This window comes from Pseudoclavibacter sp. Z016, from assembly GCF_002931215.1.
Lineage (GTDB): Bacteria > Actinomycetota > Actinomycetes > Actinomycetales > Microbacteriaceae > Pseudoclavibacter.
The window spans coordinates 1-56,036 of sequence record NZ_PSTU01000008.1; the positions used below are offsets into that span (position 1 = coordinate 1).

Annotated in this window: 53 protein-coding genes and 1 tRNA gene (1 of these 54 running past the window's edge); 25 read left to right on the forward strand and 29 right to left on the reverse strand. The window is 69.8% G+C overall.

Annotated elements, in window-relative coordinates; translation table 11 throughout:
* Nucleotides 1-64: 64 nt before the first annotated feature.
* Nucleotides 65-1,402 (reverse strand): LCP family protein, encoded by a 1,338-nt coding sequence (locus C5B99_RS03750; RefSeq protein ID WP_181064933.1) that lies wholly within the window; start codon nt 1,400-1,402, stop codon nt 65-67.
* 199 nt (nt 1,403-1,601) lie between these two features.
* Between C5B99_RS03750 and C5B99_RS03755 the strand changes: the two genes are divergently transcribed.
* Together C5B99_RS03755 and C5B99_RS03760 are read left to right on the forward strand one after the other, a co-directional pair.
* Nucleotides 1,602-3,203 (forward strand): APC family permease, encoded by a 1,602-nt coding sequence (locus C5B99_RS03755; protein WP_181064934.1) that lies wholly within the window; start codon nt 1,602-1,604, stop codon nt 3,201-3,203.
* A 44-nt stretch (nt 3,204-3,247) separates the two neighbouring features.
* Complete coding sequence (locus C5B99_RS03760; protein WP_104240461.1) at nt 3,248-4,018, forward strand: fumarylacetoacetate hydrolase family protein; 771 nt, start codon at nt 3,248-3,250, stop codon at nt 4,016-4,018.
* A gap of 105 nt (nt 4,019-4,123) precedes the next feature.
* Here C5B99_RS03760 and C5B99_RS03765 read toward each other — a convergent pair whose 3' ends face one another.
* The 5 genes from C5B99_RS03765 to C5B99_RS03785 are packed head-to-tail and all read right to left on the reverse strand — an operon-like array spanning nt 4,124 to nt 9,087.
* Nucleotides 4,124-5,152, reverse strand: coding sequence for an ABC transporter substrate-binding protein (locus tag C5B99_RS03765; protein ID WP_104240462.1), 1,029 nt, complete (start codon nt 5,150-5,152; stop codon nt 4,124-4,126).
* A gap of 50 nt (nt 5,153-5,202) precedes the next feature.
* The gene (locus tag C5B99_RS03770) at nt 5,203-6,069 is read right to left on the reverse strand and encodes an ABC transporter ATP-binding protein (protein WP_104240463.1); all 867 of its coding nucleotides are present in this window, start codon (nt 6,067-6,069) and stop codon (nt 5,203-5,205) included.
* Nucleotides 6,066-7,136 (reverse strand): iron chelate uptake ABC transporter family permease subunit, encoded by a 1,071-nt coding sequence (locus C5B99_RS03775; RefSeq protein ID WP_258063029.1) that lies wholly within the window; start codon nt 7,134-7,136, stop codon nt 6,066-6,068. The genes C5B99_RS03770 and C5B99_RS03775 overlap by 4 nt, the downstream gene beginning before the upstream one ends.
* Complete coding sequence (locus C5B99_RS03780) at nt 7,133-8,146, reverse strand: iron ABC transporter permease (protein ID WP_104240464.1); 1,014 nt, start codon at nt 8,144-8,146, stop codon at nt 7,133-7,135. Before C5B99_RS03780 ends, C5B99_RS03775 begins: the two co-directional genes overlap by 4 nt.
* Nucleotides 8,143-9,087, reverse strand: coding sequence for a siderophore-interacting protein (locus C5B99_RS03785; protein ID WP_104240465.1), 945 nt, complete (start codon nt 9,085-9,087; stop codon nt 8,143-8,145). Before C5B99_RS03785 ends, C5B99_RS03780 begins: the two co-directional genes overlap by 4 nt.
* Before the next feature lie 159 nt (nt 9,088-9,246).
* On the opposite strand from C5B99_RS03785, the gene C5B99_RS03790 reads away from it, so the two are divergent.
* The 13 genes from C5B99_RS03790 to C5B99_RS19175 all read left to right on the forward strand — a co-directional run bounded on the left by C5B99_RS03790 (nt 9,247) and on the right by C5B99_RS19175 (nt 21,316).
* Entirely contained in the window at nt 9,247-10,224 is a 978-nt protein-coding gene (locus tag C5B99_RS03790) for a tripartite tricarboxylate transporter substrate binding protein (protein ID WP_104240466.1), read from the forward strand.
* 13 nt (nt 10,225-10,237) lie between these two features.
* Complete coding sequence (locus C5B99_RS03795; RefSeq protein WP_146081178.1) at nt 10,238-10,750, forward strand: tripartite tricarboxylate transporter TctB family protein; 513 nt, start codon at nt 10,238-10,240, stop codon at nt 10,748-10,750.
* Nucleotides 10,747-12,255 (forward strand): tripartite tricarboxylate transporter permease, encoded by a 1,509-nt coding sequence (locus C5B99_RS03800; protein ID WP_104240468.1) that lies wholly within the window; start codon nt 10,747-10,749, stop codon nt 12,253-12,255. The genes C5B99_RS03795 and C5B99_RS03800 overlap by 4 nt, the downstream gene beginning before the upstream one ends.
* The gene (locus C5B99_RS03805) at nt 12,224-13,177 is read left to right on the forward strand and encodes a sugar kinase (protein WP_258063030.1); all 954 of its coding nucleotides are present in this window, start codon (nt 12,224-12,226) and stop codon (nt 13,175-13,177) included. Before C5B99_RS03800 ends, C5B99_RS03805 begins: the two co-directional genes overlap by 32 nt.
* Nucleotides 13,178-13,190: 13 nt before the next feature.
* Entirely contained in the window at nt 13,191-13,940 is a 750-nt protein-coding gene (locus tag C5B99_RS03810; protein WP_104240469.1) for an IclR family transcriptional regulator, read from the forward strand.
* Complete coding sequence (locus C5B99_RS03815) at nt 13,933-14,544, forward strand: bifunctional 4-hydroxy-2-oxoglutarate aldolase/2-dehydro-3-deoxy-phosphogluconate aldolase (protein WP_104240470.1); 612 nt, start codon at nt 13,933-13,935, stop codon at nt 14,542-14,544. The genes C5B99_RS03810 and C5B99_RS03815 overlap by 8 nt, the downstream gene beginning before the upstream one ends.
* Before the next feature lie 43 nt (nt 14,545-14,587).
* Entirely contained in the window at nt 14,588-15,640 is a 1,053-nt protein-coding gene (locus C5B99_RS03820; protein ID WP_104240471.1) for an aldo/keto reductase, read from the forward strand.
* Nucleotides 15,633-16,169 (forward strand): heme-degrading domain-containing protein, encoded by a 537-nt coding sequence (locus C5B99_RS03825; protein WP_104240472.1) that lies wholly within the window; start codon nt 15,633-15,635, stop codon nt 16,167-16,169. Before C5B99_RS03820 ends, C5B99_RS03825 begins: the two co-directional genes overlap by 8 nt.
* Nucleotides 16,170-16,299: 130 nt before the next feature.
* On the forward strand, nt 16,300-17,481 hold the full coding sequence (locus tag C5B99_RS03830; protein WP_104240473.1) for a GNAT family N-acetyltransferase: 1,182 nt from the start codon (nt 16,300-16,302) through the stop codon (nt 17,479-17,481).
* Nucleotides 17,482-17,534: 53 nt separating this feature from the next.
* Nucleotides 17,535-19,058, forward strand: a complete 1,524-nt coding sequence (gene gltX, locus C5B99_RS03835) for a glutamate--tRNA ligase (RefSeq protein WP_104240474.1) — start codon at nt 17,535-17,537, stop codon at nt 19,056-19,058.
* A gap of 696 nt (nt 19,059-19,754) precedes the next feature.
* Entirely contained in the window at nt 19,755-20,840 is a 1,086-nt protein-coding gene (locus C5B99_RS03840; RefSeq protein WP_104240475.1) for an NAD(P)/FAD-dependent oxidoreductase, read from the forward strand.
* A gap of 95 nt (nt 20,841-20,935) precedes the next feature.
* Nucleotides 20,936-21,007 (forward strand) — tRNA-Gln (locus tag C5B99_RS03845).
* Between the two features lie 75 nt (nt 21,008-21,082).
* Entirely contained in the window at nt 21,083-21,316 is a 234-nt protein-coding gene (locus C5B99_RS19175; RefSeq protein WP_104240476.1) for a hypothetical protein, read from the forward strand.
* 44 nt (nt 21,317-21,360) lie between these two features.
* On the opposite strand, the gene C5B99_RS03855 is transcribed toward C5B99_RS19175, so the two are convergent.
* The gene (locus C5B99_RS03855) at nt 21,361-22,515 is read right to left on the reverse strand and encodes a hypothetical protein (RefSeq protein WP_146081928.1); all 1,155 of its coding nucleotides are present in this window, start codon (nt 22,513-22,515) and stop codon (nt 21,361-21,363) included.
* A gap of 177 nt (nt 22,516-22,692) precedes the next feature.
* On the opposite strand from C5B99_RS03855, the gene C5B99_RS03860 reads away from it, so the two are divergent.
* Entirely contained in the window at nt 22,693-23,904 is a 1,212-nt protein-coding gene (locus C5B99_RS03860; protein ID WP_104240478.1) for a carbamoyl-phosphate synthase large subunit, read from the forward strand.
* Between the two features lie 129 nt (nt 23,905-24,033).
* Here the strand turns inward: C5B99_RS03860 and C5B99_RS03865 are convergent, their stop codons facing one another.
* From C5B99_RS03865 to C5B99_RS03875, 3 genes are all read right to left on the reverse strand, one after another.
* Nucleotides 24,034-24,297: a hypothetical protein gene (locus tag C5B99_RS03865; protein ID WP_104240479.1), complete on the reverse strand. Its 264-nt coding sequence runs from the start codon at nt 24,295-24,297 to the stop codon at nt 24,034-24,036.
* 79 nt (nt 24,298-24,376) lie between these two features.
* On the reverse strand, nt 24,377-25,225 hold the full coding sequence (locus tag C5B99_RS03870) for a phosphatase PAP2 family protein (protein WP_104240480.1): 849 nt from the start codon (nt 25,223-25,225) through the stop codon (nt 24,377-24,379).
* A gap of 47 nt (nt 25,226-25,272) precedes the next feature.
* Complete coding sequence (locus tag C5B99_RS03875; protein WP_104240481.1) at nt 25,273-26,337, reverse strand: LppP/LprE family lipoprotein; 1,065 nt, start codon at nt 26,335-26,337, stop codon at nt 25,273-25,275.
* Nucleotides 26,338-26,576: 239 nt separating this feature from the next.
* Between C5B99_RS03875 and C5B99_RS03880 the strand changes: the two genes are divergently transcribed.
* Nucleotides 26,577-27,563 carry an ECF transporter S component gene (locus C5B99_RS03880; RefSeq protein WP_146081929.1) on the forward strand — a complete coding sequence of 329 codons (987 nt, stop codon included), beginning with the start codon at nt 26,577-26,579 and terminating at the stop codon, nt 27,561-27,563.
* A 136-nt stretch (nt 27,564-27,699) separates the two neighbouring features.
* Entirely contained in the window at nt 27,700-28,602 is a 903-nt protein-coding gene (locus C5B99_RS03885; protein ID WP_104240483.1) for a hypothetical protein, read from the forward strand.
* Nucleotides 28,603-28,679: 77 nt separating this feature from the next.
* Here C5B99_RS03885 and C5B99_RS03890 read toward each other — a convergent pair whose 3' ends face one another.
* The gene (locus C5B99_RS03890; RefSeq protein WP_104240484.1) at nt 28,680-29,135 is read right to left on the reverse strand and encodes a YbhB/YbcL family Raf kinase inhibitor-like protein; all 456 of its coding nucleotides are present in this window, start codon (nt 29,133-29,135) and stop codon (nt 28,680-28,682) included.
* A 197-nt stretch (nt 29,136-29,332) separates the two neighbouring features.
* Here C5B99_RS03890 and C5B99_RS03895 point away from each other — a divergent pair, with 197 nt between their 5' ends.
* Together C5B99_RS03895 and C5B99_RS03900 are read left to right on the forward strand one after the other, a co-directional pair.
* Entirely contained in the window at nt 29,333-31,348 is a 2,016-nt protein-coding gene (locus C5B99_RS03895; RefSeq protein WP_104240485.1) for a BCCT family transporter, read from the forward strand.
* Between the two features lie 93 nt (nt 31,349-31,441).
* The gene (locus C5B99_RS03900) at nt 31,442-31,813 is read left to right on the forward strand and encodes a RidA family protein (protein ID WP_104240486.1); all 372 of its coding nucleotides are present in this window, start codon (nt 31,442-31,444) and stop codon (nt 31,811-31,813) included.
* Nucleotides 31,814-31,882: 69 nt separating this feature from the next.
* Here the strand turns inward: C5B99_RS03900 and C5B99_RS03905 are convergent, their stop codons facing one another.
* The 5 genes from C5B99_RS03905 to C5B99_RS03925 form a co-directional block, all read right to left on the reverse strand.
* Nucleotides 31,883-33,073, reverse strand: coding sequence for an alpha/beta fold hydrolase (locus tag C5B99_RS03905; RefSeq protein ID WP_258063032.1), 1,191 nt, complete (start codon nt 33,071-33,073; stop codon nt 31,883-31,885).
* A 64-nt stretch (nt 33,074-33,137) separates the two neighbouring features.
* Nucleotides 33,138-33,410 (reverse strand): hypothetical protein, encoded by a 273-nt coding sequence (locus tag C5B99_RS03910; RefSeq protein WP_146081930.1) that lies wholly within the window; start codon nt 33,408-33,410, stop codon nt 33,138-33,140.
* Nucleotides 33,407-33,742 carry a hypothetical protein gene (locus tag C5B99_RS03915; protein ID WP_104240488.1) on the reverse strand — a complete coding sequence of 112 codons (336 nt, stop codon included), beginning with the start codon at nt 33,740-33,742 and terminating at the stop codon, nt 33,407-33,409. Before C5B99_RS03915 ends, C5B99_RS03910 begins: the two co-directional genes overlap by 4 nt.
* Nucleotides 33,743-33,774: 32 nt before the next feature.
* Nucleotides 33,775-34,554 carry an SDR family oxidoreductase gene (locus C5B99_RS03920; protein ID WP_104240489.1) on the reverse strand — a complete coding sequence of 260 codons (780 nt, stop codon included), beginning with the start codon at nt 34,552-34,554 and terminating at the stop codon, nt 33,775-33,777.
* Nucleotides 34,555-34,602: 48 nt separating this feature from the next.
* Nucleotides 34,603-34,866 carry a hypothetical protein gene (locus C5B99_RS03925; RefSeq protein ID WP_104240490.1) on the reverse strand — a complete coding sequence of 88 codons (264 nt, stop codon included), beginning with the start codon at nt 34,864-34,866 and terminating at the stop codon, nt 34,603-34,605.
* 269 nt (nt 34,867-35,135) lie between these two features.
* On the opposite strand from C5B99_RS03925, the gene C5B99_RS03930 reads away from it, so the two are divergent.
* Both C5B99_RS03930 and C5B99_RS03935 read left to right on the forward strand, forming a co-directional pair.
* The gene (locus C5B99_RS03930) at nt 35,136-35,462 is read left to right on the forward strand and encodes an ATP-dependent DNA ligase (RefSeq protein WP_104240491.1); all 327 of its coding nucleotides are present in this window, start codon (nt 35,136-35,138) and stop codon (nt 35,460-35,462) included.
* 28 nt (nt 35,463-35,490) lie between these two features.
* The gene (locus C5B99_RS03935; RefSeq protein ID WP_104306121.1) at nt 35,491-35,811 is read left to right on the forward strand and encodes a hypothetical protein; all 321 of its coding nucleotides are present in this window, start codon (nt 35,491-35,493) and stop codon (nt 35,809-35,811) included.
* A 165-nt stretch (nt 35,812-35,976) separates the two neighbouring features.
* Here the strand turns inward: C5B99_RS03935 and C5B99_RS03940 are convergent, their stop codons facing one another.
* A complete protein-coding gene (locus C5B99_RS03940) occupies nt 35,977-37,458 on the reverse strand; it encodes an aldehyde dehydrogenase (protein WP_181064935.1) in 1,482 nt (493 codons plus the stop codon).
* Nucleotides 37,459-37,570: 112 nt separating this feature from the next.
* Here C5B99_RS03940 and C5B99_RS03945 point away from each other — a divergent pair, with 112 nt between their 5' ends.
* The gene (locus C5B99_RS03945) at nt 37,571-38,398 is read left to right on the forward strand and encodes an SDR family NAD(P)-dependent oxidoreductase (RefSeq protein ID WP_104240494.1); all 828 of its coding nucleotides are present in this window, start codon (nt 37,571-37,573) and stop codon (nt 38,396-38,398) included.
* Nucleotides 38,399-38,567: 169 nt separating this feature from the next.
* On the opposite strand, the gene C5B99_RS03950 is transcribed toward C5B99_RS03945, so the two are convergent.
* From C5B99_RS03950 to C5B99_RS03990, 9 genes are all read right to left on the reverse strand, one after another.
* Nucleotides 38,568-39,302, reverse strand: a complete 735-nt coding sequence (locus C5B99_RS03950; RefSeq protein WP_104240656.1) for an isochorismatase family protein — start codon at nt 39,300-39,302, stop codon at nt 38,568-38,570.
* Between the two features lie 59 nt (nt 39,303-39,361).
* Entirely contained in the window at nt 39,362-40,771 is a 1,410-nt protein-coding gene (locus tag C5B99_RS03955; protein ID WP_104240495.1) for an MFS transporter, read from the reverse strand.
* Nucleotides 40,772-40,774: 3 nt separating this feature from the next.
* Complete coding sequence (locus tag C5B99_RS03960) at nt 40,775-41,488, reverse strand: GntR family transcriptional regulator (RefSeq protein WP_104240496.1); 714 nt, start codon at nt 41,486-41,488, stop codon at nt 40,775-40,777.
* Nucleotides 41,485-42,675, reverse strand: coding sequence for an NAD(P)/FAD-dependent oxidoreductase (locus C5B99_RS03965; protein ID WP_104240497.1), 1,191 nt, complete (start codon nt 42,673-42,675; stop codon nt 41,485-41,487). Before C5B99_RS03965 ends, C5B99_RS03960 begins: the two co-directional genes overlap by 4 nt.
* A gap of 29 nt (nt 42,676-42,704) precedes the next feature.
* Entirely contained in the window at nt 42,705-43,451 is a 747-nt protein-coding gene (locus tag C5B99_RS03970; RefSeq protein ID WP_104240498.1) for an arylmalonate decarboxylase, read from the reverse strand.
* A gap of 79 nt (nt 43,452-43,530) precedes the next feature.
* The gene (locus tag C5B99_RS03975) at nt 43,531-44,607 is read right to left on the reverse strand and encodes an oligopeptide/dipeptide ABC transporter ATP-binding protein (RefSeq protein ID WP_104240499.1); all 1,077 of its coding nucleotides are present in this window, start codon (nt 44,605-44,607) and stop codon (nt 43,531-43,533) included.
* The gene (locus C5B99_RS03980; protein ID WP_104240500.1) at nt 44,604-46,628 is read right to left on the reverse strand and encodes a dipeptide/oligopeptide/nickel ABC transporter permease/ATP-binding protein; all 2,025 of its coding nucleotides are present in this window, start codon (nt 46,626-46,628) and stop codon (nt 44,604-44,606) included. Before C5B99_RS03980 ends, C5B99_RS03975 begins: the two co-directional genes overlap by 4 nt.
* Nucleotides 46,625-47,566 carry an ABC transporter permease gene (locus C5B99_RS03985; protein ID WP_160075091.1) on the reverse strand — a complete coding sequence of 314 codons (942 nt, stop codon included), beginning with the start codon at nt 47,564-47,566 and terminating at the stop codon, nt 46,625-46,627. The genes C5B99_RS03980 and C5B99_RS03985 overlap by 4 nt, the downstream gene beginning before the upstream one ends.
* A gap of 128 nt (nt 47,567-47,694) precedes the next feature.
* On the reverse strand, nt 47,695-49,233 hold the full coding sequence (locus tag C5B99_RS03990; RefSeq protein ID WP_104240502.1) for an ABC transporter substrate-binding protein: 1,539 nt from the start codon (nt 49,231-49,233) through the stop codon (nt 47,695-47,697).
* Nucleotides 49,234-49,548: 315 nt separating this feature from the next.
* Here C5B99_RS03990 and C5B99_RS03995 point away from each other — a divergent pair, with 315 nt between their 5' ends.
* Nucleotides 49,549-50,442, forward strand: coding sequence for an MBL fold metallo-hydrolase (locus C5B99_RS03995; RefSeq protein WP_104240503.1), 894 nt, complete (start codon nt 49,549-49,551; stop codon nt 50,440-50,442).
* 107 nt (nt 50,443-50,549) lie between these two features.
* On the opposite strand, the gene C5B99_RS04000 is transcribed toward C5B99_RS03995, so the two are convergent.
* The gene (locus C5B99_RS04000) at nt 50,550-51,905 is read right to left on the reverse strand and encodes an ArgE/DapE family deacylase (RefSeq protein WP_104240504.1); all 1,356 of its coding nucleotides are present in this window, start codon (nt 51,903-51,905) and stop codon (nt 50,550-50,552) included.
* Between the two features lie 109 nt (nt 51,906-52,014).
* Nucleotides 52,015-53,382 carry an MFS transporter gene (locus tag C5B99_RS04005; protein ID WP_104240505.1) on the reverse strand — a complete coding sequence of 456 codons (1,368 nt, stop codon included), beginning with the start codon at nt 53,380-53,382 and terminating at the stop codon, nt 52,015-52,017.
* Between the two features lie 172 nt (nt 53,383-53,554).
* Between C5B99_RS04005 and C5B99_RS04010 the strand changes: the two genes are divergently transcribed.
* Nucleotides 53,555-54,775 carry a helix-turn-helix domain-containing protein gene (locus tag C5B99_RS04010; protein WP_146081931.1) on the forward strand — a complete coding sequence of 407 codons (1,221 nt, stop codon included), beginning with the start codon at nt 53,555-53,557 and terminating at the stop codon, nt 54,773-54,775.
* Between the two features lie 110 nt (nt 54,776-54,885).
* Here C5B99_RS04010 and C5B99_RS04015 read toward each other — a convergent pair whose 3' ends face one another.
* Nucleotides 54,886-56,036 carry the 3' portion of an HNH endonuclease signature motif containing protein gene (locus C5B99_RS04015; protein WP_181064936.1) on the reverse strand. The gene runs 322 nt beyond the window's last position, so 1,151 of the gene's 1,473 nt are visible here — the last part of the coding sequence; the start codon falls outside the window, past its right edge — the gene reads right to left on this strand; its stop codon occupies nt 54,886-54,888.

Genomic DNA, 56,036 nt, shown 5'->3' on the forward strand with positions numbered 1-56,036 from the left:
GCGTTGCACAGGGGGTGTTGCGCAGCTCGGGTGGGCGTTGCAGAGCGGGGGCGGGGCGGCGAGGTCAGCTCGCGCAGGTGGTGTCCTCTGCCGTCCGGCCCACGATGTCGTCGGAGAGGGTCAGCGGCTCGCCGGGCGCGGCAGCCGCGTCGTCCGGTTGCGTCGCGTCGTCGGGCGGTTCCGGGCCTTCCTGCTCGCCGTCGCCATCGGGGGCATCCCCGGCGGGTGCATCCGCTGCCTGGTCATCCTGGAACGACAGCGGCTGGTCGGCGCGGAGGGTCGCGAAGATGGCGTCGGTCTCCGCCGTGATCGGCTCGACTCGGTTCGGGTCCGCCCAATAGGGCGCGACGGGCAGCTGCAGCATGACGATGCGGTCGAGGTCGACGTTCGCGAGCGTCTGCGCGAGCGCGACGAGGCTGCTCGGCTGCGCGAGGGCCTCGTCGACGGTCATGGCCTTCGACGCGGAGTCGGCGAGCCCGTAGAGGGCCCCCGGGTTGGTGAGCGTGCCGCCGCTCGTGACCTTCCGAGCGAGGGAGGCGAGGAACGCCTGCTGGGCCTGGATGCGCCCCAGGTCGCTCCCGTCGGCGAAGCCGTGCCGCGTGCGCAGGAACGCGAGGGCCGCCTCGCCCTGGAGGCTGTGGGTGCCCGCGGTCATGTACAGCCCCGAGTAGTCGTCGGCGATGTCGTTCTCGACGCACACGTCGACGCCGCCGATGGCCTCCGTGATGCCGATGACGCCGTCGAAGCCGACGACGATGAAGTGGTCGATGTCCAGGCCGGTGAAATCGCGGATCGTGTCGAGCGAGCAGAACGGCCCGTTCTCGAGCGCCCCGTTGATCTGCGCGGCCTCCTGCGCTGGCACCACGGCACCGTCCGGGGTCGTGCATTCCGGGGTCGGCAGCATCGTGTCTCGGGGAATGCTGATGAGGGTCGCGTCCTCGCGATCGGCCGACACGTGCAGCAGCATCATGACGTCGGACCGCGCCCCGCCTGCCTCCCCGTAGTCGGCGCTCGACTGCCCGTCCCTGGAGTCGGAGCCCATGATGAGGATGTTAACGGCGCCATCCCATCCGGAGATCTCGGTGCCCGTTCCGTCCGCTCGACCCACGGCGTTGTCGGCGAGGTTGCCCACGACCTGGAAGTAGGTCGCCGAGATGAAGCCGATGCCGGCGACCATGGTCCCGCAGACGGCCGCCGCGGCGGCGACCATGAGGCGGCGTCGCACGAACTTCGAGCTCGTGCGCCTGTGCCGCGAGACGTGGCGCCCGCTGCCGGTGATCGGGCGGCGAGGTCCAACCGCCGGTGTCCGCCTGGAGGACCGGGTTCTGGGCTGCGGCTCGTCGTCGCCGCCGCCGTTGAGCAGGGTCTCGATCACGGGATGCGGATCTGTGGGCCTCTTCATGGTCCCTCTCGCTCGAGGTCGATGCCCGCCGTCGGTCAAGGGAGGGGCGATATCTGACAACTGCCAATGTCTCGCGAGGCGCGGCGCAATGCAAACCGAGCGCCGCCCCGGAGGCCCCGGCCGTTCTGTCGATTCACGCAATGTTTCCGGGCCGTTTCGGCCCATTGACGGTTCTCCGGGGATGGGCCATCATCACCAAATGACAACATCGGAAACCGCAGCGGCGGCGAAGCTCAACGAGGAGCTGCATGGTGGGGGACTGAGCGCGAAGGGCCTCTCCGCCGGCAAGGTCGGGGTGCTCGGGGCGGCCGTCATCGGCGTCTCCTGCATCGCGCCCGCCTACGCCGTCACGTCCGGCCTCGGCCCCACCATCGCGCAGGTCGGCGTCTACACGCCCGCCATCATGCTCGTCGGGTTCATCCCGATGCTGCTCGTCGTGTTCGGCTACCGGGAGCTCAACACGGCGATGCCGGACTCCGGCACCTCGTTCACGTGGGCGACCCGCGCGTTCGGGCCGTGGATCGGGTGGATGGGCGGATGGGGGCTCATCGCCGCGACCGTCCTCGTGCTCTCGAACCTCGCGGCCGTCGCCGTCGACTTCTTCTTCATCATGCTGGCGCAGATCTTCCAGAACCCGGAGCTCGCGGACCTGACGCGCGTGCTGTGGATCAACATCCCGATGACCGTCATCTTCACTGCCCTCGCCGCGTGGATCTCCTACCGCGGCGTCGAGTCGACGAAGAAGGTCCAGTACGTCCTCGTGGTCGTGCAGCTCATCGCCATCGTCTGGGTCATCATCGCGGCGTTCGTGCACGTCGGGAACGGCACCGCGTTCGACGCGACCCCCATCGAGCTGTCGTGGTTCAACCCGTTCGAGGTGGGCTCGCTCGCCGCGATCTCCGCCGGCGTCTCGCTGTCGATCTTCCTGTTCTGGGGCTGGGACACGGTCATCACGATGAACGAGGAGGCGAAGGATCCGGAGAAGACCCCGGGCCGTGCCTCCATGCTCACGATCTTCGTCATGGTCGCGATCTACGTGCTGATGACGCTTGCGGTCCTCGCCTACGCGGGTATCGGCGAGGAGGGCCTCGGTGCCGGCAACCCAGACAATCAGGAGAGCATCCTCGCCTCCCTCGCGGAGCCGATCATGGGCCCGTTCGCGCTGCTCATGACGGTCGCCGTCATGTTCAGCTCGGCGGCCTCGCTGCAGTCGACGATGGTGTCGCCCTCTCGCACGCTCCTCGCCATGGGGCATTACGGGGCGCTGCCCAGGTCGTACGCCAGCGTGAGCCCCCGCTTCAAGTCGCCGTCGGTGGCGACCATCGCCTCGGCGGCCGCGGCGATCGTCTTCTACATCGTGCTGCGGCTGCTCTCCGAGAACGCCCTCTGGGACACCATCGCGGCGCTCGGCCTCATGGTGTGCTTCTACTACGGCGTCACGGGGCTCGCATGCGTCTGGTACTTCCGCCGCTCGCTGTTCTCCTCGACGCGGAACCTGTTCTTCCGGTTCCTCTTCCCACTGCTCGGCGGGCTCGCGCTGCTCTACTTCTTCTTCGAGACCGCCAGGGCGTCGCTGTCGCCGTCGTTCGGCTCGGGCTCCGCGGTCTTCGCGACGAGCTACGACGCCGACGGCATCGCGCAGGACGGCATCGGCCTCGTATTCGTGCTCGGGGTCGGCGTGCTCCTGCTCGGCGTCGTGCTCATGGTCGTGCAGTACGTCCGCAGCCCGGGGTTCTTCCGCGGCGAGACGATCAAGACGGGCGCGGATGGCGACGCGGAGCCTGCGCCGGCGCTGCAATGAAGCGGCTCGGCGCGGGCTCGGCCGCGCCGCTGTAGGCTGGCACGGTGAAGATCGCGCGCTTCGAATACCAGGGTCAGCTCACTTTCGGCATCCTCGACGAGGAGGAGAAGGTCTACGTCAAGCTGGCGGGTGACCCCCTCTACCTCGGCTACGAGACGCTCGACGAACGCATCCCGATCGACCAGGTGCAGCTGCAGTCGCCCGTGCTGCCGCGCTCGAAGGTGATCGGCTTCGGACGCAACTACGCGGAGCACGCGAACGAGCTCGGCAACGAGGCCGCCGAGGTGCCCATGATGTTCCTCAAGCCGAACACCTCGGTTATCGGCCCCCGCCACCCGATCGTGCTGCCGCCCCAGTCGGAGCGCGTCGACCACGAGGCGGAGCTCGCCGTCGTCATCGGCCAGGTCGCCCGCAACGTGCCGGCCGCCGACGCGGCTCAGGTCATCTTCGGCTACACGATCGCGAACGACGTCACGGCCCGTGACCTGCAGAAGAGCGACGGCCAGTGGGCTCGCGCGAAGGGCTTCGACTCGTTCTGCCCGCTCGGCCCGATCATCGAGACCGACTTCGACCCCTCGAAGGGCCGCATCACCGCTGAGGTCAACGGCGAGCTGCGCCAGGAGGGCGACCTCTCGCAGATGATCACGTCGGTCGCGAAGCTCGTCGAGTACGCGTCGAGCGTGTTCACGCTGCTGCCGGGCGACATCATCCTCACGGGCACGCCCGCGGGCGTCGGTCCGCTCGCGAAGGGCGACACGGTCACCTGCACGATCGAGGGCATCGGCTCGCTCTCCAACCCCGTCACCGCGCGCTAGGCGCTCGGTCGGGCAGAACCACCGCTGCCAGTCAGATGCGCCCCCTCGGCTTCCGAGAGGGCGCATCTGACTGGCAGCGTTCTGCGTGGGGGTGGGCCCCCGTCGCTAGCTCTTCGCGACCGCGGTCGCCGTGGCGAGCTGCTCGACGAGCATCGGGAGGAAGAACGGGATGGAGAGGGCGGTCGGCGAGATGGCCGCGCCGTTCTCCTCGCCCACGAGCGCTGCGACGGCGCCCTTGGAGACGGCGGGGATGAGCTTCGTGCGGTCCGAGGTCAGGAACGTCTGCAGCTGCTCCTCGGTCTCGGTCTGGGTGAAGACGACGTCCGCGTCGATCTTGTCGAGGTTCTCGCTGGAGACGGTCGTCGAGAACGTCGACTCCCCGGTTGCGAGTTCCGCGACGGATGGTGCGCTCGTGAAGCCGAGGTCGGTGAGCAGCTCGACGCGCGGGTCGTTCTCGAGGAGGAGGTAGAAGGTGTCCACATCCTCGGACGCGTAGGCGATCGTCGTGCCTTCGAACTCGGGGTGCTCGGCGGCCTGATCGGCGACCTGCTGGTCGAGGTCGGCGAGGATCTCGTTGGCGTCCGCCTCGAGGCCGAGGGCCTTGCCGGTGTCGGTGATGACGTCACGCCACGGCGTCGACCAGATCGCTTCCTCGGGGGCGACGACGGGCACGCCGGCCGCGGTGACGGCGTCGTACTCCTCCTGCGTGAGCCCGGAGTAGGACGCGATGAACACGTCGGGGTCGGTGGCGAGCAGCGCCTCCACGGAGAGCTCGTAGGTGGCGTTGTCGAGGATGACGGGGGCTTCGCCGCCGAGCTCCTCGATCTTGTCGGAGACCCACGGCGCGATGCGGTCCTCGCCTCCGCCGTAGTCCATCGATGCCATGGCGACGGGGACGATGTCGAGCGCGAGGACCGCGTCGGTGACGCCCCATCCCCACGTCGCGACGCGGGTCGGCGCCTCTTCGATCGTGGTGGTGCCGTACATGTGCTCGAAGGTGACGGGGAAGCTCGCGGCGTCGCCCGGTGCGGCGGCCGCGTCGCTCGTGTCGGTGGCGGCGGGGGCGCAGGCGCTGAGTGCGAGCGCCGTGACCGCCACCGCGGCGGCGGCGATCGGTCGGAGGGTGCGGTTCATGGGGTGGTTCCTTTCGTGCGGATGCGTGAAGAGCTGGGGGTGGAGAGGGGCTACTCGGGCTCGCTGCCCGTGTGGGCGCCTCCCGGGACGGGGACGATGAGGGGTGTTCTGGTGAGGGGGTCCGGCATGACAAGCGCGTCGAGGGCGAAGGCGTCGGCGACGACCTCCTTCGTGAGCACCTCGGTGGGGGAGCCGTTGGCGACGATGCGACCGTCGCGCATCACGATGAGCTCGTCGGCGTAGCGGGCCGCGAGGTTCAGCTCGTGCAGGACGACGACGATGGTGGTGCCCTCGCGCCGGTTGAGGCTCACGAGCAGGTCGAGGACCTCGAGCTGGTGGCTGAGGTCGAGGAACGTCGTGGGCTCGTCGAGGAGGAGCACCTTGGGGTTCTGCGCCAGGGACATGGCGATCCAGACGCGCTGCCGCTGCCCGCCGGACAGGTCGCCGACCGGTCGATCGGCGAGCTCCGCGACGCCGGTGCGGCGCATGGCCTCGTCGACGTGCTTCGTGTCGGCGGTTCCCCAGCGGTCGAAGAGTCCGCGGTGCGGGTGCCGGCCTCTCGAGACGAGCTCGGCGACCGTGAGTCCGTCGGGGGCGGTCGGATGCTGGGGGAGCATCCCGACGGTCTGCGCGAACCGGCGCCTGGGGATGCTGGCGGCGTCGACGTCGTCGAGCTGCACGCTGCCGGCGAGGGGCGAGGTGAGGCGCGCGAGCACGCCGAGGAGGGTGGATTTACCGCAGGCGTTGGCGCCGATGATCATCGTGATGCGGCCCGGGGTGATGTCGAGGTCGAGTCCTTCGATGACGGTGCGGCCGGGGTAGCCGGCCGAGAGGCCGCGCGCGGAGAGGCGCGGCCCCGCTGGCGCTGCGGCGGTGGGGTCGACCCAGGCTGCGGGTGCTTGGTGGTCGCCGGTCACAGCTGGCGTCCTTTCGTCGAGGCGAGGAGCCAGAGCAGGAACACGGCGCCGACGGCCCCCGTGACGACTCCGACGGGCAGTGAGGTGTCCGGGATCGCGAACTGCGCGACGAGGTCGGCGCCCGTGAGGAGAGCGGCCCCCGTGATCGCGCTTGTCCCGACTCCGATGGAGCCGTGGCCGAGCAGGGACCTGGCGATGGCCGGTGCGCAGAGCGCGATGAACGAGATGGGCCCCGCGAAGGCGCACGTGACGGCGGTGAGCAGCACGGCGGAGACGACGGCGATCATCCGCACCCGGCTGGTTGTGACGCCGAGCCCGGCGGCCGTGGATGCGCCGAGCTGGGTGATCGGCAGCCAGCGCGCGGAGATGAGCACGGCGGGGAGGAGCGCGACGGCGACGACGGCGACGACGGTGAGGTGCCACCACGCGGTGGAGGCGAGGGAGCCCGTGACCCAGAGCAGCGCGGCCTGAGCGAGCTCGACCTGGCTGCGGACCATGAGGTAGTTCATGATGGCGACGGTGAGGAACGAGATGCCGATGCCGGCGAGGATGAGCCGGAAACCGGCCTCGCCTCGCCTGCCTGCCGCGAGGAGCAGGATGGCGGCGACCGCGAGCCCCCCGGCGAAGGCGGCGACCGCGAGGATCGGCCCGGTGACGCCGAAGATGAGGAGCAGGAACACGGCTGCGACGCTGCTGCCGCCGCTGATGCCGAGGAGGTCGGGGCTCGCGAGCGGGTTTCGGAGCACGCCCTGCAGGAGGGCGCCGGCGACGCCGAGGCAGGCGCCGACCAAAACGCCCATGAGCACGCGCGGGAGCCGCACCTGGAAGAGCACGTAGGACTCGAGGCGGTCGCCGCCCCCGAGCAGGGTGCGCGCGAGCTGCTCGAGGGTGAGCGGGTAGTCGCCGGTCGTGACGCCGAGGAGGACGACGGCGATCAGAGCCACGGTGACGCCGCCGACGACGAACCCGCGGCGCCGTCTGACGCGGGCTCGCACCGCCTCGAGCGGCGACTCGGAGCCGCGGAGGGGCGCTGCCGTGTTCTTCGGGAGGACATCGCGGGCGGTCACAGGGCCACCTGCTTGCGGCGGAGGACCAGCGCGATGAGCACCGGGGCGCCGACGAAGGCGACCACGACACCGGCCTGGACCTCGCCCGGCGGCGCGATGACGCGGCCGACGATGTCGGCGATGAGCAGCACCGCGCCGCCGAGGGGCGTGCCGATGAGGAGGAGCCGCCGGTAGTCGTCGCCGACCATCGCGCGCAGGGCGTGCGGCACGAGGAGCCCGATGAAGACGATGGGCCCGGCGATCGAGGTGGCCCCGCCGCAGAGCAGCACGGTCGCGAGGATGCCGAGCGCGCGCGTGCGCGGCACGTTCTGGCCGAGGCCTGCCGCGGTGTCGGCGCCGAGGGCGATGAGGTCGAGGCCGCGCGCGCTCGCGATGGCGATGATGCCGCCGATGAGCAGGGGGATCGCGACGACGGCGACCGTGTCGAGGCCGCGCGAGGTGAGGCCTCCGACCTGCCAGTAGCGGAAGACGTCGAGCGCCACGATGGAGGTGGTGAGGATGAGGGTCGTCACGGCGGTGAGGCCGGCGGTGACGGCGGCGCCCGTGAGCGCGAGCTTCGCCGGATTGTCGCCGTCCGGGCCGCGCGTGCCGATGACGGCGACGACGACTGCGGCGACGGCAGCCCCAGCGAAGGCGAACCACACGAACCCGGTGGGTGCGGAGATGCTGAAGAACGTGATGGCGACGAGCACGGCGACGGAGGCACCCGCGTTGATGCCGAGGAGCCCCGGGTCGGCGAGGGGGTTGCGCGTGATCCCCTGCATGAGGGTGCCGGCGACGGCGAGCGCCGCGCCGGCCAGGACGCCGATGAGGGTGCGGGGGATGCGCTGGTCCCTGACCACGGTGTGGTCGGCCAGGTCCGGGTTCGGCGCGAGCAGGGCATCCACGACCACGGATGGCGCGACGGTGCGGGCCCCCACGAGGAGGCTCACGATCACGGCGACCAGGAGCAGGGCGACCGCCCCGACGGCGACGAGGCGGACGCGGCGCGCGCGTGCGCCCGCGATCATTCCTGGTGCTCGGACTGGCCGAGTCGCCAGTACCCCATGAAGGCGACGCGCTTGCGGTCGACGCCGTTGGTGGTCACCAGGTGGCGGCGGAGGGTCTTGATGGTGGCGGCCTCGCCGGCCATCCACGCGTAGAACTCGCCTTCGCCGTCCTCTGGGCTGTCCCAGAGGAGGTCGACGTCGACGTCGATGTCGGCGATCTGCTGCGGGCGGGGGGCCGCGGCCTGCGCGAGCGCCTCGGGGGAGTCGAGGCACCACTGCTGCAGGGCTTGCGTCAGCCGGGCGCCGTGGGCGGCGCCGTCGCGGGGCAGCCAGGTGATGCGGAAGCTGGCGGGCACGTCGATGGGGATGATGTCGGCGCTCGTGGGCACCTCGAGGAGCGCATCCACCTCGCACCGGTCGCTGAGCGATTCGAGGATCGAGCCGATCGCGGGAACCGCGGTCTCGTCACCCGCGAGCAGGAGGCGCTTGGCGGTGCCGGGATGCCAGTCCGCGCCGAGGTGCGAGTGCTCGCTGCGCTGGTCGGGGCCGACGATGACGAGGTCGTCGCCCGGCTTCGCGTTCTCGGCCCAGGCGCCCGCCGGACCCGCGCCGTGGTGCACGACGAAGTCGACGTCGATCTCGCGAGCGTCCGGGTCGACGCGGCGCACCGTGTAGGTGCGCAGGGGGCTGCGGCGTTCCGTGGGGGTCGTCCGCCAGCGCTCGTACCAGAGGCCGGCGTCGAGCACCTCTGCGTCGCGCTGCCCGAAGTCGCTGGTCGTGCCGTCCGCCATGGGGAGGATGAGCTTGATGCGCTGGTCGAGTCCGGTCGTGCCGAAGTGCTCGAAGTCGTCGCACGTGAAGGTCACCCGGGTGAATGCGGGAGCAAGGCGCTGCACTGCTCTGACCTCGGCGCAGTACGGCCGGTAGGCGGGGCGGGTCTGAACAGCAGTGGAAGCACTCACCGAGCAAAGATAAGCCTTGCCTTACCCCTGCGTCCAGTTCTGGAGACGATCTTCGGCTTCCACTTGCGTGCTGCTTTCGGGTTTCATACGATGTGTGCAGTTACTGCAACCGCGTTGCAACATATGCAACACATTCCCAACGAAGTGGATGGAACCCCGATGAAGCGACGTCCTTCGAAACTGGCGCCCCTCGCGCTGCTCGCCACCGCGGCGACCGTGCTCTCCCTCTCCGGCTGCGCGAACCGCGCGGGCGGAACCGCAGGTGGCGAGGAGTTTCCCTCGCAGGCCATCACGTTCTACACGCCGACGCAGGCCGGAGGTGCGACCGACCTCACCGCCCGCACCCTCGCGACGCAGCTCGAGTCCGAGCTGGGCCAGTCGATCGTCGTCGACAACCGACCCGGCGGTGCCGGCTCCGTCGGCATGCAGCACGTCGCCGGCCTCGCGGCTGACGGCTACTCGATCATGGTCTTCCCCGTCGAGGTGAGCATGCTCGGCCACCAGGGGTACGACATCGACCCCGCCAGCTACGACTTCCTCGGCATCGTCAACGAGCAGCCGGGCACGATCGCGGTCCCCGCGAACAGCCCGTACCAGACGCTCGAGGAGCTCGTCGCCGCCGCGGCGGCGAGCCCGGGCAGCGTCACGATCTCCAACGCCGGCCCCGGCTCGATCTGGGAGGCCGGGGCGACCGAGCTCGGCAACGTCGCCGGTGTCGAGTTCCAGGGCGTGCCCTTCGACGGCGGCGCCCCCGCGGTCACGGCAGCTGTCGGTGGCCAGGTCGACGCAGTCGTCGCCGGCATCGGCGAGACCGCTCCCGCTGACGAGGACGGGCGACTCCGCGTGCTCGCCGTCTTCACCGAGGAACGCGCCCCCGCGCTGCCTGACGTGCCGACGGCGGGCGAGCAGGGCTACGACGTCGTCATCGGCAGCTGGGCCGCCGTCGGCGCGCCGACCGGGCTCGACCCCGCGGTCAAGGAGTCGCTGCAGGCGGCGCTCGAGACCGCGGCCGGCAGCTCCGAGTACGTCGAGCTCATCGAATCGGGCGGCAACATCCCCGTGTTCATCCCCGGCGACGAGGCGACCGACTTCGTGAAGGCCGAGAACGAGCGCTTCGCAGAGCTGTTCGGCGAGTAGAGGCGTGACCGTCATGGATAGATCAGTCGAGGCGAACCCGCTCGACGTGGCGCTCGGCGTCGACGAGGAGACCACCGAGTCTCGGCCCGTCAGCCGGCGGCGGGACATGCTCATCGCGGCGGGTGTGATCGCCGTCGGCGGAGCATCCATCGCCCTGGCCGTCGCCGTCGTCCCGGCGACGGGCGGCGACCCGTTCGGCCCGCGCTGGTGGCCGACCGTGCTCGGCGGGGCGATCGTGCTCCTCGGGGCGCTGCTCGTCGGGGTCGCCATCCGCAAGCCGGATGCGCCGAGCGAGGACGCCCCCACGAAGCGCGGCATCTCGCGGATGCTCCTCATGCTCGCGGCCATCGCCGCCTACGGCGTCGCCTGGTACTTCCTCCACTTCGTGATCGTCACGCTGCTCCTCGCCGCCGGACTCACGTTCGTGCTCGGTGGCCGCGGCTGGCGCGACCTCGCGCTGTTCCCCGTCATCGTGACGGTCGTGCTCTACGGGGTCTTCGGGCTCCTCCTGGGGGTGCCGCTGTGAACGGCATCACGGAGGGGCTCGGCGCGCTCCTCGACCCCACGATCGCGCTGTGCCTCATCATCGGCGTGCTCCTCGGCACGCTCGTGGGCGCCATCCCCGGCATCACGGCCACGATGGCCGTCGCGCTCGCGGCCGGCTTCACCCTCACCCTCGAGCCCCTCCAGGGTCTCGCGGTGCTGCTCTCCATCTACATCGCCGCGCAGTTCGGCGACCGGGTTCCGTCGATCCTCATCAACACGCCTGGCACCCCCGCCTCGATCGCGACGACCTTCGACGGGTATCCCCTCGCGAAGCAGGGCAAGGCCGGCATCGCGCTGACGAGCTCCGCGCTCGTCTCTGCCGTCGGCTCCTTCGCCGGCATCCTCATCCTGCTGTTCCTCGCGCAGCCCATCTCGGGCTTCGCGCTGAGCTTCGGGCCGATCGAGATGTTCGCACTCGTCGTGTTCGGGCTCACCATGATGATCGGCGTCTCCGGCGACCGCGTCATGAAGGGCCTCGCAGCCGGAGCCTTCGGCCTGTGGCTCGGGACGATCGGCAACGATCCCATCTCGGGCGACCAGCGCTTCACGTTCGGCATCCCGGAGCTCTCGAGCGGCGTGCCGTTCATCGCCGCCATCATCGGCCTCTTCGGCATCGCCGAGGTCTTCAACCAGGTCATCTCCGCCAAGAGGGGCCCCGAGCCGCAGCCCATCACGCAGCTCGGCAAATGGTGGCCGAACAAGGCGGAGCGCAAGCTGCTGCGCAAGCCGACGGCCATCGGCACGGGAATCGGCGCCGTCGTCGGCGTCATCCCGGCGGCCGGCGGCGACATCGCCGGCGTCATCGCTTGGGACCAGGCGCGCCGCGCCTCCAAGACCCCCGAGAAGTTCGGGAAGGGCGCACTCGAGGGAGTCGCGGCCGCCGACAGCTCGAGCACCGCGACGATGGGCGGATCGGTCACGACGACCCTGTCGCTCGGCGTGCCAGGCGACTCGGTCATGGCCGTCATGCTCGGCTCCATGATCGTGTGGGGGCTCCAGCCGGGGCCGAGCCTGTTCGCGAACCGGCCCGATCTCGTCTTCAGCCTCTCCGCGATCATGCTCATCGCCACCGTGCTGGCGCTGGCCCTCGCGCTCGTGCGCATGCGCGGCGTCGTCAAGCTGCTCGCCATGCCGAAGCGCTACCTCTCGGTTGTCATCGTCACCTTCTGCATGGTCGGCACCTTCGCCGTCTCCAACTCGGTGTTCGACGTCGTGCTCATGTTCGCCTTCGGGCTCCTCGGGCTCGCGATGCGACGCTTCGGCTTCCCGCCGGGGCCCCTCGTGCTCGGCCTCATCCTCGGGCCGCTCGCGGAAGGCAACCTCCGGCGTGCACTCCTCATCGACGGCTACGGAGCGGTCTTCACGAGCCCCATCGCGCTGACGCTCATCATCCTGAGCATCCTCGCCGTTCTCGCCCCGCGCATCCGCGCCCTGCTGAAAGGACGGTCGACGCGTGAGCGCACCGAAGAGCCCATTCTCAAGTAGCGCCGTGCTCGCGAACGCCCCGCGCGCCGGTCGCGTGCTGTGCCTGGGCGAGACCATGGCCATGGTCACGCCGACCCACGTCGCCCCGCTCAGGGAAGCCGTGAGCTTCGCCGTCAAGGCCGGGGGCGCGGAGTCGACGGTCGCCATGTACCTCGCCGACTCCGGCGTCCCCTCCAGCTGGGTGAGCTGGCTCGGCGACGACCCACTCGGGTGGCGCCTCCTCGACGAGGTGCGCGCGAGCGGCGTCGACGTCGCAGGCGTCCAGCTCGTGCCGGGGGCGCCCACCGGCGTCTACTTCAAGGACCCTGGCGACGGGGAGACCACCGTCTACTACTACCGGGCCGGTTCGGCCGCTTCGCGAATGGATGCGACCGTGCTCGCCCAGCTCGACTGGGAGGGCGTCGCCGCCCTCCACGTGACGGGCATCACCGCCGGCCTCTCGGCAAGCTGCTCGGCGATGCTCGAAGCCGTCATGCTCGAGGCGCGGCGGCGCGCCATCACCGTGTCGTTCGACGTGAACTACCGGCCCGGGCTCTGGAGCATCGAAGCCGCGGGGCCGCGACTCGCGGCGCTCGCAGCGCTCGCGGACCTCGTGTTCGTGGGCCGTGACGAGGCAGAGACGCTGTGGGGCGAGGGCCGCCCGGCGACGCTCCACTCGCGGCTCGGGCTGCCCGGCAGCCTCGTCGTGAAGGACGGCAGCGTCGGCGCAACCGAGGTCACTGTCGTCGACGGCAGCGTGTCCTCGGCGTTCGTGCCAGCGCATCCCGTCGACGTCGTCGAAGCCGTCGGGGCGGGCGATGCCTTCACGGCCGGCTACCTCGGTGCGATGCTTGGCGGCGAGCCCGTCGATGCGTGCTTGAACCGAGGGCACGGGCTCGCCGCCCGAACCCTCGGCAGCACACACGACTTCGTCCCGGCCTGATCGGAGTCCCACCATGTCCCAGAGCATCCACCGCGCAGCAGAGATCCTCGAGTACGTGAGCCTCGCGCCGCGCACCCAGTCGGAGATCGCCGCCAAGCTCGGCGTGCACCGATCGACGGCACTGCGGATGCTGCAGACGCTCACCGAGACCGGGCTCACCCGCCGTCACGCGGACAGCAGATACGGGGTCGGCTACCGGCTGAGCGGTCTCGCCCGGGCGGCCAGCGACCAGTTCGACCTGCGCAACATCGCCCGCCCCGTGCTGCAGGAGCTCGGCAGGGACTGCACGCACACCGTGCACCTCGCCGTCCTCGAGGGTGACCGCATCGTCTACGCCGACAAGATCGAGCAGCCTGGGATGGTCAGGCTCTACTCCCAGATCGGGCAGCCGGTGCTCCTGCACACGGCGGGCGTCAGCAAGGCCATCCTCGCCCAGCAGGACGTTGAGAAGACCGACCGGATGCTCGAGGGCTACGAGTACACGCCATACACCGACAACACGATCGTCTCGCGCGCCGCCCTCGACGCCGAGCTCGAGCGCACCCGCGAACGCGGCTGGGCCGTCGACGATGCCGAGTACGAGAACTTCATCAACTGCATCGCCATGCCCATCCGGGACTCGAGCGACACGGTCGTCGCGGCCGTGTCCATCACCGCACTCAAGGCGAGTGCCGACCTCGACGCACTCGCCGAATGGCAGCCGCGCCTCGACGACGTCGTCCTCGCCATCTCCCACGACCTCGGCTGGAGACCACATGACTGACACCTTCGACACCATGTTCGCCGGATCGCCCGTCATGGCGATCCTGCGCGGCTACACCCCGGAGCGCAGCGTCGAGCTCGCGAACCTCGCCTGGTCGCTCGGCATCTCGAGCGTCGAGGTGCCCATCCAGAACGATGCCGCGCTCGACGCGCTCCGCGCCGTCGTCCGCGCCGCCGAGCCCGGCGGACACGCGGTCGGCGCCGGCACCGTCGTCTCGCTCGCCCACGTCGAACAGGCCAAGCAGGCCGGAGCCACGTTCACCGTCGCACCCGGCCTCGACCCCGCCGTCATCGAGGCGGCCCAGGCCGCGGGCCTCGCCCCGCTGCCCGGTGTGGCCAGCGGGACCGACATCCAGCTCGCGAAGGCGCTCGGCCTGACCTGGGTCAAGGCGTTCCCCGCCAGCGTGCTCGGCGCCGACTGGTTCTCGGCCATGCGAGGGCCGTTCCCCGAGATGCGTCTTGTCGCTACGGGCGGCATCAACGCGGCCAACGCGGGGGAGTACCTCGCGGCAGGAGCCGACGTCGTCGCCGTCGGCAGTGCGCTCGAGGACGAAGCGCAGCTGCCCCTCCTCTCCGCGCTCCGCGCATCCGCTCCCGCGCGCTGACGCTGCCGCGCATCCACAACCTCCTCTGACAGAAAGGGCTCCCATGACCGCCCAGCTCACCCCCCGCTACAGCCCAGCAGCCGACCGCTACGAGCGGATGCAGTATCGCCGTGTCGGCCGCAGCGGACTGCAGCTGCCCGCGATCTCGTTCGGCACCTGGCACGGCTTCGGCGACGACACCCCCCTCGCGAAGCAGCGTGAGCTGCTGCGGCACGCATTCGACCTCGGCATCATGCACTTCGACATCGCGAACGGCTACGGCCCGCCCTTCGGCTCGACCGAGGCGAACGTCGGCCGGATCCTGCGCGAGGACTTCGCGGGCCTGCGCGACGAGCTCGTGCTGTCGACGAAGGCCGGATACCCCGTTTTCCCAGGCCCGAACGGCTCGGGCGGCGGCCGCAAGCACCTGCTCGGGAGCCTCGAGAACAGCCTTCGCCTGCTCGGCACCGACTACGTCGACATCTTCTACAGCCACCGGTTCGACCCCGAGACGCCCCTCGAGGAGACGGCGGCCGCGCTCGATGCGATCGTGCGCAGCGGGAAGGCCCGCTACGTCGGCGTCTCCTCCTACTCCGCGGAGCGCACCGAGGAGGTCGCCGGCCTCCTGCGCGAGCTCGGCACGCCACTGCTCATCTCGCAGCCGTCGTACTCCCTCCTGAACCGCTGGATCGAGGACGGCGAGCCGTCGGTGCTCGAAGCCAACGCGACGGCCGGGGCTGGCGTCATCGCATTCTCCGGCCTCGCCCAGGGGCTGCTGACGAACAAATACCTCGGGGGAGTGCCGGAGGGGTCGCGGGCGACGCAGGGCAAGACGCTGCGCGACGGGATGCTCAGCGACGAGAACCTCGAGCGGGTGCGCGCCCTCAACGCGATCGCGGAGCGTCGCGGGCAGACGCTCGCGCAGCTCGCGATCGCCTGGGTGCTGCGCGACGAGCGGATCACGTCCGCCCTCATCGGGGCGTCCCGCACCTCGCAGCTCGACGACCTCGTCAGGTGCCTCGACGCGTCGCCGTTGACCGACGCCGAGCTCGCAGAGATCGACACCTACGCCGTCGACGGCGGCATCAACATCTGGACGGCGTCGTCGGATGCCTGACGCGCCAGCGCAGGAGCGGGTGCAGGAGCAGGCGGGCGACACCGCGGCCGTCGCCGCCGCCGACGCCCTCGCGGATCTCGCGCGCATCCGCGCCGAAGAAGCCGAGCTCGTCTTCACCAGGTTCTCGCGCGATGATGCATGGCGGCTCGGCTCCCGGATGCGCGAGGCGGCGGCGGCTCGTTCGCTGCCCGTGGTCATCGGCATCGTCGTCGGACAGCAGCGGGTCTTCCACGCCGCACTCGACGGCGCTGTGCCGGACAACGACGCGTGGCTCGAGCGGAAGACACGCGCGGTGCTGCACTTCGAGCAGTCATCGCTCGGCGTCGGTGCGCTGTTCCGCTCGCTGGGACGCGTCTACGAGCAGGAGTCGCGACTCGACCCCGACGAGGTCGCCGCGAACGGCGGCGTGTTCCCCGTTCGCATCGACGGGATCGGTGTCGTCGGCGCGGTCGGCATCTCGGGGCTGCCGCAGGTCGAGGACCATGCGTTTGTCGTCGAGCAGCTGCGGGAGTTCCTGGCCGAGGCGTAGCGCACGCGCACCTGCCGCACCCGCCGCGCGCATCCGCCGCCACGCCGGGTGCTTGAGGCGGCGGCGTCGCGGTCGATATCCTGGTCGGTTGCGACGCCGCAGCTTCATCGCACCAACAGGAAGCACTTCGATGTCGCCCGACACCACCGTTCCCGACTCCGCCGGCCCCGAAGCTGCGGCTGCCCAAGATGTCGCCGCCTCGGATTCCGCCAAGCCGACCCCCGCCGCCCCGGCTGGCTTCAGCGCGGAGCCCCTGCGCATCCCGTCTTCGCTCGACGATGTCGCGGCAGCGGCGTTCCAAGAGATGACGGCCCTGCGCAACGCCGTCACGAGGGACACGTACCGCAACGACGACTTCGTGCTGCCCGCGGAGGTGCTGCTGCCGGGGTACGAGCCGAGCGAGTACGAGCGTCGGGACGGCCGCCTCATCCGCGAGCACGGTCGGCTCGTGGGGCGTGTGCTCTTCGACTTCCCGCTCACCGAAGACGTCGAGATGGCGAAGATGATGCTCGAGATCCACCCGGATGCGCGGGGCCGCGGCTTCGGGGCGGCCGCGTACGAGGTCGGGGAGCTGGCGGTGCGAGACGCGGGTCGCTCGGAGATCCGCACGTGGGTGGTGCACCGAGAGGTGGCTGGGCCGCGCATCCCGTCGCCGAGCGGTGTCGGGGACATCCCGGCGCTGGATCCGGCCGCGCAGATGCTGCTGCGACGAGGGTTCGAGCTCGGTCAGGTCGAGCGCATGAGCGTGCTCGAGCTGGGCGCCGAGCACGACGACGCCCTGCGCGCGCTGCGCGACGGTGCCAGGGAGGCCGCGGGCGTCGAGTATCGCTGCGTGTCGTGGTCGTACCCGACGCCGGACGAGTTCATCGACGGCTACGCGGCGCTGAAGGCGCGCATGAGCACGGACGCCCCGCAGGGTGACCTCGTCGAAGATGAGCAGGAGTGGGACGCGAGGCGTGTCCGCGAGGAGCTTGAGGCGACGGCGATCGCCCGCGGCGACAGCGTGCTCGTGGGGGCAATCCAGCACGTTCCGACCGGGGAGCTCGTGGCCTTCAGCGAGCTGCAGCGGATGGACGACGGCACGAGGCGAGCCGACCAGGAGGACACGCTCGTGCTGCGCGAGCATCGCGGCAACCGGCTCGGGATGCTCGTGAAGGCGGTGAACCTGCTCGCCTGGAGGGCGATGCACCCCGACGTCGAGCGGGTCTACACGTACAACGCCGAGGAGAACCGCCCGATGCTGAACGTCAACGAGGCGCTCGGCTTCCGACCCTTCGTCAGCGAGGGTGCCTGGCGGAAGGTGCTCGTCTGAGTCGAGCCGCGCCCACTCGGTGACCCGCGCCGCCCCGGTAGGCTGGGGGTCTCATGACTGCATCCTCTTCTTCGCTTGTGACCACCGCTACGGGCAGCGATGTCCGTGTCCGCTTCTGCCCTTCGCCGACGGGGACCCCGCACGTCGGGCTCATCCGCACCGCCCTCTTCAACTGGGCCTACGCGAAGCACACCGGGGGCACGTTCGTGTTCCGCATCGAGGACACGGATGCTGAGCGCGACTCCGAGGAGAGCTACCAGCAGATCATCGACGGGCTCGGCTGGCTCGGGCTCGGCTGGGACGAGGGCGTGAACGTCGGCGGGCCGCACGAGCCGTACCGTCAGTCGCAGCGCACCGACATCTACCTCGACGTCATCCAGAAGCTCCGCGACGCCGGCCACCTGTACGAGTCGTTCGCGACGGGTGAGGAGATCGAGGCGCGCAACGTGGCCGCCGGTCGCGACCCGAAGATGGGGTACGACAACTACGAGCGCGACCTGTCGGCCGACGAGATCGCTCGCCTCAAGGCTGAGGGCCGCGAGCCGGCGCTGCGCCTTCGAGTGCCGGACACCGACCTCTCGTTCGACGACCTCGTGCGCGGCGAGATCACCTTCAAGGCCGGGTCGTTCCCCGACTTCGTGCTCGTGCGACCCAACGGCAAGCCGCTCTACACGCTCGTGAACCCCGTCGACGACGCCCTCATGGGCATCACGCACGTGCTCCGCGGCGAGGACCTGCTCTCCTCGACGCCCCGCCAGATCGCGCTCTACCACGCGCTCATCGACGTGGGAGTCGCCGAGTTCATCCCGCGCTTCGGGCACCTGCCGTACGTCATGGGCGAGGGCAACAAGAAGCTCTCCAAGCGCGACCCCGAGTCGAACCTCTTCCACCACCGCGACCGCGGATTCCTGCCGGAGGGGCTCCTCAACTACCTGTCCCTGCTCGGCTGGTCGATCGCCGCGGACCGCGACGTGTTCACGATGGACGAGATGGTCGTCGCGTTCGACGTCGAGGACGTCAACCCGAACCCCGCGCGCTTCGACCTCACCAAGGCTGAGGCCATCAACGGCGAGCACATGCGCCTCCTCGGCGCGGACGACTTCGCGCACCGCCTCGTCGCGCCGCTGCAGCTCGCCGGCGTGCTCCCGCTCGAGCCGACGGATGCGCAGCTCGCGCTCCTCGGGCGTGCGGCGCCGCACGTCCAGGAGCGCATGCAGCTCCTCGGCGAGGCTCCCGAGATGCTCGGGTTCCTCTTCGTGGATGCCGCTGACCTCGTGGTCGAGGACACGGCCGTCGGCTCGCTCAAGGGCGACGTGACGGGTGTGCTCGACGCCTCCATCGCGGCCCTCGATGCGCTCGAGGCGCCAGAGGCGTGGACGACAGAGAACATCGAGGCCGCCCTGCGTGGAGCCCTCATCGAGGGGCTCGGCCTCAAGCCGCGCGTCGCGTTCGGCCCGATCCGCGTGGCCGTCTCCGGCCGCAAGGTCTCCCCGCCGCTCTTCGAGTCGCTGGAGCTGCTGGGCCGCGAGCAGTCGCTCGCCCGCATGCGCTCGCTCGTCTCGCGCCTCGCCGCGTAGCGGCGCCGCGCCGCGTCCGCTCCGCGGCGCCGCCGCTCGGCCGCTCGGCTCGGCTCTCTGCCTCGGCTCGGCGCTCCGCGCTCTGCCTCGGCTCCGCTATTCGTTTCGGGATGGGTAACGCGCTTCCGGATGGGTTCTTTCCCATCCGGAAGCGCGTTACCCATCCCGAGACTCGTTTGTGGGGGGAGTGGGCTCGCGTAGGCCACGCAGCGGTTCAGGCTGTCTTTCGCCTCACGCCGTGCGTTCGGCTCTGCCTCGAGCATCCGCCTCTCGTTTCGGGATGGGTAGCGCGCTTCCGGGTGGGTTCTTTCCCATCTCGAGGCGCGTTACCCATCCCGAGACTCGTTTGTGGGGGAGTGGGCTTGCACGCACGGCTCCGCGTCGAGCCGCGCTTGGTGGCGTAGCCCGCGTTGCGGCTCCGCTCCGCCCCCGCGTACCGCTGGCCGCGCCTCCGCGCTTCGTCTCGGGATGGGGAGCGCGCTTCCGGGTGGGTTCTTTCCCATCTCGAGGCGCGTTACCCATCCCGAGACTCGTTTGTGGGGGAGTGGGCTCGCTCGCGGGGGAGTTGGCACGCTCGCGGCGCTCGCGGGGATGCTCGGCGACTCGCGCCGCCCTCGCACGTCGCGACGGGTGAGGCTAACCTAAGAGGATGCCCACTGTCCTGAGCTGGTGGGCGCGAGACTCCGGGAGGACCGCATGACCGAGGCGCTGGGCACGCACTATGACGTCGTCGTCATCGGGGGTGGCCCTGCCGGGCTGCAGGCCGCGCTGATCCTCGCGCGGCACCGCTACTCGACCCTGGTGCTCGACGGCAACCGGCCCCGCCACTCGGCGACGCTGGAAGCCCACGGGTTCCTGACCCGCGACCACACTCCTCCGAATGAGCTGCGCAGGCTCGGCCGCGAAGACGTGGAGGCCTACGAGGATGCCGAGATCCAGTTCGCCCAGGTCACGCGCGTCCGGGCGCTCACCGAGGAGGAGGTCGTCGGCGCGGAGGTGTCGCAGGGGCCGGCATTCGAGGGCTCGTTCGGCTTCGTCGCCGGTGGGCTGGCGGGCGCTGGGGGTCAGCCGATGACCGCCGACCCACGTGAGATCGCGTCGCGTCGCCGCGACGGCGTGCGGGTTCCGTACCGCTTCGCGGTCGAGGCGAAGGGCGTGCGCGGCACGCCCGCACGAGCCGTGTTCGCACGTTCGGTCGTCTTCGCGACGGGCCTCACCGAGGTGCTGCCCGCACTGCCCATGCTGCGCGCGTTCTACGGCACGAGCATCCACAGCTGCGTCGAGTGCGACGGATGGACGCAGCGCGACCGCCGAGTCTCGGTCATCGCGGCACCCGGCGTCACCGACCTGTACGAGCGGGCGGTGCAGCTCACACGCTTCACCGGAGCGCTCACGGTCTTCGCGGCCGAGGGGCAGCTCGCCGAGCTGCAGGAGCTCGACCTCGTCGAACGCGGCGTGGTCGTCGAGACGCGTGCCGTCGTCGACGTCGAGGGCGGACCGGGTGGCGTGACGGGCGTCGCGCTCGCCGACGGCGACGTCGTGACGGCCGAGGCCGTGTTCGTGCGGCCCGATTACGTCGCGAAGCTCGACTTCGCGAGCGAGCTCGGCATCGAGTTCGACGGCTCCGGCCTCGTGGCGGCGGATGCGCAGGGCCGCACGAGCGTGCCCGGCATCTACGCGACGGGCGAGCTGACCGGCCCGGGGCCGCAGATGCTCATCGTCGCCGCGGGCAACGGGGCGCAGACCGGCATGGCGGTCGACCGGGACCTGCTGGGCCTCTGAGTCGAGGGCTCGACGGGCTCGACCCGGCCGTTCGACGCGCTGATTTGTCCAGCCTCCGGGAGTGCGCTATGCTCTCTGAGGCGCTTCGGTGCCAGTGGGGTATGGTGTAATTGGCAACACGGAGGTTTCTGGTACCTTTGTTCTTGGTTCGAGTCCAGGTACCCCAGCAAGTGTGAACACCAGAAATGTGAACATGACGAAAAGGCCCCGCTGAGCGGGGCCTTTCGTGTATCTCCTCGGGCGTGCTCGCTCTCTTCGGCCACGCGCAGCTCTTCGGCCACGCGCAGCTCTTCGGCCACGCGCAGCTCTTCGGCCACGCGCAGCTCTTCGGCCACGCGCAGCTCTTCGGCCACGCGCAGCTCTTCGGCCACGCGCAGCTCTTCGGCCACGCGCAGCTCTTCGGCCACGCGCAGCTCTTCGGCCACGCGCTGCAGCTCTTCAGCCACGCGCTGCAGCTCTTCAGCCACGCGGTATAGCCCAGCCGGCAAGCGCCGCCCAGCCCAGCAGCGCCGCCCGGACGCTACCCCGAGACGCTGCCGGCCGGCACCAATGCCTCGGCGCCCGCATCGGCACTCGCACTCGCGCCTGCCCCTGCTCCTGCGCCCGCACCTGCGTGCGCATCCGCGTCCGCCTCGTCCAGCGGCTCGGGCGCGGGCATCAGGCGCGCGTAGTCGCCGAATGCGTCGATCTTCGCGCCCTGTTCGTGGAGGAGCGCCGTGAGCCGCTCGATCTGCTCGACCTCGAGCGGGCGGCGCCTGGCGCGCTCGCGCCGCGTGAGGAGGTCGAGGAACTGCGCCTCGTCGGCGACGACGGCCGTGCGGTCGGCCGATGGCGTGAGCGTCGCGGCATCGGTGTAGACGGTCGCGGTGGCGTTCGAGTAGAAGACGCAGGTGTCGACGGCGATGGACTCGCCGAGGGTCTGTTCGCTCAGACCCGCGAGGTGCGTCGCATGGGCGAGCGCCTGGCTGCGCGGTGCTGACTGCCCGAGGTGCGTCAGCACCCGGAGGGAGCTCTCCGCGGCGCCGCCGTGCGGGGCGGTGCTGTCTGGGGTGGTGGCGGCGCCGCTCGTGATCTGCAGGGCAAACGGTGGACGCAGCGCCACATCGTCGACGAGGTTGCCGAAGGCCGGCTGCGCCTCGCTGGGCCGGACCCCGTCGAAGATAACGCCGTCCCAGGTCCTGTGATCGATGAGGAGGGCGCCCGCGTCGGTGAGCAGCACGTGGTCGAGCTGGATGACATGGCGGTTGGTGCTCATGCCCTCCTGGACGAGGATGAACGTGCGGGTCGCGAGCACGCCGTTCAGCCCGAGTGTCTCGCTGGCCCGCAGGATCGCCTCCCGGGACACGAGTTCCGTCTCGATCGAACGCCTGGCGCGTTCCTTGAGGAAGTCGACGAGCATCCGCCGGTCTTGGAACGCGGCCTCGTGCTGGAGTGCGAGGCGCTCGAGGCGCGCCTCAGCATCTTCCTGCAGCTCCTGCTTCTGCTGCCGGAGCTCCGCGTGGGCGCGCTCGGCCTCGGCGGTGAGCGCCTGCCGCTCGGCCTCGGCGGCGTTCTGCCGCTCGTCGAGCGTCGCCCGCCAGCGCCTGTTCGCGCGCATCCGAACCACGAGCGCGATGATGACTGCAACCGTCGCCCCGAGCACAAAGCTCAGCGCAACCCACCCCTGAATCTCCATCCGCCCAGTACAGCACCGGCCACCGACATCGCCGGGAGTGGCGACCGGCACGTCGGCCCGCAATGCCGAAACGGGGAGTTCGACGGGGAGTTTGCCCGCGAATCCCCGGGGCGAGGCGGCGAGGAGCACTTCACTAGGCTGGCGTGACCCCGATCTCCCCCTTCGAGAGGATCCACCGTGCGAGTACTTGTCACCAGTTCCCGGAACACGTTTGCGCTCGACATCATCCGCAAGCTCGGCAGCACGGGCCACACGGTGTTCGCGAGCGACACGTACGAGGGGGCCATCGGCAGCCACTCGAGGTACCTCGCGGGGCACTTCGTGACGAACTCGCCGCGCGCCAAGACGGACGAGTTCATCGCCGACGTCGCGAAGATTGCGGCAGAGCAGCACATCGACGTCGTCATCCCGACGTTCGAGGAAGCCTTCTACCTCGCAGCCCGCGGCCACGAGCTCCCGGACGGCACGAGCGTGTTCACGGGCGGATTCGAGCAGCTCGCGCGCCTGCACGACAAGGCCAGCTTCAAGCGGCTCGCGCAGGAGGCAGGCGTGCCGGTGCCCGAGACGATCGTCGCGACGAGCCACGAGGAGCTGCTCGCGGCCATCGACACGTACCCGAAGTTCTTCGCTCGCGCCGCGTTCTCGCGTGGCGGCGTCGGGCTCCTCACCAACACGGGTCCGCTCGCGGGCAAGATGTCGGTCGACGAGGCCGCGCCGACGCCCGACCAGCCGTGGCTCGTGCAGCCCTTCGTGGACGGCCCCATGATCTGCACGTACAGCATCGTCGTCGACGGCCGTGTCACGGCGCACTGCACGTACCGCGCACCCGAGCAGTGGGCGCACAGCACGGGCATCTCGTTCCTCGCGATCGACAGCACGGAGACGCTCGACTACACGCAGCGGCTCGTCGACACCCTCGACCCGAACTACACGGGCCAGCTGTCGTTCGACTTCGTCGACAACGATGGCGGGCTCTTCGCGATCGAATGCAACCCGCGCCCCACCAGCGGTGTCATCCTGCTCGAAGCCGACGAGGTCTCGGCCGCCTTCCAGGGCACGAACTCCGAGCCGTTCGTCGTGGCGCCTGGCGTCGAACGTCAGGTGAAGCTGGCGGTGCTGGCGGATGCGTTCGCCGAGCCCATCAAGCACCTCCCGAAGTCGCTCCACGACCTGCTGCACGTGCGCGACATCGGCGCGGGATGGCACGACGAGCTGGCGATGCTGTGGAGCCCCGCGACGATCGTGCACGGTGCGCAGCTCACCCACGGTGAGCGCAAGGAGCTGCTCGCCGCGCTCGGCGATGACATCGTCTGGAATGGGGAGCCGATCGACGGGATGCTCCCCGAGGATCGGGCCTCGCTCGAGGCCGTACACGAGCAGCGCGTCTGAGCAACGCCGGACCCCTGCTCAACCCCGCCGAGCCCGGCTGAGCACAGCTGAGCCCCGTTGAACGAGACTCCGCCCCGCATCCATCGTGGATGCCGGGCGGAGTCGTTCGAGATCTGCTGGAGTCGCAGCTCAGGCGATCGCGCGGTAGTGGAAGTAGTACCCGTTGTCGGTGAAGCCACCCTGCTGCGGGTAGTACGTGCATCCCTGGCTGATCTTCGTCCAGGAGGAGATGTACGTGACCTTGGTCGCCTCGCACTCGCTCACCGTCGAGAACGGCCCGACGCTCATGTTGGCGGTGGCTGCCTGCGCGGCGGTCGCCCCGCCGAACATGAGGCCGCCCGCGACGACGGCACCGGCGATGACAGTGGACACTCGCTTCTTGAAATGAACCATGTCCCGACCCTAGGCACGGGGCTTGAGTGGTGCCTCCGTCATCCTGGGACACCCGTGCGAAGGGGTTGCGAAGACGTCGTCACTGTGGATCGTTCGCCGAGTCGAGCGCCGCGCGCCGCTCGTGACGATGCTCGCGGATCGACAGGTACACGCGGTGCGCGAAGATTACGAACGCGAGCCAGGCCGCGCCGAGCACCCAGCCGGCGAGCACATCCGTGAACCAGTGGTGCCCGAGGTACACGCGCGAGATCCCGACCGTGATCGCGAAGACCACGGCGCCGAGGGCGATCAGCACCCGTGCGCGCTTGGTCTGTCTGCGCAGGATGAGCAGGTACGCGATGACCCCGACGACCGCCACCGCGTTGAGGGTGTGCCCGCTGGGGAACGACGCCGAGTGCTCGTACGGCGGCACGGCTTCCGCCTGATCCGGGCGGACTCGGCCGATGAGGTTCTTCCCCGCGACCGTCATGAGCAGCGACCCGCCGCCCGCGGCGACGATGAGGATCACGGGCGTCCAGGAGCGGCGCCGGATGGAGAGGATGAGGAGCGCGGCGACGGCGATGATGGGCATGCCGATCTGCCCGGCGATGTCGGTGTACGCCGTGATGAGCATGTCGGCGAGCGGCGCTCGCAGGGTGATGGCGTAGTCGAGGAGGGGCTGGTCGAGGCCGGCCACGCCGTCGCTGTCGGTGACGTTCTCGTAGATCTCGGCCGCGAGGGCGCTGAGCCCGACCACGATCGCGAGTCCGATCACGAGCAGCAGGATGAGTGCGCTGTTGGGGCCGACCTTGTCGCCGACGACCCGAACGCTCTGCTCGACGGCGCGTCCAGCCTTCGACCGGGGTGGCCTCGGGGCGCGATTGTCGATGGTGGTGTCCTGGGCGAGCTCGCCTCTGACTCCCTGGGTGTCATCGTGGGGGTGGGTCACCGCACCAACTCTAGGCGGGGCGGCTGGAGCTGAGCAGGGCCGGTCGGTCACATGGGCGGAAGCTCGCCGGTCCGCGTGATCGACGCGCTCGCCTCGTCCCAGGCGTACACGGAGGTTGCCGTCTTCGCTGGCCCGGCGATGTCCTCGCCCTGCCACATGTAGGTCACGGAGATCTCGCCGTCGGAGATGCGCTGCACGGACTCGACCGCGTAGTCACCGGTCGTCGGAGGCACGAACACGCCGTCGTGGAAGAGCAGCAGTGGCGTCACCGAGAACCGCGTGCAGCAGGACTCCGGCCGCAACTGCACCCAGGAGAGATCCGCGCAGTCGTCGTAGCCACTCGTGTCACTGAACTGCCCCGTGAGGTCCCACGGCATGCTTCCTTCGGCCTCCGGCGCCCATTTGGCGAGAGCCGCGCTGCCCGTCAGTCCCGAGCACTGACCGGCATCGGACGCTTCGGCATCGCCGTCTTCCGGGGCGCTGTCGGCGAGCGCCGGGTTTGCTCGGAGGAGCCCGTCGATGGCGGCCTGCACGTAGTCTCGCTGGCCCGCGCGGTCGAAGATCACCGTCCAGGTGTCGCCGAGGAAGATGTGGGTGGCCTGCGTGTTCGCCATCGCGAGGCTTGGCGCCTGGATGACGTACGTGAACGTGGCCGCGTCGCCGACGGACGCCTCCGTTGCGTCCGGGTCGTCGCGGAGCGCGTCGATGAGGGGACCCTGCTGGGCGGCGTCGAGTTCTGAGACGTACTGCGTCACCATGCCCTCCATGTGCACGGGCCACTGGCAGCCCCGCGTCTGCGCCGCCGCGTCCATCGCCGCCTGCGCCTTCGTGCCAGCGAGTTCGTCGAAGGTCGCGCGGTCGGTTTCACCGGCCGGCACGCTGAAGACCTCGGGGCCGTAGTCGAGGTACTGCTGCAGGGCAGTCGCGTTCATGTCGTCGCAGGTCGGGAGACTGATGGGCGCCGGAGTGGTGATCGGCATCGATGTCGCCGGCGGGTCCTGCGTGGTCTCGGACGGCGCGGAGCTCGGACCGCCAGGCGTGCTCGTGCTCGCGCATCCGGTGAGCACGAGCAGCCCGCTCATCCCCAGCACGAACGCCCTCGCCGTGTCCATTCGATTGCGCTTGCCCAAGAGATCCTCCGCCTTCCGATGAGGTGCAGACAGGCGCGACGGCGCGTGTCGTTCCCTCTCACGGTAGGAGCCGTCTTCACCGGTTCTGCCGTGGTCTGGCGTTTTCGCACAAGGCTGAACAGTCGAACGGGCTTCCGTGTAGGTTTGCACCGGCGAGATACGTGAGAGAGCCCTTCCTCCTGAATGCGCGGGCTGAGCTCTGGGGAGACGAAGGAGCGGTGGTGCCGAACTCTCCGACTTCGCTCGGTCCCGATTCCTTCGACAGGATCGCGTTCGATCTTCGCGAGCTGCGGGAAGCCTCCGGGGCGGTCTCCTATGCCGAGCTCGTGCGTCGAATCACCGACCTCCGGTTGGGCAGAGGCGTGCATGCGGCGGCGGCGATTCCTGCGCGATCGACGGTCTACAACGCTTTCCGGGCGGGTCGAACGAGGCTGGACACCGAGCTGCTCCGAGACATCGTGACCGCGCTCGGCGCAGACGAGCGTGAGGCGGATTCGTGGGTGCGGCGATGCCGTGACGCGCGACGGACAGCACAGGACCAAGCCCTTCGGGAGCAGTCGAGGGAAGTCACGCCCGCTGCGCGACCTGCGCCAGCTGCTGGGGAGCCGATGGCCCCTGTCGGGAGCTCCACACCGGCCACGTGGGCCGTCGTGCTGCTGCTCCTGGTGTGCGTGGGGATCAACCTGCTCGGCCTCTTCACCGCCAACGTCTTCAGGCTCTCCGCCTACCTCGACATGGTGGGCACCGCCGTGGCAGCCCTGGCTCTCGGGCCGTGGCACGGCGTCATCGTCGCGGTTGCCTCCAGCTCGCTCGGGTTTGTGGTCGGAGATCCTGAGACGCTCTCGTTCCTCCCGGTGAACATCGTGGGGGCGCTCGTCTGGGGCTACGGGGTTCGCCGATTCGGGATGGGCTCCGGGCTGGTCCGCTTCCTTGTCCTCAACCTCATCGCGGCTCTTGCCTGCGCGGTCGTCGCCGCCCCGGTCGTCGCGACGCTCTTCGACGCAGAGGGTGGGCACGCGTCGAAGGTGTCCGTGCTCTCGCTGGAAGCCATGAGCGTTCCCTTCATGGCGGCGGTCTTCTCGGCGAACATCGTCACCTCGGTCATGGACAAGCTGCTCACGGGCTGCGTTGCCCTCGGTATCTTCGCGGTCCTCCGCGGCCGGTTCGGTCTCTCTACCGAGCATCTTCCCCTCGCCACCAAGCTCTGAGAGCGCTCACACCCGCTGGAGTCCGGCGGCACCGCCCCCTCGGCGACGCGACGGCCGCCCCTCGAGCCCCGTTTTCGAACAGTTCTGAACGGCGAATCGGACCGACACTGGGAGTCGCGTCGGTAGCTTCTGAGACATGTCCCGCCATGCCTCCCGCCGCGCCGCCCTGGCCGTCGCCCTGCTCCTCGTGATCGGCATCTCCGCCTGTGCGGTCGCGGAGGAACCCGCACCGGAGGCTGCAGCATCGATATCGGCGACGCCCACGGGAGGGAGCGGACTGCCGTCAGCCCCGCCGACGCCCGAGGCCTCGTCACTCGGCGGCTTCGTGGCAGGGTTCGACTCCCCATCGGGGATGACGCTTCCCGTACCAGACGGCCTGCGCTTCGACCGGGCCGAGAATGCGTTCGCCTGCGATGGACGGCTTCTGCACGTGCTCGCGTGGAGTCCCACGGCCACCGACGAGACCGTTGCCGACTACCTCGAGAGCGTCCTCGCTGAGTTCGCCGTAGCCGGGGACGCGCGGTCGAATGGCGGTGACGGGCCGATCTGGGACGCGGATGGGGAGTTCGCGGAAGAGGGGCGCATGCAGAACGCCCCGAGCGCGGCCGACGCGACGAAGATCGTGAGCTGGGAGCCTCTCGAGCCCGGCGGGTACCGACTCATGCTCCAAGAGGAGACGAGCCCCGGTACCGTCACGGCGACACGGACAACACCGTCCGAGACCTGGGTTGGCTTCCCGTTCCCGAGCGATGTGCAGTTCGAGGACTGCATCCTCCGGGAGGAGCTCGGCGAATCGAGCGACTCCAGCGTCGGGACGTCCACCAGCTCGTGGACGATGCGAGTCCCCGTCGCTGGGCAGGTGCAGGTGCAGGCTTGGATGACGGCGTTGGCTGCGGAAGGCTGGACGGTTGAGGGCTCTGAGAGCCGTTCTCGGCCCGGGCTGCCGGACGTCATCCTGTCATCGAGCGAGTACACGGCTCAGTACTCGGTCGGAGCTGAGTACATCACGCTCTTCGTGGGCACTCGAGTTCACTGGTAGCGACGACATGCTCTGCCCGCGCCCAAGCACTGGAGGGCGAAGCGATGTGCCCCGCCCTCCGATCGCGTGACCGTGCCCTAGTTCGAGTAGAGGCCCACGACTCGGTTCTGCTCGAGGATGGCGTGCGCGTAGCCGTCGAGGAACTCCTCTCGTGAGGGGGTTCCCTCGACGTGGTGGTCGAGCGCGTAGACGGTGAAGAAGTAGTGGTGGTCGCCGTGGCCAGCTGGCGGCTTCGGCCCCATGTACTCGGCCTTCCCTGCGGTGTTCTCGGCGACGCGTGCATGGTCGGCGCCCGCGTCGATCACGCCGTCCTGGGCGGGGAGCCCGTAGACGACCCAGTGGGTGAAGCCGAGGGGGAGCGGTGCATCCGGGTCGTGGACGATGAGGGCGAGCTCGACGGCTTCCGCGGGCACTCCGGTGATCTCGAGGCGCGGGGCGGCGTTGCCTCCATCGGCCGCGAACTGGTCGGCGAGGCGAGTGCCAGCCTCGAAGTCGGGGCTGGTGATCTTGAGGTCTGCGATGTTGAGCGACATGGAGATTCCTTCGCGTTCGGGGGCGATGGCGGATGCGCACCAGCCTCCAAGTGTGTCCGAGCAGTCTCCGAGATTCCTCGGCGAACGGGGCCGCTTCCGTCCGCACCGAGCCCTCGCGGAAGTGGGTCCGACGCCCCATTCGGGTAACGTTGCACCCCGTTTGCCTTCCCCCAAGAGAAACGGATGATCCCAACGCCATGAGCTCACAGGACACACCACCCTCCTTGATCGGACCGCAGCGCAAGCCGGTGACGCGCATCATCCGGGAGGTGATCGACCCGGATCCGGTGCATCCGGCCCTCGTTCCCGGCATCGGCGTCGAGCAGACCGGCCGCTCGTTCCGCACGAACTGGTCGGTGTTCGGCATCGCCGGTGCTGGCGTCGTCGCGGTCATCGCCTGGGCGGTCGTCTCACCCGACAGCCTCTCGGCGGTCGGCACGGCCTCGCTCGACTGGGTGACGGGCAGCTTCGGCTGGCTGTTCTCGGTGCTCACGATCGCCGTCGCCGTCTTCATGCTCGTCGTCGGCTACGGGCGAACGGGCGGGGTGAGGCTCGGCGCGGACGACGAGAAGCCCGAGTTCTCGATGGTGTCGTGGATCGCGATGCTCTTCTCGGCGGGCATCGGCATCGGCCTCCTCTTCTACGGACCCATGGAGCCGCTCACCTACTTCCTCGCACCACCGCATGGCTTCGACGTGGAGTCGGGCACCGTGGATGCGATGCACACGGCGCTCGCGCAGACGGTGCTGCACTGGGGGCCCATGGCGTGGGCGTACTACGCGCTTGTCGGCGGGGCCATCGCCTATGCCTCCTACCGCCGTGGCCGCGCGCCGCTCATCTCTGCGCTGTTCGAGTCGGTGTTCTCGCAGCGCACGCAGGGCTGGTTCGGGCCCATCATCGACGTGTTCGCGATCCTCGTGACCCTCTTCGGCACGGCCGTCTCGCTGGGCATCGGGGCGCTGCAGATCGCGTCGGGCGTGCAGGTCGTCACCGGCATCGGCGAGCTCGGCAACGGCTTCCTCATCGCGACGATCGCGGTGCTCACGGCCCTCTTTATCCTGTCGGCCGTCTCGGGCGTCAAGCGGGGCATCCGCATGCTGTCGCACGTGAACATGGTGGTCGCGGGCCTCCTCGGCGTGTTCATCTTCATCGCCGGACCCACGCTGCTGCTCCTGAACCTCATCCCGGCCTCCGGTGTCGCGTTCTTCGGTGAGCTCGGCACGATGCTCATGCGCAACACGGAGATGGACGGGGACACCGAGGCGTTCATGCAGGCCTGGACGACCTACTACTGGGCCTGGTGGGTGTCGTGGACGCCGTTCGTGGGGCTGTTCATCGCGAAGATCTCCCGCGGCCGCACCCTCCGCCAGTACGTGACGGTCGTCATCGTGGTGCCGTCGATCATCTGCATGCTGTGGTTCGGCGTCGTGGGTGGCACGAGCATGTGGATGGAGTCGCAGGGGGTGCCGATCAGCGAGGCTGGCGCCCCGGAGCTCATGCTGTTCGCGCTCTTGCAGGAGCTGCCGTTCGGACTCATCACGAGTCTCGTCGCGCTCGTCTCCATCGTGATCTTCTTCGTCACGTCGGCCGATTCGGCGTCGATGGTGATGGGGTCGATGAGCCAGCAGGGCAAGCCGGTCCCGTCGCGTTGGGTCACGATCTTCTGGGGCCTCATGCTCGGCCTCATCGCGGCGTCGCTGCTGCTCGCCGGCGGACGGGATGCGCTCTCCGGGCTGCAGGCGATCATGGTCGTCACGGCGCTGCCGTTCGCGTTCGTCGTCATGGGCATCATGTGGGCGTGGGCGAAGGACCTGCGCATGGACCCGTACATGATGCGGCGCCGCTACGCGAGGGAGGCGATCGACGAGGGTGTGCGCGCCGGTATCGCCGAGCACGGGGACGACTTCGTGTTCGGGGCGAGCGTCGTCGAGGCGGAGCATGGGGCTGGCGCCTGGCTGGATTCCGAGGACCCGGCGCTCACCGAGTGGTACACGGACGCGACGACGGGCATGCTCGACGTCGTGAAGGGCGAGGAGGCGTCGACGGACGGCGAGACGTCGACGGTGTCCCCCGAGTCGGGGGAGCAGGCCGAGTCGGGGGAGCAGGCGCGGATCGAGGCGCCGGCTTCCCGCGAGGCGCTCGAGTCGGGCGGCGCCGAGCCACACGCCGGGGGCCACGGCGCCGACGGCGACCGGGACCGTGTCGGCGTCTGACGCGACGGCCTCCGAGGTCTCCGCCGTCGTGGCATGCTCTGAGCTGACATTCCCTGCCAGGACTCAGCGCCTGCCTCACGAAGGAGCCCTCTCATGACCGAACGCACGAACATCTCCTCCGGTTCGCCCTACGAGGCGACGGTCGGCTACTCACGGGCCGTGAAGGTCGGCAGCCACGTCTTCGTGGCGGGCACGACGGCGCCGGGTGTCGACGCTGAGGAGCAGGCGAGGGAGATCTTCGAGCGCATCGGCGCCGCGCTCGAGCAGGCCGGCGCCAGCCTGGCGGACGTCGTGCGCACTCGAGTGTTCCTCGTCGATATCGAGCGCGACTTCGAGTCCGTCGGTGCCGTGCACGGCGAGGTCTTCGGCGAGATCCGCCCGGCGTGCGCGTTCATCGGCACCGCTGGCCTTGTCGCGAAGGACCTCCTGCTCGAGGTCGAGGTCGACGCGATCATCAGCGAGTAGCTGCTGCCTGCGCGGGGTCGAGCCCGGCCCCGCGCACCAGCGCCTGTCAGGGCCTAGGAACCCAGGGTCCTAGGGCCTCACGGTGCTCTCGATGAGGGTCGCGGCGCCGAGCAGCTCCGGGATGCGCGCGGCGAGCCCCCGGCGCGGGAGTCGATCGAGCGCGGCGGATGCTGCGGGCAGCGAGTGCTCGCGCCCGCGGACGAGTGCTCGGATGGTGTTGAGCAGGACCAGCGGGTGGGACTCGAGGGCCGAATGGCCGTTCTCGATGTGCACGAGCACCGCATCCTGAGCCGTGGCGGCGACCTCCCGCGCGATAGGCGGCGGGGTGCGCAGGTCGCGCGTGCCGACGAGCAGCACGAGCGGCCACGGGAACTTCGGCGTCTCCTCGGCGAGGTCGAAGGGTTCGCCCGCGAAGGCGGGGAAGAGGTCGGCGATCTCCGAGTAGGTGAGCGCGGGGTCGAGGGGCAGCCCGTCGGGGTGGCCGCCGTAGCCGAGCTCCCGGAAGCCGATGACGCCGGACAGGTCGAACTCGTAGATGCCGGGGAAGCGGGCGATGGAGCGGTCGCGGGTCGCGTACAGCTGCAGGGCGCTCCAGGCTGCGGTGTGCGCGTGGTTCGCGCGCTGTCGGAGCACGGGGACCAGGAGCTCGTCGCCGCCCAGCTCGTAGGCGGCGCGGGCCACGTCGAGCAGGATGCGCGAGTCGACGCCGGCGTCGATGAGCGCGTGCGTCGCCTCTGCGGCTGCGGTGTCGGCGTGCCAGAACAGTTCGCGCACCGTGTGCCGCTCCAGGTTCAGGGACTCGGCGGACTGCAGGGCGGAGTCGAGCAGCATGCCGGCGACGCGGTCCGGGTGCCTGGCACCGAACGCAGACGCGAGGTATGTGCCGTAGGAGGCGCCGACGATGTGCGCCCGCGCGATGCCCTCCCGATCGAGCACGGCCGCGATGTCGTCGATCACCTCGATGATGTTCATCGCGGAGCTCGGCAGGTCGCGCCCGCCCAGGTCGGTGCGGGAGAAGCCGATGCCTCGGTGCTCGACCATGATGACGTCGAGGCCGCCCTGCGCGGCGCGCCTCCGGAAGCCGAGGTATGGGAGCAGCGAGCCGAGGCCGGGCCCGCCCGGGATCACGACGACCGGGGTCGACCCCCGCGGTCCACCTCGCGCGTAGGCCAGGTCGAACTCGGGCGTGGTGTCCGTGGCAGGGCGGCGCAGGTGACGCGCGTGCCGGTCGGCGAGCTGCGGGGGGATCTGCGGGGCCACGCGCTCAAGCTAGCAGGGGAGGGCGCGACCGGTCTGGGGGCAGATCTGGGGGCCGGGTGGTGCTTCAGCGACGTGGCTGAGATCTGCGGCGTCGCGCGAGAATCCACCCGACGGCGATGGTCGCGATCACGGCGGCGAGCCACAGCCATCCGTTGGTCTGGTTGCCCGCGAAGCCGAGCTGCGAGACCTCGCACGAGGTGTGCGCCGGGTCGAGGGCGTCGAGGCAGGTCGCCGACGTGTACACGGGTGCCAGCGCGAGGGAGATGAGGATCGCGGTCACGGCCGTCCACAGCCAGATCCGGGACGTGGAAGGTGGGCGCAGGAAAGGCGGCGTCACGAGGCCCGCCCCTCGGGTGCGATCGCTGAGCCGGGTTGCGGTGGCGGTGGCGTCGCACGCTGCGCTCGAACGAAGCGCAGGACGACGACGACGATGATGGGCGCCCCGATAGCCGCACCGAGTCCCCTGAACCAGAGCGAGAAGCCGGTGGGGATTCCGGCGGGCGAGTGCCGCAGGTCGAGGCAGGTCTCCGACGCGTCGACGAGCTGGGCGCAGTGCTCCTCCAGCGAGACCGGCAGGAACAGCCACGTCGCCAGCCCCACCCCGAGCAGGATGATGATGGTCAGGAGCGTCCAGAAGCGAACCGGTCGGCGTCGCTGGTCGGCAGTCATGCGTCATGTCTACCGGATCGAGCCGCCCGCACCTATCCGACCGCGAAGCCGCCGTTGCTGGACAGCACCTGCCCGTTGATCCAGGCTCCCTGCGGTGAGAGCAGGAACCGCACGAGGTTCGCGGTGTCCTCCGCCGTCCCGAGGCGACCGGCGGGCGTCGCCTCCCGGCACCCGGCGCGGGTCGCGTCGTCCATCCACCCCGTGTCGATCGGTCCGGGGTTGATGACGTTCGCGCGAACACCCCTGTCGGCGAGCTCCGCGGCCGCCGCCGTGACGATGCGGTCGAGGGCGCCCTTGCTGGCGCCGTACGGCAGGTTCCCGACGGTGTGGTCGCTCGTGAGGGCCACGATGCTGGCACGAGCATCGCCCGTTGGGGCTGTCGCGGGCAGCTGCTCGGCGAAGGACTTGATGAGCAGCCACGTCGCTCGAGCGTTGACGGCGAAGTGGCGATCCCAGCTGTCGAGGCTCGTCGTGAGGATGGAGCTGTCGACGGATTCGGCGTGCGACATGACGAGCCCCGAGACCGTGCCGAGGGTCTGCGCCCTGCCGATGAGCATGGCCGGAACCGCCGGGTCGCTCAGGTCGCCCTCGACGAGTTCCACGGATGCGCCCAGCTCGCGGCATTCCTCCGCCACGGCTCGCGGGTCGTCACCGGACCGCTCGAGACCGATCCGGTCGTCGTAGGCCTGCCAGTGGTTGAGCGCGAGGTGCCAGCCGTCTCGAGCCAGGCCGACCGCCAGTGCGGCGCCGATGGAGCGGCGGCGGCCGACGCCGGTGACGAGGGCGACTCGGGGCTCTCCTGCGATGCTCATGCACCCACGGTACGAGGTGCGGGCCACGAGGAGCGCGGCATGCGTCCGCTATCGCTGCGCCGCCTCCACGTCGACGAAGGCAATGTCCGGCACGAAGCCGGCCTCGTCAGCCACGACCTCCCCGGGGACGGGCTCGATCCACACCGCCGACTCGGGCAGCACAAGCGCTGCCGTGCCCGCCGCCGTCGGGTGGGGAAGCTCGACGAAGCCGCCACCGGCGCTGGCAGCGCCGAGCAGGCTCGAGCGCAGACCCTCGATCGCGTTCTCGCCAACGACGAAGTCGCGGCCGTTGATGTGCACGAGATAGTCCATGGGCTCCTCTTGGCGAACGCGGTGATGCGGCGGGGTGGACCCTCACCCAACTCTCGATGCGATCCCCGGGCAACCGCATTGACAGGCCGTGCCTCCATCCGATAACGGCAGGCTGTGAGATCAGGTGATCACATAGGCAATGCGCCGCTCGCGTGCAACACTCAAAGAACAATCGGTACTCCCTGCCCCTCCTTCGCTTGTTCGGGGCGCACACCGAGCGGTCGAGACGGATCCGTCGCCTTGGTTTCTCACAACCCAGAGGTGACCCCATGGGATTCATGTACTACGGCAGTCAAGGGCACGAGCTGGAGATCGACGACCGCCCGCTCCTGCATCTCAAAGTCGCACTCCTCAGCATGCTCCGGGCGGGCCACAGCGTCGCCTTCTCCATGTCGCGCCCCGCGAATCAGGGCAGCGGTCGGGAGACGCTCTGGATAAGCCCAACGACCGACCTTCGGTTCCGTTTCATCGGCGGACGCCTCCCCGCGATCAACGACGACTGGGTGCGCGCCATCATCGCCTCCGCCAACTCTCCGACCGGGATGCGCATCTGCCAGGAGCCTGCACCCGCCAGGGCGACGTCGCTGGCGGTGTGACCTCGCGGGACGCTCTAGGCTCGGTGCTGTGAATGCGAGCGCGAACGAAGCAGGCCAGCAGTCGGAGCGCATGCTTCGCGTCCGCGAGGCATACCTCCGCACGCGAGAGTTGAGGTCGCGGCTCGCGGCCCTCCGCAGCGAGGACCTGCAGCTTCCCGACTCCCTGTCCCTGTCGCTCTCGGAGCGCGCAGAGCGGCAGGCCGCCGACCGTGAGCGCCTCGAAGCGGAGCGCGCGACGAAGCTCGAGCTCGACGCCGCCGAGCGTGCGCTCAGCGACGCCGAGGCCGCAGTGCAGGAGTCGCTCAGCGGCAACGGCGACGACTGGATGCGCGGGACCGGTACGCGCTGAGCGGCACCGACTGGGCGGCACGCTTCGGGGGCTCCTCCTCGCTGTGCTCGGCGAACCCGCATCGTGCTCGGCAGATTCGCGCTGTGCTGGGCGAACCCGCATCGTGCTCGGCAGGGCGGCGCCGCGCTCGAGGAGGACGCGCCGTTCCCCGCGGGCCCGTGCCGTTCAGGACCCCGGGTACCGGTTCGCGGCCATCGCCGCTCCGACCCGTGCCGTCGCCGGATAGTTGATGCTGTGGCTCTGCACGTACTCGGAGAGGCCGAGCTCCCCGAACTCTCGCCCGTGGCCGCTGACCCCGCGCCCACCCATCGGGGCTCGAAGGGAGACTCCGGCACGGTTGGCGCAGTTGATGAACGTGAACCCCGCTCGGAGTCGGCGCGCGACGGCCTGCGCTCGCGGAATGTCGACGCTCCACACCGACGAGGCAAGCCCGTGCTCGACCCCGTTCGCTCGCTCGATGGCCTCGTCGACGGTGTCGTAGGCGAGGATCGGGAGGAGCGGCCCGAACTGCTCCTCGCGGACGAGCTCGTCCGTGTCGCGCAGGCCCGTGACGATCGCGGGCCGAACCCAATGGCCGCCGGGGGTGATGGACTCGTCGAGCGTGCCGATCTCGGTGACGGTCCCGCCCGCATCCGCTGACCGCTCGCGGAGGGCTTCGAGGCGTGCGCGCGCGTCGCCGCTGATGACGGGGCCGATCGTCACGCCCTCGACCCTCGGGTCTCCGACCCGCAGGACTCGCTCGGCGGCGGCCACGAGGTCGGCGACGAAGGCGTCGTGGCGCTCGCGGGGAACGTAGACGCGCTTGATGGCCATGCACACCTGCCCGCTCGTCAGCATGGCACCGAACACGACCCGCTCGGCGAGCTCCGGGCCCCAGTCGGCGTCGTCGAGGAGGATCGCCGCGTCGTTGCCGCCGAGCTCCATGACGGTGGGGCGGATGGTGCGGGCGGCGGCTGCTCCGATGGCTCGGGCCGCGGCGGGGCCGCCCGTGAAGGAGATGAGGTCGACGTCGGGGCTCTCGACGAGTGCGCTTCCCGTCTCGCCTTCGCCGTTGACGAGGTTCAGGACACCGGCGGGCAGTCTGGCGGCGATCGCGGAGTAGAACGCGGTGACGGCGAGGGGCGCGAGCGGTGAGGGCTTGAGCACCATGGTGTTGCCGGTCATGAGCGCCGGGATGACCTTGAGTGCGGCGAGGATGACGGGCGCGTTCCACGGGGTGATGGCGGCGACGACGCCCATGGGTTCGACGACGCGCAGCAGGGTGCCCTCGGCATCGTCGGTGAGCTGCTCGGCGCAGACCGCGTCGAGGTGCTCGGCGCAGAACTTCGCGAGGTGCCGGGCGAACTGGAACTCGCCGTGCGCGTCCTGTGCGGGCTTGCCCATCTCGCTCGCGATGAGGTGCCCGGAGTGGTCGGGGTTCGCCGCGGCGTCCTCGATCGCGTCCGAGAGCTGTCGCGCGCGGTCGGCTGCCGGGACCGCCGCCCAGAGCGGAGCTGCGGTCCGGGCTGCGGCAAGCGCATCCCGCACCTGCTCGGGGCTCGCGTTCGCGACGGAACCGACGACGGTGTGCCCGTCGATGGGGCTGACCACTGCGAGCGACGCGGGCGAGGCCACTCGGCGGCCGTTGATGAAGGAGTCGAGATGCATGGTGTCCATGATCGATGCCCGATGCGAAGATCGCATGCAATCCATGTTGCAATCATGTGAAAAGTTCCGCTAATCGCCTCTAATGGGTCATGATTGCACGCAATCTAGCTGCATGGATGCACACACCACCTCTCCGAGAGTCGCCATCGTCACTGGAGGGTCCCGCGGTCTCGGCCGCGTCATGGCCCTCGCGCTGCGAGCGGCGGGCTACGCCGTCACGATCACCGCGAGCGGGGCATCCGCCGCCCTTGACGAGGTCGTCGCGGAGGCCGCCGAGCTGCCGGGCGGTGCTGAACTGCTGCTGCCGATGGTCGCGGACGTGAGCGACCCGAAGCGAGCGCAGGAGGTCGTCGACGCCACCGTCCAGCGATTCGGGGGTGTGCACGCCCTCGTCAACAACGCGGGACGCGGCATGCGCCTCGTCAGCGAGACCTTCACGACCGACCCGGTGCACTTCTGGGATGTGCCTGCCGCGACGTGGGCGCAGATCATCGACACCAACGTCAACGGTCCGTTCGTCATGTCGCAGGCCGTGATGCCGCTCTTCCTCGCGCAGCGGGAAGGGCGGATCGTCAACGTCTCGACGAGCGCGCAGACCATGATCAGGCCCGGGTACGCACCGTACGGGCCGTCGAAGGCGGCGCTCGAGGCGATGACACGTTCGTGGGCCACCGACCTGGCTGGCAGCGGGGTGACCGTCAACCTGCTGCTGCCGGGTGGCGCCGCCGACACGGAGCTGCTGCCCTCGGGCCCCGACAGGAAGGGGGCGGATGGCAACCTGCTGGCCCCCGACGTCATGGCGGCGCCGGCCGTCTGGCTGTGCTCGCCCGACAGCGCGCTCGTCTCCGGGGCGCGTGTCATCGCGAAGCTGTGGGATCCGGCGCTTCCGGACGCGGAGGCGTTCACCGCAGCGAGCGCCCCGCACGTCGTCGCAGGCTGAGCCGCGCCCGCGCCACCCGCCCCCGTCCGGCGCCGAGAGTTGTGGCGAAGTGCGGTTGGGAGGGATCCCGGCGGCACTTTGCCACAACCTTGGGCAGGGGCAGGGGCAGGAGCGGGGGCAGCAGCAGCGGCGGGCGCGGTGGTGGTGCGGCCGGGGCCCGGGGGTGGCCCTACGCCAAGCTGGCTGCGAGGCCCGCCAGGTAGGTGACGACATCCTGCTCGCTGACGACGTCGGCGTACTTGGCGTCGAGGTCGAAGAGGGCCGCCTCGTGGGGCTCCGAACGGCGGTCGCCGACGGCATCGCGCACCACAAGCGGGATGAAGCCGTGCTGGCAGGCGTCGACGGCGGTGGCCCGCACGCATCCGGACGTCGAGAGCCCGACGAGGATGACACTGTCGCACCCGAGCACCGTCAGGTCGGTGGCGAGGGAGGTGCCGAAGAACGAGCTCGCGTACTTCTTGGAGAGGATCGGCTCGCCCTGCTGCGGGGTGAGGGGCGCCGCGATGGCGCCGAGGGGAGACCCCGTGGCGAGGGTCGCGAGACCGGCGGCCTTGCGGGCGAAGACCCCGCCGCCCGTGGGGCCCGTGTCCTGCTCGACAACCGTGTAGAGCACCGGGATGCTGGCTGCCCGCGCCGAGTGCAGCACGCGTGCGGCCGAGGCGAGCTCGTCCTCGACGCCCGCGTACAGGGGAGACGACTCGACGAGGTAGGCGTCGACGAAGTCGATGACGATGAGCGCGGGCCTCCGTCCGAAGCCGAGGCGCTGTCCGAAGCCCGCGGCCGCGTAGTCGTTGTCGGCGGAGAGGTCGGTGGCCAGGTTGGCGGTGGCGTCGGCAGCGGACACGCCAGCGGATGCAGGTGCAGGTGCAGGTGCAGTTGTGGACGCGGTGATCGTGGGGGTCATGGTGGTGCCCTTCGTGTGGTTGCGGGGGTGCGGGAGTTGGAAGCGGATGGCCAGCGGGTTCACGTGGCTGCCCCGGCCTGATCATCGACGTGGGATTCCTCGCGCGACTCGGCCAGGGATTCCTCGCGGGATCCCTCGCGGAATCCCTCCCGGGCTTCGGCGCGCGCGCGGCGCCGCGTGGGGTGGAACCGCGCGGCGATGGCGGCCGTGGTGGCGGCGATGAGTGCGATGCCGGCGGCGGCGAGCCATCCGCTGGTCGGCCCGAAGTACTCGAAGACGAAACCCATCGCGAAGGGGCCAGCCGCGCTGCCGATATAGGCGCCCGACTGCACGAGCCCCGTGGCTTGGGCTGCGAAGCGGGGCACGGCGTTGGAGACGGCGTAGTGGAGCAGTCCGCTCCACCCCCAGCCGAGTCCGAAGGCGAGGACGACGCCGATGGCGAAGCTCCAGGGGAGGGCGAGCGCCATGCCGCCGAGGCCGATGGCGCCGGAGAGCATCATGAGCGAGACCGTGGTGAGGGTCCCTCCGATGCCGCGGTCGGCGAGCCAGCCTGCGAGGGGTCTCGCGATGATGTTCGCGAGCGAGCCGAGGCTGAGGAGGAGGCCCGCGACGGCGGCCGTGTAGCCGACGCCGATGGCGGTCGTGACGGTGAAGGCGCCGATGACGCTCGATTGGGCGGCGCCGAGCCCGCTCGCGGCTGAGGCGAGGATGAGGAAGACGCGCAGGTCGCGGGGGAGCCGCTCTCGAGTGCGGCGCGTAGCGCGTGGCGTTCGCGGCGTTCGCGGCACCCGCCAGGCGAGGAACGCGACGGCGACGGCGGCGAGCGCTCCTGCGATCGCGAAGGTCCACTGCCAGCCGACCGTGAGGCCCAGGGCGGGGACGGCGAGGCCGGCGCTGAAGGTGGCGAGGGGGACCGCCCCCTGCTTGAGGCCGAACGCGAGGGCGCGCCGCCGGGTCGAGACGCCGGCCCCGATGAGGGCGTTCGAGGGTGGATGCCCGAGCGAGTTCCCCGCTCCGGCGATGATGAGCCAGACGAGCAGCCACTGCCACGTCGGCGTGTAGGCGGCGATGCCGATGAGGGCGAGGCCGCCGATCGAGGAGGCCATGACCATGCCCCAGCGGAAGCCGAGCCTCGTGGAGAGGCTGCCGGCCAGCGGGGAGAGGAGGGCCGACGCACCCCAGTAGGCGGCGACGACGATGCCGAGCATCGATTCGGTGAGCCCCGTGCTGGCGCGCAGCTGCATGGACAGGCCGCCGACGAGGAAGACGGGGAGCGCGGTGACGACGGTCGTGCCGATGCCTGCGATGGTTGCGGTCCGGCCCGGGCGGCGGGTTCGCCAGACGTGCGTGGGTGCGTCGGCCGCGGGGGTGGAGGGGGCCGCGGAACTGGGCTCGCGAACGCCTTCCAGCGGGGGATTCCGGGCATGCTGCTGCTCGGGCCCCGTGGTGGGCCCGGTGGTGCGCGACACGGCTCAGCCTTCGTTGGGAGCAGCGCCAGCGGTCGTGGAGGTGCCCGGTCCCTGGAGCACGGCGTTGCGGGCAGCGAGGATGTGCGAGCGCATCGCGACCTCGGCCCACAGCGAGTCGCCCGTCTGCAGGGCGGTCAGGATGTCGCGGTGGTGGTGGTTCGAGCGGATGCGGAACGTGTCGCCGTACGCCTGGTAGTTGCGGATCATCATGGGCACCTGGCTGACGCTGCGCAGGAGCGTCTGCAGCTGCAGGCTGCCGGAGACCTTCACGATGTGCTCGTGGAATTCGCGGTTGAGGCGGCCGAGCTCGACGATCTCGTCCTGGTCGCTGGCGTGGACGAGGGGGTCCATCCGCTCGATGCGGTCGATGAGGAGCTCGGCGTCGGCGTCGGTCATGCGGTCGGCGGCGAGGCCGGCGGCGCGGCTCTCGAGGGAGGCGCGGACGAAGTAGGTCTCGGCCATCTGCTCGGTCGTGTATCCGATGACGGTGGCGCCCTTGTTGGGGATGTACGCCACGAGCCCCGCCTCCGCGAGGCGCTGGAGCGCCTCGCGGATGGGGGTCCTGCTGAGCCCGAACTCGGCGGCGAGCGCCTGCGCGCGCAGCACCGTGTGCGGCGCGTACTCGCCGCTCATGATGCGCGAGCGCAGCTCCGCGTAGGCGAGGTCGCCTCCCGTGAGGCTCTCGGGCAGCAGCACGTGCGTCGGGGTCTCGATCATCGAACGCTCGCGAGCATCGACGAGGTGAGGAGGAACTGTCGGCGGGCGGTCTCGTCGCGGCCGAGGGCTTCCCACTCGGCGCGCTTCGCGGCGCGGCGCTCTTCGCTCGTGTCGCGGAGGGCGTTCCAGTTGCCCTCCGTCTCCTCGCCGACGTAGTGGCGGGCGACGGCGCGGCGCTTCTCGGCCCAGTCGTCGAGCTCCTCGCTCGAGACCTCGCCGTTGGCGTAGCCGGGCAGCAGCTCGGCGAGCAGGAGCCCGTCGTGGATTCCACTGTTCATGCCCATGCCTCCCAGCGGGTTGTTGACGTGTGCCGCGTCGCCCACGAGGAAGACGTTGCCCTTGCGGAACGTCCGCGCGACCTTGCGGTGCACTTCGTAGACGGTGACGTGCACAACAGGGTAGCCGTCGAGTTCGGGCACCACACGCCGCAGCTGACTCACGACGTAGGCGGGGTCGGTCTGCTGCTCGGACGTGAGGGCGGGATCGCAGGGGAAGAGCACGCGCCAGCCGCTGGGGTTGCGCAGCAGGACGTGCCAGTTCTCCGGGTCGGCGACGTAGTTGACGACGGCGAGGTCCTCATGGATCTCGTGCAGGGGCAGGCTCGTCGTGATGACGAGGTAGCGCTCCGGGTAGGTGTGGCCCGAGAAGTCGATGTCGTAGTGCTCGCGCACGAGGGACCGCGAGCCGTCCGCCGCGACGAGGTAGGTGCTCGTACTGGTGCTCACGGCGCCGTCCTCGCCGCGCACGTCCACCTCGAAGCCGTTGTCGCTCTCACGGATCGCGATGACCTCGGCGCCGAGGGTGGACGTGACGTTGGGCTCGCCGGAGATGACCTGCTGGGCGGCCGCGGTGAGGCGGCTCTGCTCGACCTGGACGCGGTACGGGTAGGCCGTGTCGTCGTCGAGCACCGCGAAGTCGAGCTCGACGATCTTGCCGATCGTCGCATCCCGGAACTGGTACGAGCGCGCGATGATGCCGGCGTCGATGAGCGGCTGGGTGAGCCCGAGCTCCTCGAGCATCTCGAGCGTCGGCGGGTGGAAGGTGGATGCGCGGTGCTCGAGCGTGCTCGCCTCGCGCTTCTCGAAGAGTGCGACCGTCATGCCGCGCTTCGCGAGCTTGAGGGCTGTGGTGGTGCCGACGGGGCCGCCGCCGACGACGATGACATCGAACTGGGGGGAAGCAGTCATGGTGTGGTCCTTTGTGTGCGCTGTGGCGGTCAGAATTCGCGGATGATGGTGCCGTAGCCACCGACGGTGTCGGTGAAGCCGGCCTGCCTGAGGGTGTGCCAGACGGTGGCGGTGTTGATGGCGACGACGGGCTTCCCGAGCCAGGTCTCGGCTTCGTCGGCCATGCGGATGAACGACAGGTTCGTGCCGACCTGCACGATCGCCTCGGTCTCGGGGGTGTCGATCTCCTCGAGCACCGTGACGAGGTCGCGTGGCGTGACGCTCGCGATCGACGTCGCGGTGGGGCAGCGGAGGCCGGTGACCTTGACGACGTCGAAGCCGGCCTCGGTGAAGTACTGGTCGACCCACTTGTCGGCGACCGGCTGGTATGGCGAGAAGACGGAGATCTTCGTCACGCCGAGGGTCTCGAGGGCGGCACGGCAGGCGGATGCGCCGGTGGTGACGGGCATGCCGCCGATCTGCTCGCTCACCTCGGTCTGGAAGGCCTCGTTGCCGGCGACGCCGCCGCTGAAGGTGGGCGCCGACATCCCCATCATCATGAGGTCGGGCTGGGCCGTCATGACGTCGCGCAGCGCCACCGACATGGAGCCTCGGATCTGCGTCTGCAGCTCCATGAAGGTCGTGTGGTCGCCCATGGCCTGCTGCTCGACGTACATGCGACCGCAGTGGAACGTGATGCCGTGGGGCGCGAGCCTGTTGACATCGTGCTCGACGACCGTGTTGGTCGATGGGACGATGACGCCGATCTTCGCGCGGTATCCGGTGACGTCTGGCATTGACGTGCTCCTTCGTGTTCGGGTGGCCGCGGTGCGGGGGCACCGCGGCTGGATTGTGGAAGCTGGTGGGGTGGGGCGCTCAGCTCGCGATGAGCTCGGCCGCTGGCATGCCGGCGCCGAGGCGCGTGTGGCCGCTCGTCGCGTCGTACATGTGGCATGCCACGGTTCGCTCGCCGACGGGGGTGTCGGCCGGTCGCTTCGTGCGGCACACCTCCTGCGCGAAGGCGCAGCGGGCCGCGAACGGGCAGCCGAGCTGTCCGGTGGCTGGGGTGGCTGGGGAAGCAGGGGAGGGCGGGGTGGCTGACGCGGCTGCAGCCGCAGTTGCCGCAGTTGCCGCCGCCGCTCTCGCGGTGCGCCGCCGCCGCTGCTCGACCGGGTCGGTCACGGGGGCTGCCGCGTTGAGCGCCGCCGTGTACGGGTGCAGGGGTGCGCTGTGGACGTCACCGGCCGGGCCCTGCTCCATGATGCGTCCGCGGTAGAGCACAAGCGTGCGGTGCGAGATGTAGCGGACGACGTCGAGGTCGTGGGCGATGAAGATGTAGGCGAGGCCGCGTTCCTTCGCGAGCTGCGCGAGGAGGTTGAGGATCTGCGCCTGCGTCGACAGGTCGAGGGCGCTCACCGCCTCGTCGAGCACGACGAGCTGCGGCTGCATGATGAGGGCCCTCGCGATGCCGATGCGCTGCCGCTGACCGCCGGAGAACTGGCCGGGGAAGCGGTCTGCCGCGGCTCGGGGGAGGCCGACCGTCTCGAGCATGTCGCGAGCCCGCGCATCCGCCTGCTTGTCGGAGAGGCGAAGGGCCGCCTGGAGCGGCTCCGCGAGGGTCTGTCCGATCGTGCGGAAGGGGTTGAGCGAGCTGTACGGGTCCTGGAAGACGACCTGCAGCTGCTTGGCGATGTCGCGACGGTTGCGGAGCAGCGAGTGCTTCGTGAGGTCGCGACCGCCGAAGCGGATGCTGCCGTCGCTCGGCTTCTCGAGGCCCAGGATGCAGCGCCCGATGGTCGACTTGCCCGAGCCGGACTCCCCGACGACGCCGAGGATCTCGCCGGGGGCGACGGCGAAGCTCACGTCGTCGACGGCGTGCACGGTCTGCGCGCGGTTGTGGGGGTTCTTGAACCGCATCTGGAGGTGGTCGACGCTCAGCAGCTCTTCGCTCATGCGATGCTCCTCTCTTTCACGCTGGAGTTCTTGGTGGCCGAGCCGGTGCGGGCCGCCTTCGCGACCTCCTCGACCCGCACGCAGCGGGCCATGCCGGAGCGCTGCTGGCCGACGGCTGGGCGCTGATCTGCGCTTCCGCTTGCGTTTGCGTTTGCGTTTGCGTTTCCGCGGCGCTGCAGGGTGAGGGCGACGGGGGAGGTTCGGCAGCGCTCGGTCGCGAAGGTGCAGCGGTCGGCGAAGCGGCACCCGGTCGGCCAGTCGCGAGGTGCTGGCACGGCGCCGCTGATGGCATCCATTGGCACTCCGGCGACGGCGTTGGCGGGCATCGCCGCGAGCAGGGCCCTGGTGTAGGGATGCGATGGGGCCGTGAGGAGCGTGTCGACGTCGGCCTCCTCGATGACCTGGCCGGCGTACATGACGACGGCGCGGTCGCATGTGTCCGCGACGACTCCGAGGTCGTGCGTGACGATGATGACCGCGAGGCCGAGCTCTTCGCGGAGGCGCCGCAGCAGGTCGAGGATCTCGGCCTGCACGGTCACATCGAGGGCGGTCGTGGGCTCGTCGGCGACGAGCACCTCGGGTTCGCCCGTCAGCGCCATGGCGATGGCGGCGCGCTGCGCCATGCCGCCGGAGACCTGGAACGTGTAGCTGGCGGCGGCCTGCTGCGGGTCGGGCATGCCGACGAGACGGAGCAGCTCGAGCGCCCGCTCCTGCACTTCGCCTGCCTTGCGGCCCGTGTGGTGGGCGATGGCCTCGCGCAGCTGGGCTCCGATCGTGAACGTCGGGTCGAGGGCCGTCATGGGCTCCTGCGAGACGAGGGCGATCTTCGAGCCGCGCACGGCGCGCAGCTGCTTGTTGCTCTGCCCGACGATGTTGGTGCCGTCGATGACGATCTCGCCCTTCGAGACGCGGCCGCCTGGGGCGACGAGGCCGAGCAGGCTCTTCGCGGTCACCGACTTGCCGCATCCCGATTCGCCGACCATGCCGAGGGCCTCGCCGCGGCGCACGTCGAAGGAGACGCCCTGCACGACCGCGAACTCGCCGGTGCTGTCGGTGAACGAGACGCTGAGGTCGCGCACGGAGACGATGGCGTCGTCAACTTCCGGCTGCGGGTCGTCGACGGCAACGGGCTTGGTGGCGACCTGGGCTGCTGGCTTCTTGCGGAAGAAGGAGCGGGCGAGGGTGGTCCCGGGGCGGTTGCCGGCGAGCGCATCGCCGACGACGTTGAAGGAGAGGATGGAGAGGATCATGATGACGCCGCTCGGCACGAGCAGCCACGGGTGCAGGTAGATGAGCTCGCTGGCCTCGCTGATCATGCCGCCCCAGCTGGGCGCCGGGGGTGGGGTCCCGAGCCCGAGGAAGCCGAGGCCAGCCTGGATGAGGAGGGCGGCGCCCATCGTGATGGAGAGCTGCACGAGCAGCGGTCCGCGGATGTTGGGGAGCACGTGGCGGAACAGGATGAGGCCGGGTGCGATGCCGGCGACGTTCGCGGCATCCACGTACAGCTCTCGCCGCACCTGCAGCGTCGTGGCCCTGGCGAGGCGGACGAAGCCGTCGCTCATCGCGATGCCGAGGGTCACCATCGCGACGGTCGTGTTGTTGCCGAAGGCGCCGATCACGGCCATGAGGATGACGATCGTGGGCAGGGCCTGGAAGAAGTCCGCGAAGCGGGAGACGAGGGTGTCGGTGAAGCCGCGGAAGTAGCCGCCGATCATGCCGAGCGGGATGCCGATGCTCATCGCGACGACCGCCGCGAGGACGGCTCCGCCGAGGGTCGCTGCGCCGCCGTGGATGAGGCGGGAGAAGACGTCGCGCCCGAGGTCGTCGGTGCCGAGGAGGTGCTCGGCGCTCGGCAGCTGACGCGCGAGGGCGAGGTCCTGGGCGAGCGGGTCGAGCGGGGCGACGAGGTCGGCGAAGATCACCGACAGGCTGAGGAGGACGAGGAAGGCGAGGGCGACGACGGCTCCCGGCTTGCTGAGCAGTCTGGAGAGGGCGGTGTCGGTGCGTCGGACGCGGGTCATGCGAGCCTCGCCTTCGGGTTGATGATGCCGTAGAGGATGTCGATGACGAGGTTCATGACGAGGATCACGACGCTGAGGGCGACGACGACACCGAGCACGATGGGCATGTCGCCGAGGTTGACGGAGTCGACGACGAGCTTGCCGACGCCGGGGAGCGCGAAGACCTGCTCGATGAGCACAGCGCTGCCGAAGAGGGCCACGAACTGGAGGCCGATGACGGTGAGGACGGGGATGGCGGCGTTGCGGAGCCCGTGCAGCCACACGATGCGCCACTCGGGGAGCCCCGTCGCTCGCAGGGTCTGCATGAAGTCTCGGCCCTGCACGTCGAGCATCGCGACCCTCGCCTGGCGGGCGACCGCCGCGGTGCCCGCGATGCCGATGGAGATGAGGGGCAGCGTGATGCGGCGGAGGAACTCGGCGGGGTCCTCCGTGAAGGGCTCCCAGCCGGACGCGGGGAACATCTTGAGGTTCACGGCGAACACGAGCACCAGCAGCACGGCGAGCCAGAAGCTCGGGATGGCCTGCATGACGCCGGCGGCTCCGCGGATGATGGTGTCGAGCCAGCCGCCGCGGCTCGCGGCGAGGATGCCGAGCACGATGCCGAGCACGGTCGTGAGGAGGATGCCGCCCATCGAGAGGGTGAGGGTGACGGGGAGCCGCTCGAGCACCTGCATCGTCACCGACTGCTGGCTGAGGTAGGAGACGCCGAGGTCGCCGGTCAGGAGGCCACCGAGGAAGGCGAGGTAGCGCACGAGGATCGGGTCGTTGAAGCCCATCTCGTCACGCAGCTGGGCGCGGGCCTCCGGGGTGGCGTCGGGGCCCAGGATGGTCTGGGTCACGTCGTTCGGCATGAGGGCCACGAGGAAGAAGGCGGCCGAGACGACGAGGAAGACCATGAGCACGGTGATGCCGACTCGCCGGAGGATGTAGAGGGCCACGTGTGCTCCTTTCAGGTTGGTGATGGTGCTGGGCGGATGCGCGGGGAGGGGCGCCTCCCCGCGCATCCGGTGATGCGTGCTGGGTGCTGGGTATCGCGGTGCTGCGGCTGCTGCGGGAGCCCGGGTGCCTATTCGGCGGGGGTCCAGCTGAAGGGGAGCGGGAAGACCTGGCCGGCGGCGAGCTCGACGCCGCCGAGCTTCTCCGCATCCCACACCGTGTGCGTGTGGTAGAAGGCGACCGGCGCGAACCAGGCGTTCTCGACGACCCACTTGTTGACCGCCTGCCACTTCGTGGCTGCCGCGTCGGCGTCGAGCTCGCTGGAGGCGTCGGCGATGAGGGCCGTCAGCTCGGGGTCGTCGGTGCCGAACGGGTTGAGCTGCGCGTTGGGGGCGAGCATGTTCATGCTGTTGACGTAGGAGTCGATGCCGCCGTTCTGCTGTCCCTGGGAAGCGCCGAACTCCTTGTTGGTGATGGCGTCGAAGTAGTCGTTCGTGCGGTCGGAGAGGGTGGCGGTGATGCCGACGGCTTCGAGGTAGGGGATGGTCGCCTCGAGGCGCTTGTTCTCGCCGAACATGGTGCGGCTGAGGATGGGGAGCTCGAACCCGTCGGCGTAGCCGGCCTCGGCGAGGAGCTGCTTCGCCTTCTCGGGGTTGTACTCGTAGTAGTCGTCGAGCGAATCGTCGTAGGCGGAGGTGAACTTGCCGAAGACGGAGGAGGTGCCTCGCTGGTAGTCGCTCCAGAGGGCGGTGCCGATGGCGTCGCGGTCGAGGGCGTAGTTGATGGCCTGTCGGACGCGCACGTCGCCGAGCTCGGGGATGACGTCGCCGCCGCGGTCGAAGAGCATGAGGCCGCCGACGTTGGACTCGTTGGAGGCGGCTGCGAAGCCCTGGGATTCCGCCTGGTCGCGTTGGCTCCACTGGGCGGAGATGATGTCGACGTCGCCGGCGAGGAGCGCATTGAGCTGGGCGGTCAGGTCGGTGATGACGAACATGTTGAGCTCGTCGACCTGCACGTCCATGGGGCCCACGTACTCGGGGTTGCGGATGTAGCTGTACTCGCTGTCCTCCGTGTAGGAGTCGAGGATCCACGGCCCGGAGCCGTAGGTGTCGGTGAGCAGCAGCGTCGGGTCGTCGAGGGCGGCCTGGCTGACCATCATGCCGACGGTGAGGGAGAAGGCCTCCGGCAGCGACTGGTCCGGGGTGTTGAGGCTGAACTTCAGGGTGTCCTCGTCGACGACCTCGATCGCGTCGATCGAGTTGAGGCGCGCCTGGTAGGTGCCCGGAGTCTCCTGGTAGCGCTCGAGGTTGGCCTTGATGAGCTCGACGGTCATCGGGGAGCCGTCTTCGAAGACGCTGTCGAGGCGGAAGTCCATGGTGAGCTCGGTGGGGCTCGAGTACTCCCAGGCCGTGGCGACGCCCGGCTGGAGGGCGCCTTCGGCGTCGCTCGTGACGAGGTTCTCGTAGGCGGCGGCAGCGTAGTTGAAGGCGGAGCCGCGCATGTTGGCGGCGGGGTCGAAGGTGGGGGCGCCCTCGAGCGCGGCGATGTTGACCGCGAAGGTGGCGTCTTCCGAGGCCGAGGATGATCCGGTGGAGCAGGCGGTGACGGCGAGGGTGGTGATGCCGAGCATGGCGACGGCGGTGCCGACGCGAAGTCTGTGGGAACGCATGCGCGTCCTTTCCGGGAGCGACGAGGTGAGCGGAGCTGGGAGGAGGAGCTGGGGTGCGGTGAGAAGCAGGGTGCGGTGAGGCGGTGAAGCGGTGGTGGTTCGGCTATGTTCTGAGCCGGTGAGATGGACGCTAGCCGCAAACTGCATGCAATCTTGACCAGATAGGCGGCTTTTTACGCGCTGGTAACACTCATTGCATGCAATGAAACCTCCAGGCAACATGGTGCACTCAGGGTGGATGCAGGCCATCTGGCCCGGGGTCTCACTTGCGCCAGAAGTGGCGCTCGGGGACTCGAACACGTCGAGGAGGGCACCATGCGACCGCTGCTGACAGCAGGCGACACGCAGATCTACCGCATCGAGGAGTCCCGTTCGGCGATGCTCCCCGTCGAGGAGATGTTCGTCGATACCGACCCGCTCCGTCCGCAGATCGCCGCCCTCGGGCCGGACGACTACGAAGCGAGCACCGACCGCCTCGTGATGGCGTCGAGCAGCTACGTCGTGCGCTCACGCGGCTTCGTCGCGGTGGTCGACACGGGGGTCGGGAACGGCAAGCCGCGCATCCGGGACATGTGGAACGGGCTCGCCACGACGTGGCTCGAGGAGCTCGCCACGATCGTCGACCCTGCCGAGGTCGACGTCGTCGTCAACACGCACCTGCATTGCGACCACGTCGGATGGAACACGGCGGCGGATGCGGCGGGCGGGTGGTCGCCGACGTTCCCCAACGCGCGCTACCTGTTCAACGAGCTCGATCGCGCCTTCATCACGGGGCCGAGCGCCAGGGGCATGTTCGAGCGCAACGGTGACTTCTGGGCCGACTCGATCGAGCCGGTCTTCCTGGCGGGGCAAGCGGACGTGGTCGAGCTTCCGTATCGGGCGTCGCCGTCCGTCGTGCTGGAGCACGCGCCCGGCGATACTCCGGGGCACATGGTGGTTCGGGTGCTCGACCCGGCGTCGGGTTCGACGGTCGCGATCATCTCCGGGGATGCGCTGCACCACGTCCTGCAGGTTGCCGAGCCCGGTCTGTCGTCGAGCTTCTGCTCCATGAGGGAGGTCGCGGAGTCCACGAGGCGCGCTCTGCTCGAGGAGTGCGCGGCGACTGGTGTTCCGATGCTCGCGGGGCACGTCGCCTCTCACGAGCTGCTCTACGTCGAGTCGGACGGCGAGGGTGGGTTCGCGATCGCCGAGGGGCCGAGGCTCAGCTGACGCGTCGCCTCGGGGTGTGACAAACCGCGCGCGGCCTCGACTGCTCGGCGGGTGCCGAGGTCGAGGTCGCGCGCGGCGCGTGCTTGCTGCTGGCTACTTGCTGCTGGCTACTCCACCCCGCACCATTCGGCGATGAAGAGCGCGATCGACTTCGTGATGCGGCGCACCGATTCGAGGTTCACCCGCTCGTCGTAGCCGTGGATGGCTTCGGAGATGGGGCCGTAGACGAGCGCGGGGGTGTCGGCGTACTGCACGAAGACTCGCCCGTCGAGGTAGCCGGGGGTGACGAACGATTCGAGCTCGGCACCCCCGAACGCTGCGCTGTGGCTGCGTTCGAGCGCTCGCTCTGCGGCGCCGCCCTCCTCGAGGACGTACCCCTCGGCGTAGAAGCCGGTCTTCGTCGCGGTCGTGACGATGGGGTTGCCGTTGCCGTCTGCGGTGACGCCGTCGAGCGCGTCGGTGATCTCGGCCCAGGCCGCGTCTGCGGTGATGCCGGGGTAGAGGGCGACGCGCACGTCGACCTCGCACCAGGCCGGCACGCTGGAGCCCCAGTCGCCGCCCTGGATCTTGCCGACGTTGAAGTTGATGGGGTGGTCGAGGTCCTCGAAGTAGCGGTGCTCGCCTTGCTTGGCGTTCCAGTCTGCCTCGAGCTTCCGGAGCTCGCCGATGACGTAGTAGGCGGCGTCGATGGCATTGAAACCGGTCTGCATCTCACGGGGGTGGGTGGGCTTGCCGTCGACGCGGAGGCGCAGCCAGATGACGCCCGTGTTGGCGCGCACGAGCATGTCCTCCTCGGGCTCTGGGATGAGGACGGCGTCGGCCGTGTAGCCGCGCAGGTGCGCGGAGAGGGAGCCGTTGCCGGTGCATTCCTCCTCGACGACGGACTCGAAGTGGATGCGACCCGTCGGCGCGAGGCCCGCCGCCCGGACGGCGTCGAAGGCGTACAGGTTGGCGACGAGGCCTGCCTTCATGTCGCCGCTGCCGCGGCCGTACAGCCAGCCGTCTCGCACGGTCGCGTCCCATGGGGACCGCGCCCACTGGCTCTCGGGGCCTTCAGGGACGACGTCGATGTGTCCGTTCAGGATGAGCGAGCTTCCGCGTTCCTGGGGTGGGGTGAAGGTGCCGACGACGTTCTCGAGGCCCTCGTAGGAGATCTCGACTGCTCCGGCTCCCGGGTGGGCGGCGAGCTCTCCGGGGTCGAGCTCCCAGCGGTCCATGGTGAGGCCGCGGCCGGCCATGGCGCCGTAGAGGAGGTCCTGCGCCGACGACTCGTTGGCTCGAAGCGACGGGTGCCGGACGAGCTCCTGCGTGAAGGCGACCTGCTGGTCGAAGGCGGCGTCGACGGCGTCGAGGATGCGCTGGCGCTGCTCGTCGCTGAGGGGGCTGGCCGTCGCGGTGGCGTGGGTCGTGGTCGTGGTGGGGGTGGCGCTGGAGTCGATGTCGCTGCTGGTCGGTGTGGTCATGCTCTGGTCCTGCTTTCGTTTGGGGGCGCTCGCGGTCGGGCGGGGGCGCTTGTCGTTGTGTGGGGCGCTCGCGGTGGGGCGCACGCGGTCCGTGAGCTGGCGGTGTCGGTTACGCGTTGTGGTCGATCTCGACGATGTCGTCGCGGAGGCGCATCCGCTCGCCGAAGGCGCCGCCGATGACGGTGACGAGGCAGATGCCGATGAGGACGAGCACGGCGGGCCAGGATGAGCCGTCGCCGACGGTGATGAGTGCGGTCGCGATGAGGGGCAGGAATCCGCTGATGGCGCCGGCGAGGTTGTAGCCGAGGGAGACGCCGCTGTAGCGGAGTCGGGGTGGGAAGAGCTCCGCGAGGAGGGCCCCGGTGACGGCGTACGACAGCGTGATGAGGGCGATGCCGATGCTCACGGCTGCCGTGATGGCGATGGGGCTCTCGGTGTCGATGAGCCAGAAGAGCGGGAAGGCGGCGATGCCGGTGGTGAGCCCGCCGACGACGGTCATGCGGCCTGGGCCGAAGCGTTCGGCGAGGCGGCCGGCGAAGATGGTGACGCCGATCTGGAGGACGGCGGCGATGAGGGTCGCGTTGACCATCACCTGCCGGTCGACTTCGAGCACGTTGGTGCCGTAGGAGACGACGAAGGTGGTCATCATGTAGAACCCTCCGACGCCGAGCATGGCTGCTGCGACGGCGACGAGGAGGCGCAGCCCGGACTTGCGGAAGAGCTCGAGGACGGGGACCTTGACCTGTTCGCCGGCCGCGGCGAGCTCCTTGAAGACGGGGGACTCCTCCACCTTCAGGCGGATGTAGAGGGCGATGCCGAGGAGCGGGAACGCGAGGAGGAAGGGGAGGCGCCAACCCCACGCGTCGAAGGTCTCGGGCGGCATCATGAGCACGAGGGCGAAGGCGCCGGAGGAGACGAGGGTGCCGACGGGGGAGCCGATCTGCACGAGGGCGGCGAACCGTCCGCGCATCTTCTCGGGGGAGTGCTCGATGGCGATGGTGGTCGCGCCGCCCCATTCGCCGCCGACGGCGAAGCCCTGCACGAGGCGGAGGACGGCGAGCATGATGGGGGCTGCGATGCCGACTGCCAGGTAGTCGGGGAGGACGCCGATGAGTCCTGTCGCGCATCCGATCATGACGATGGTGGTGAGGAGGGCGGGGCGGCGGCCGTAGCGGTCGCCGATCCAGCCGAAGACGACGGCGCCGATCGGGCGGGCCGCGAAGCCGACGCCGAAGGTCGCGAAGGCGGCGAGGGTGGCGCCGGCCGGGTCGAGGTCGGTGAAGAAGAGGCGGTTGAAGACGAGGGCCGCGGCGGTGCCGAAGAGGAAGTAGTCGTACCACTCGAGTGCGGTGCCGACGAAGGCGGCGAAGGCGATGCGCCGCGCGTCTTTGAGGCTGACCTTCGGCGCGCTGGCGGGTGCGCCCGAGGGTGGGCCCGAGGCTGCGCCCGAGGCGGGGGTCTGGGTGTTGTGGGACATGGTGGCTCCGATGTTGGGGAAAGGCCTGCATGTGAACGTGCACGTCTGCGGTGACGTCGGTGTTCCTATGCAACCCCGGATCGGCGGGGTTGGGCAATCGCCAGGCCCACTCGATTGCGCGGCTAGGATGGGCAAATGCACAATCTGAGCGGAGTTTTGGCGAATGGATGACGTGACTGTTTCGCCAGCGTTGCGGCGCGGTATCCGGTCGTGCCTCGCCGACCTCGATGAGATCACGACGCTCTACGTGAGTCAGGTGCGCACGCTGACCGGATACGTGGAGTCGGTCATCGCGGAGCGCGACGTGCACAGCACGGCATTCACGACGCTGGGCCTCATGTTCCGCCAGCTGGGCGGGGAGCGGCTCGAGGATGAGCTGCGGGCGCACTCGCGGGCCATCGGCCGGAAGCGGGTCCGGCAGGGGGTGCCGCTCGAGTCGTTGCTGCGGGCGGTGCGCATGGATTTCCGGTTCATTTGGCAGGCGCTCAACGACCGTCTGCCTGGGGAGGCGGACCGCCTGTCCGACGACGTGGTCGCGATCTGGGAGGTTGTGGAGGCGCACACGACGAGCGTGCAGTCGGGGTACATGCTCGAGCTTGGGCAGGTGAAGGCGGAGCTCGAGCAGGAGCAGGCGTTCCTGCTGCGTCGTCTGCTGCGGGGTGGGGTCGATGACTCGCAGCTGCACGTGCAGGCGGCGGAGGCGCTCGAGATTCCGCTCACTGGACCGTACTGGGTCGCCGTCGCGCATCAGGATGCGGCGGCAGGGTTCGCCGCGGATGTGCAGGACGTCTTCCCTACGGCGGTGTGCCTGCGCCTGGATGGTGTCGAGTTCGCGGTGATCGCAGGGACGTCGGGTGTGTCTGGTGTGGCCGGTTCGTCGGGTCCGTCGGGTTCGTCGTCTTCGTCTTCGTCTTCGTCGGGTCGGTCAGGTTCGTCGGGTGTGTCGGTGCAGCTGGCGCTCGCGGATCTGCAGGTTGGTGTTTCCCAGTCGGCGGCGACGCTGTCGTCGCTGAGCGAGATGTGGCAGTTGGCGTCCGAGCTGGCTGAGTTCGCTGTTCCGGGGCGGGCTGCCGTGCTCGCGCAGCACTGGCCGAGTCTTGTCGTGCGGAGGCTTGGACCGGTGGCGTCGAGCCTGGCTGCGGATGCGCTCCGCGATTTCGCGCTCCTGCCTTCATCGGAACGGGATCTTCTGGTGGAAGCCGTCGAGGTGTACATGGCCTCCGGTTCGGCGTCGAAGGCCGCGGGTGTGCTGTTCTGCCACCGGAATACGATCATGAACCGGCTGGCGAAGTTCGCCTCGGTGGCAGGTCTTGACCCGACGGTTCCCGATGACGCGGCCACGATCAAGGTCGTGCTTGCCGCGGCCAGGGGTGCGGAGGTAGGTCGGCCGTGAGCCCGTGAAGGGTTTGTGAGTTTGTGGGTTCGTTGACCCGTTGGGCCGCGGTCTGCGGCACCGCGGGGTTGTGTGCTTGCAGGGGCGCAGGTCTTCAAGGTTGAAGAGCTTCAAGGTCTTCGGTTGACCTGTGGGCGGGCGGCCTGGGTGTTGCTGGGTGCGTATCCGCGGCGTCTGACTGTTCTGCGTGGCATGTGGTGTCCGATGGCGGGCACGACGTGCCAGCGTCCACTGCTGCTGCGAGTGAGGGTGAGTCTCTCGCGGTGGACTTCGTGGTGGTGGAAGGAGCACAGCAGGATGCCGTCTTTCGTGTCGGTTGGTCCGCCCTGACTCCAGGGGATCGCGTGGTGCACTTCGCACCAGCGGACGGGTGCGCTGCATCCGGGTGCGCGGCAGTGTCGGTCGCGGGTTGCGATCGCCCGGCGTTGGGCTGTGGTGAAGAGGCGTTGTTTGCGGCCGAGGTCGAGGATCTCGCCGTTGGTGTCGGTGCTCGCGATGCGGATGAGTCCGTCGCACATGATCTGCGCGGCGACGCTGGGTGGGACTGGTTCGCCGGTGCGCTCGAGGTGGGGCAGGTCTTCGGGTCGGGTGGCTGTGCCGTCTTGTCCGGCGGTGGTGGTGACGATGATGACCGTGGGTGCCTCGCCGCCGGTGCGGGGTGCGTCGGGTGACTCGGCGTAGGCGCGGACGATCATCGTGAGCGCGTCGATGCGCTGCTGCTCGATCGAGCGCGGGTCCATCAGCGGAACCTCGGCGTCACCACTGTCTCGACTGTCATCAGGTTCGTCGGACAATGGGAGCTCGTCGGCACCGAGTGCTGGCGCGAGTGGCTCCCCGCACTCGGACGCGGCCGGGAACTCCACGGTTCGGCGCGGGGAGAGGAGGGCGTCGAAGACTGAGATCAGCTGCTCGCCTTGCGCGGGCGTCGCGACGAACTTGCCGGTGACGGCACCGTCCGTACGCCGCGTAAACCACAGGCCGCGCTGCTCGGCGATCTTGTCGGCGCGCGGCTCGTCGCCGTCGGGATCGAGGTAGGAAACCCAGGTCGCGGCCTGCACCTCGAGGACCTTCGGCACCGCCGGCTGTTCATCTTCTGGATTCAGGCCGCACGCGGACGCCACGAGCTCACCCTCGGCGCGGGCGAGCTCGTCGACGTCCACGCGGTTGCCGGTGCGGTCGAGGCCCTTCGTGATCGCGGCTGCCTGCGCCACCGACAGGACCCCGGAGCCCACCGCCTTTGACACTTCCGCATATCTCGGTG

Bases quoted from the DNA above. Each gene is read 5' to 3' on its own strand.
- C5B99_RS03825 (WP_104240472.1), top strand. From the start codon at position 15,633: ATGCCTGACGCGCCAGCGCAGGAGCGGGTGCAGGAGCAGGCGGGCGAC.
- C5B99_RS03965 (WP_104240497.1), bottom strand. From the start codon at position 42,675: ATGACTGCTTCCCCCCAGTTCGATGTCATCGTCGTCGGCGGCGGCCCC.
- C5B99_RS03920 (WP_104240489.1), bottom strand. From the start codon at position 34,554: ATGAGCATCGCAGGAGAGCCCCGAGTCGCCCTCGTCACCGGCGTCGGC.
- C5B99_RS03885 (WP_104240483.1), top strand. From the start codon at position 27,700: ATGTCCCGCCATGCCTCCCGCCGCGCCGCCCTGGCCGTCGCCCTGCTC.
- C5B99_RS03855 (WP_146081928.1), bottom strand. From the start codon at position 22,515: ATGGAGATTCAGGGGTGGGTTGCGCTGAGCTTTGTGCTCGGGGCGACG.
- gltX (WP_104240474.1), top strand. From the start codon at position 17,535: ATGACTGCATCCTCTTCTTCGCTTGTGACCACCGCTACGGGCAGCGAT.
- C5B99_RS03820 (WP_104240471.1), top strand. From the start codon at position 14,588: ATGACCGCCCAGCTCACCCCCCGCTACAGCCCAGCAGCCGACCGCTAC.
- C5B99_RS03975 (WP_104240499.1), bottom strand. From the start codon at position 44,607: ATGAGCGAAGAGCTGCTGAGCGTCGACCACCTCCAGATGCGGTTCAAG.
- C5B99_RS03865 (WP_104240479.1), bottom strand. From the start codon at position 24,297: ATGGTTCATTTCAAGAAGCGAGTGTCCACTGTCATCGCCGGTGCCGTC.
- C5B99_RS03795 (WP_146081178.1), top strand. From the start codon at position 10,238: ATGGATAGATCAGTCGAGGCGAACCCGCTCGACGTGGCGCTCGGCGTC.
- C5B99_RS03995 (WP_104240503.1), top strand. From the start codon at position 49,549: ATGCGACCGCTGCTGACAGCAGGCGACACGCAGATCTACCGCATCGAG.
- C5B99_RS03890 (WP_104240484.1), bottom strand. From the start codon at position 29,135: ATGTCGCTCAACATCGCAGACCTCAAGATCACCAGCCCCGACTTCGAG.
- C5B99_RS03945 (WP_104240494.1), top strand. From the start codon at position 37,571: ATGGATGCACACACCACCTCTCCGAGAGTCGCCATCGTCACTGGAGGG.
- C5B99_RS03925 (WP_104240490.1), bottom strand. From the start codon at position 34,866: ATGGACTATCTCGTGCACATCAACGGCCGCGACTTCGTCGTTGGCGAG.
- C5B99_RS03790 (WP_104240466.1), top strand. From the start codon at position 9,247: ATGAAGCGACGTCCTTCGAAACTGGCGCCCCTCGCGCTGCTCGCCACC.
- C5B99_RS03930 (WP_104240491.1), top strand. From the start codon at position 35,136: ATGGGATTCATGTACTACGGCAGTCAAGGGCACGAGCTGGAGATCGAC.
- C5B99_RS03960 (WP_104240496.1), bottom strand. From the start codon at position 41,488: ATGATCGAGACCCCGACGCACGTGCTGCTGCCCGAGAGCCTCACGGGA.
- C5B99_RS03810 (WP_104240469.1), top strand. From the start codon at position 13,191: ATGTCCCAGAGCATCCACCGCGCAGCAGAGATCCTCGAGTACGTGAGC.
- C5B99_RS03765 (WP_104240462.1), bottom strand. From the start codon at position 5,152: ATGAACCGCACCCTCCGACCGATCGCCGCCGCCGCGGTGGCGGTCACG.
- C5B99_RS03900 (WP_104240486.1), top strand. From the start codon at position 31,442: ATGACCGAACGCACGAACATCTCCTCCGGTTCGCCCTACGAGGCGACG.
- C5B99_RS03750 (WP_181064933.1), bottom strand. From the start codon at position 1,402: ATGAAGAGGCCCACAGATCCGCATCCCGTGATCGAGACCCTGCTCAAC.
- C5B99_RS03840 (WP_104240475.1), top strand. From the start codon at position 19,755: ATGACCGAGGCGCTGGGCACGCACTATGACGTCGTCGTCATCGGGGGT.
- C5B99_RS03950 (WP_104240656.1), bottom strand. From the start codon at position 39,302: ATGACCCCCACGATCACCGCGTCCACAACTGCACCTGCACCTGCACCT.
- C5B99_RS03915 (WP_104240488.1), bottom strand. From the start codon at position 33,742: ATGACTGCCGACCAGCGACGCCGACCGGTTCGCTTCTGGACGCTCCTG.
- C5B99_RS03875 (WP_104240481.1), bottom strand. From the start codon at position 26,337: ATGGACACGGCGAGGGCGTTCGTGCTGGGGATGAGCGGGCTGCTCGTG.
- C5B99_RS03895 (WP_104240485.1), top strand. From the start codon at position 29,333: ATGAGCTCACAGGACACACCACCCTCCTTGATCGGACCGCAGCGCAAG.
- C5B99_RS03830 (WP_104240473.1), top strand. From the start codon at position 16,300: ATGTCGCCCGACACCACCGTTCCCGACTCCGCCGGCCCCGAAGCTGCG.
- C5B99_RS03755 (WP_181064934.1), top strand. From the start codon at position 1,602: ATGACAACATCGGAAACCGCAGCGGCGGCGAAGCTCAACGAGGAGCTG.
- C5B99_RS04005 (WP_104240505.1), bottom strand. From the start codon at position 53,382: ATGTCCCACAACACCCAGACCCCCGCCTCGGGCGCAGCCTCGGGCCCA.
- C5B99_RS04000 (WP_104240504.1), bottom strand. From the start codon at position 51,905: ATGACCACACCGACCAGCAGCGACATCGACTCCAGCGCCACCCCCACC.
- C5B99_RS03815 (WP_104240470.1), top strand. From the start codon at position 13,933: ATGACTGACACCTTCGACACCATGTTCGCCGGATCGCCCGTCATGGCG.
- C5B99_RS03970 (WP_104240498.1), bottom strand. From the start codon at position 43,451: ATGCCAGACGTCACCGGATACCGCGCGAAGATCGGCGTCATCGTCCCA.
- C5B99_RS03990 (WP_104240502.1), bottom strand. From the start codon at position 49,233: ATGCGTTCCCACAGACTTCGCGTCGGCACCGCCGTCGCCATGCTCGGC.
- C5B99_RS03780 (WP_104240464.1), bottom strand. From the start codon at position 8,146: ATGATCGCGGGCGCACGCGCGCGCCGCGTCCGCCTCGTCGCCGTCGGG.
- C5B99_RS03940 (WP_181064935.1), bottom strand. From the start codon at position 37,458: ATGCATCTCGACTCCTTCATCAACGGCCGCCGAGTGGCCTCGCCCGCG.
- C5B99_RS03980 (WP_104240500.1), bottom strand. From the start codon at position 46,628: ATGACCCGCGTCCGACGCACCGACACCGCCCTCTCCAGACTGCTCAGC.